Here is a 55,222-nt window from a genome sequence, read left to right on the forward strand (position 1 = left end):
CTTCAAAGCTTCCGCCAAGGCTGAAGCAAGCCTGGCCATTGACCTCGCACGTGGCGAAGTCGAACTGATGAAAATGGATCTTCCGGGCAGAGATCAGGCCAAAGACATCCTGATTCCTTACCTCGACTACGACAAAAATCGCAAAAACCTGAATCTCGGTCGGTTCTCCATCCACCTGGGCGCCAGAGCGTGGGGATACACGGGTGCCACTCTCCTTCTTTCCTCCAGCGTTCAGTTGGGACGTGCAAACGTACAAGGCGGCCTTAACCTTCCGGAAATCACCGACGCAGAACGTCCAGAAGCGACAAATTCAACCGCTGGAACTGCGAGAAGCGAACCGGTGCTGGAAGGCAATGCCGCCAAAATTCGAGTAGAGGACGGCGCCAAAGCTAAATTTAACCTCTTCGCGGGAGTGCAAGCAGGGATCCTGCTGACCGGCGCTTTGAACTGGGCACCACCGAAAGACATAGCAGCCCTGCGCACCGCGCCAACACCCGGAATGGGTAACAGTGTCAACAGCACAAAGGCCAGCCAATGGTCCAGTCTTGCCAAACTTACTGCTGGTTTTACCGCCGCATACGGGCTAGGCACGAATGCAGACATCGGCATTTCTTTGCACGAAGGCCGCTTCATTATGCGGTTCAAGGCATCACTAATTGTCGGTGCGGGAGCGGGAGGCGAATTCCAGTTCGAAGTCGGTTATGACGGGGTTACTGACCTGATTAATCTCGTGCGTCGAGAAATCCACAAAAACCAGGATAAAACGCTAATTTTTGTAACCGATGATGCAGCTGATTACATAGACAAGCTTAACTTCCTTGGCGCTGCAGGCATGGAAGTTGCGATGTTTTATATGCAAGGCGTGGACATGGTGATGTCCTTATACGAGGCGTTAACTGGCGGTGGCAGAGGGGCGACGATTGCACATACGATCATGAACTATCGCAATCAAACTGAGCTTGAACAATGGATATTAGCAGCAACCCCTGGTGCGCTTGGCCCAATGCTCATGACACTAACCTCTGAGGCCAGCTCATTTAAGATTAGAGAGTATGGGATGCAGGAGACTGATATTAAACCTGCGGAAAAGGAATACTCAAAAGCCCAATGCCACTTAATCCAACAGCAAGCTATTGAGCGCATACTTGGACTGATTGTTCGCCAAGCTGAAACACAGGGAACAATCCCCCTTGCACAAGCACAATTTGAAGAGGCGTGCATGAGCATGAATCGCTTTGGGACAAAAGACGCCAGCGACCCTGAGCAAACTTATTGTGAAAATAGACTAGGAATTGATAACTTCATGTCTGAAGCCGTCCTAAGACTAGTTAGCGTAGATAATGACAGAATGCGCAGTCGATACAAAAAGCACGTTGAGGTGCTTGGCGCACGCCTGGATGGATATTGCAAGCGAATAAAATATTATGGCAATACATTCCTGCCGAGCGGTCAAGCTACTTATGTTGGCCCAAAGAATTAAAGAGAAGATTACTTATGTCAATCAAATCCATATTGTGCGCAGGATTATTTACCCTGACATTATGCAGCCAAGTGCATGCCGATCTTTCTTCATCACAAAAAGAGGCAAAAGAGAGAGGATTGGTACTTTATAACCAATACAAACCCGCAGCCGCAGAATTAAAAATTGCTGCAGAAGCAGGAGACGCCGAGGCGCAATATTATTTAGCGGAAGAACTTCGACAGCAAAAACAATACATTACTTCCGAGGCTCAAAAATGGTATGAATCTGCTGCTTTGCAAGGCGATTTGTACGCAATGTTAAGACTTGCGACATCAAACAATGACTTATGCGAGGTCATGAATAATTGTCCTCAAGGCTCGAAAAAACGCGCCGACTGGTTAGAATTATTAAATAAAGAGACCGTACGAAAGTCAGACGATGGTGACGGTGAGGCGATGTATATTAAATATCTGTCTTCTGGGAAATTAGAGTGGCTGGAAAAATCCGCAACAGCTAACTTCGCCAGAGGGCAGTGGCTTTTGGCAAATCGCTACAAAGAAGGTGAAAAATTTTTTCTGCCTTGGAAACGAACGGAAGAAGTCGGACGTTGGTTAAAAGCATCAGCTGAAAATGGTTTTCCCGCAGGAATGCTTGAATACTCCGCATTTCTTTATGAAAACGGCGGCGATATCGGGGTAGCCCGACATTGGATAGAAGAGGCGGCAAAAACGGGGTATGAGTCTGGCGTTAGTAGCTACGGAGCTTATCTTGCTCATGCCCCTTCTTTATATGACTTCCCGCTTGACCTAGTAAAAGGCTACGCACTGACATCGTTACTGAAGGAACTCGATGGCGGTGGAAACATACAGCCTTACGTAGATGAAGTTCTGCCGGAAATTGCTGAAAAAATGAGTGCTGAGCAGCTAATAGAAGCCAAGGTATTCGCTCAGCAGTGGAAAAGCACACATCCACCTCTATCCTTTTATCCCGGAAAATATGGATTTTGACAAAAAAGTCTTTATTGCGCCAAAGGAACGCATTTTAGAAAAATACTGTGTAAGCACGAAAACAGCTACATACCAAAATCGTCAGCAAGATACTCAGCTCCAGCGAGCAAACCAAATTGAAATTTATAAAATTATTCAACACCTCTCTTTGTATTTTCTTCATATTGCTCTGCAACACTGCGAATGCCGCTCTCACCCAGCAGCAAGAAGAAGCCAAAAAAAAAGGTATTGAACTTTACAATCAATACAAGGCTATTTCTGCAATCGAACCACTCAAAATAGCGGCCGAAGGCGGTGATGATGAAGCACTTTATTATCTGGGTGAGGCATTAAGAAAAAACAACCGCTTCATGACTCCGGAAGCTAAAAAAGCATATGAAAGTTCCGCAAGAAAGGGGAATATCTACTCTATGATTCGCCTCGGGAGAATTGGAGACGACTTGTGTTCAACCATGAAAAACTGTCCACCGGGTGAAGAATCTCCTAGCAGTTGGGTAATCAAAGCTAAAAGCCTTGCAACTCAACGATCAACGCAGGGAGATAGCGAATCAATGTACCTGTTATATGAAATGACAGGGAACGATGACTGGTTGGAGAAATCAGCAGAGAACGGATTCGCATTTGCACAGTTCCGTCTGGCGACTAAATACCAGGAAGGAAGTGGTTCATTTTTACTACCCTCTAGGCGCAACCAAGCTATCGAACGATGGATGAAGGCCTCTGCGGAAAATGGTTACTCACCTGCGATGATGGGGTTAGCCGCGATCATGATCGAAAAAAAAGATTTAGCCTCGTTCAGAAGCTGGAACGAAAAAGCAGCTGAGTCGAGCTTCGTAGAAGGTGTATTTGGATATGCATCCTACATAGGCGAAGAGAACTCAAAATACGGCTTCGTATTCGACCCGATAAAATCACATGCTTTACTGTCAAACCTGCTGGAACTTAATGGCGGAGGCAATGTAATACGAGACGTCAATGACACCTTCCCCGATATAGAAAAAAACATGTCAAAAGCACAAATAGAAATAGCGAAAGACCTCGCAAAAACGTGGAAGGCCAACCACCCGCCTCTCTCGTTCTACCCTGACAAGCTAGGATATTAATTTTAGTGAGCGTATATTTTCGGATCTTAGCGATAGTTATTTCTGCGCTCACCGAAACGTGCGCAGTCGCAGCACAAGAAAACGGATTTAGCAAGGGAATAACTTTATACAACCAGCTAAAAATAGACTCTGCTATAGCTGAACTAAAAAAAGAAGCACAGTCGGGAATCTCGGAATCACAATACTATTTAGGAGAGGCTCTTCGAAAGCGCAATCGCTACATGACTTCAGAAGCTAAAGAATGGTATGAGGCCGCTGCTGCGCAAGAAAATTTATATGCCATGATTCAGTTGGGGCGGAGTGGCAACGATCTTTGCAAAGTAATGAGTAATTGCCCTGATTCCGGTAAACCTCCTGTCGACTGGCTGAAAAATGCTCGTGCGCTTGCGGAACCTTTGGCAGAAAAAGGTGACGCGGAGGCCATGTACGTAATGTATGAAATTACATTGAATCGTGATTGGTTAGAAAAGTCTGCAAATGCCGGCAATCCAGATGCACAATTCTGGATGGCAATTGGTGACAAGCAAGGTGAGGGCTTCTTACTTCCCTGGAAACGTAAGGAGGCAGTGGGAAATTGGTTTAAAGCATCCGCAGAAGGAGGAAATCCTCGAGCCATGATGGAGTATGCCGCTTACCTTTATGAGAATGAAGGTGATCTTAAAGTTGCTCGGCATTGGATAAAAGTAGCGACTGAGAAAGGATACAAAAGCGGCGTGAGCAGTTACGGTGCTTATTTAGCGCATGCTCCCGAACGATTTGGCTTCGAACTAGACTTGGTTAAAGGTTACGCTATCACTTCGCTTTTAAAAGATCTTGATGGCGGGGGCAACGTGCAGGTCTACGTCGAGGAAGTTCTTCCGGAAATCGCAGAAAAAATGACCTCTCAGCAAATAAAAGAAGCGGAAAACTTTGCCATTCAATGGAAGAAATCTCATCCGCCACTTTCGTTTTTTCCAGACAAACTAAGTCGCTGATTTTGATGAAAGCGTTAACATTTCTATTAGCTGCTTCACTTTTTACCATCTGTAAAGCCACCCCATTAAAACAGCAAGAACAAGTAATCTCGCCGGGCGTAGTCCTATATAACCAACTAAAAATCGACGCAGCTTTTCCCGCATTAGAAAAAGAAGCAAAATCTGGAAATACAACCTCGCAATATTACTTGGGTGAGGCTATTCGAAAACGTAATGGCTACATGACTCCAGAGGCACTTCACTGGTATGAGTCCGCAGCAGAAAATAACAATGTATATGCAATAATCCAACTGGGACGATTCAAAAGTGAACCCTGCCAAGAAATACGCGACTGCTCACCATCAAAAAAAACACAAGCAGAATGGTTTGAACTAGCTAATGAGCTAGTTTTGCCAAAAGCACAAAAAGGTGATCCTGAATCCCTATATCTGATGTATGAGATCACTCTTAATCGTGAGTGGCTAGAAAAATCCGCAAATGCGGGATATCCGACTGCACAATATTGGATGGCTGTAAGCGAACGCCAAGGTGAAGGTTTTTTCTTGATTCCTGGAAAACGCGAGGCCTCTATCAAAAAATGGCTACTACTTTCTTCTGAGGGCGGACACCCAAAAGCAATGATGGATTATCTACAAATTTTATTTGAAGAAGGAGATGTCGTAGGCATGCGCCACTGGCTTGAAACTGCAGCAGCGACTGGCGATCAAGCCGCCATAAGCAATTACGGCGCCTACATAGCGCATACACCAGACAAAATAGGCTACCCACTAGACTTGGTCAAAGGTTATGCGCTATTCACGCTTCTTAAGGAGCTTGAGGACAGTGGCGGAATCGGGAGATATGTTGAGAGAAAAAGTGAGGAAATACGCGAAAAAATGACATCAGAACAAACTGAAAAGTCACTAGAAGTGGCAAAAGACTGGAAAGCCACTCATCCACCACTTTCTTTTTTTCCAGACAAGCTTGGCAATTAATTCAGATTATTTATAGACTTCTCGAAATATTTATGGATTGTAGGCCGCCTGCATTTCCTGCCAACTTACAATCATTTTTATTACCTCCTTTTAGCAACCCATACAGTTCCGACCCGGGAATCTGAAGGAGCAAAATAAAATATCACGCAGAATACTCATGACAACCAGAATAATTTTCACTTTATTATTACTGCTGCCACTTGGCTGTCACGCAAACACCCAGATAACGCCGAACCAAATCTCCGCAAAACAACAAGGCATAAATCTATACAATCAATACAAAGCCACCTCAGCAATCCCGTTCTTAACAACCGCTGCAGAAGCGGGCGACCACGAAGCTCAATATTATTTAGGTGAGGCTCTTCGTAAGAAAAATCATTACATGAATAAGGAAGCAAAGAAATGGTATGAAGCGTCAGCAGGTCAGAACGATCTTTATGCCATGATCCAATTGGGCCGTATTGAGCATGACATGTGCGAAATCTCTAACGACTGCTCTCCTTCGCAGAAGCCGGTAATAGAGTGGTTAAACCAAGCAAAACAATTAGCCCAACAAAAAGCAAATGCTGGCGACGCAGAAGCGATGTACATAATGTATGAAATCACTCTAGATGATACTTGGCTAGAACGATCTGCAACTTCAGGAAATGCTCTTGCACAATACTGGCTTGCCACTTCACTTAAGCAAGGTGAGGGATTTTTGCTACCATGGAAGCGAAGTGAGGCAGTTGAAAAATGGTACAAACTTTCAGCTGAAGGCGGCAACCCTAGATCAATGATGGAGTTGGCTGCTCTTCTTTTTGAGAAAGGAGATATTGAAGGCTTCCGACATTGGAATGAGCAAGCCGCAGTATCAGGCTACGCAGAGTCCGTATATGGATACGGTTCATACTTGGCTCACGAGCCCGACACCTATGGCTTTCCGTATGATCCTGTAAAGGGATACTCGCTTATTTTTTCTCTAAGTAGCTTGGATGGCGGGGGCGGAATGCAGGAAAATGTTAAATACAAGCTTCCCCTCATTGCTTCCAAGTTGACCCCTTCGCAAATATTAGAAGCTAAAGAGCAATCAAAAAAATGGCTATCCATTCACCCTCCCCTGTCCTTCTTCCCTGACAAGCTAAGCCGTTAGCTTGTTTATACGAATACAAGGGCACGAGAATCATACAAACGGGAGGAGTAGATAGCGTGAGGTTCGTCCAACGCGATCCTACTCCCGTTCTCATTCAAGGCATCAAGCCGGCGCCTTCCAATCCAGCATCTGCTGCTGTGCCACCTGCAGCAAATCATTGCCGTCCTGCGCCAGCAAGTACAGCGCATGGGTAATGTGTGGAATGTCCTGAACATCACCATGGCGGAAGCACATGCAATGCAGGGTTTCGAGCAGGTCGCTGCAGGCCCGGATGCGCTGGACGGCGGACTCGAGTATGTCTTGGGGGTTAGCTTGGGTGTCGATGACCATTGGCGCGCTGTCGGTGACGCCGCTGTTGAGCGGGTGATAGCGGTTTGGGAGCGGATTTAGTGTTGGCATTTTGATTACTCGATATTTTAGAAAGTAACCGCCAGTACCGTGACCAAACAGTGGGAGGCGGCCGCATGCAGGATTGGTCAACTGAGACAACGCCAAAACTCAGCTCGCCCGAAGGCGCCCTGCACACAGCCGCCATAACAGCGCACTGCAAAGACATAGAAGTCCGCAGCGCAAATGATGGCACATCTGCAATGGTGTCGTGCTCAGGTGACCAAACCCGAATCGCTGATTTTGCAGCGACGCCAAACCATACCCGCCCCGCTCCCGCCGCCGAAAGCAGACAAGGCATCACCCCTTGTAGGAATCGGCTCCGCATCCCCGAGAAATCATCCCTCTGCCAGACAGCCGCGTTCAGCCAGGTTAACCATCACTTAACGCCGCAGTCCAAGACTGTACTGAACCGCACACCTCAGCTCCTGGCTGACGCCGAGTGCGGCAGGTTCGGCTGTATGGCGCCGAACGCTTATTCCGTCGCACGGGAGTCCGATTCATGAACATTCGCACGCTATTGCTCACCTCCGCCCTCGCCTGCAGCGCATTCGCCGGGCTGGCTCAGGCCAATGACACCAACGCTGCTACCCAGCCCGTTCCTTACCAGTACGGCATGCCATTGCATGTGAACAAAGTGATCTCGCTGACCGAGCCACAGACTCAGCAGTGCAAGGTCATCACCGCTGACATGAAGTACATCGACAATGCAGGCAAGCCGGCGGAAATCACCTATCGGAAAATGTCTGACGCCTGCAACTTCCAGAACTGACAGAAGGCTCTGATTTGCGGCTTTGCGGTAGGCGGTGAAGGGTTCGCGGGTTATGCTCGGGGTCACTTCTCACTGCCGCAAGGACTCGCCATGCAGTTGTCGTTTCGCACGTTGTCGTTCATCACATCTTTGTTGTGTTTCGTGCTGGCGCTGGCTTGGGGCTTTTTCCCGCAGGTGTTTCTGGCGATCTGGAGCATTGAGTATTCGAGCGCTGCCGGTTTTGTAGCGCGACGCAGTGCGGTGCTGTTTGCAGCGTTGGGGGTGATGTTTTATCTGGTGCGCAGCGCGCCGCCGTCGCTGGGGCGCAATGCCCTGAGTAACGGGTTTATCGTCGGTTGTTTTGGTCTGGCGGTACTGGGTTTTGGCGAATGGCTGAACGGCCACGCCGGCCCCGGGATTCTGCTCGCGGTGCTGGTCGAGTTCGCGCTGGGCCTAGGCTTTGTGCAGGCCCGGCGCGTGACGGTCGAACTGGGTGAAACGGTGAGTTAAAGCGCTCTGGAGCGAGGACTGTAATGCTGTGGTGTGGTTTGTTGCGCCAGATCCGAGCGCAGGCCGGCAATCAGATCGTTGATCTCGCGACAGCCATTGAGATGGCTGGCATCGATACCGCTGACGTGCAAATCAACCTGGTCAGTCTGGTGATCGCCGAATACCTTGACGGTCATCGACAGGTCTGGCGACAGCGTGCACTGGCAGCGTTTAGGCAGAAAACTGCTTTCAATGATATTGCGTAGTTCCAAGGCAGACAGAAACATGATGAACCTCTCCTTATTGATGAAACTGCCAATCAACTCTTCACGTTGACCACTTTTGCTGCCCCTGCACGGGTGTGTCCCCGCTGATTCCCTGGTGCGGCAAACGGTTGTACTGCGAAATGCCCATTGGAGTGTAGGCGCCCGAAGCCGGTGCGCTGCACCAAAGCGACGCATAAAACGTGCCTTTCATCGGGTCATTTCGACCCTCATGAAATCAAGCACTTGGCACGGTGGCCAGCAGTTGGCCAGTTGCAAAATGCAAGATTGACCTTCCCGAGCACTGCAATTTGCAAGTCGACGCCGGTTTGCATTCATCGCTGATGACAGTGAGAATGCCCGACATCCACCCTACACCCGCCAGGAGGCTTTCATGGGTTCTTTACGCGCTCGCGCGACAATCGGTCTGCTCGTTGCCGGCCTGTCTACCCTCGCCCACGCGGCCAAACTCGAAGACGTCGCGCCGTATCCCAAAGCGGAAAACGGCTTCACCCGCCAAGTCATCTACCTGCCCAAACAGGATCAGGAGGAGAACTTCCAGGTTGAAGTGCTCGCCGGCAAAACCCTGGAAGTCGACTGCAATCGCCAGCGCCTGGGCGGCGCTCTGGACGAGAAAAACCTCGAAGGCTGGGGCTATCCGTTCTACCGCCTGGAAAAAGTCATTGGCCCGATGAGCACGCTGATGGCCTGCCCACCCGGCACCGCGAAGAAACGCGCCTTTGTCCCGGTTGTCGGTGACGGCTTCATGCTGCGCTACAACAGCAAGCTGCCACTGGTGATCTACGCCCCGAAAGATGTAGAGGTGCGCTATCGCATCTGGTCGGCTTCGGACAAGGTCGGCACTGCTATTGCGGAATGACCTGAACAGGGAGCGCCAAACGTGATTACCTGCCATGTGCGATACGTGATCGATCCGTACCAACTGACCGAATTCGAGGCCTACGCCAAGGCCTGGCTGGGCATCGTCGAGCGCTTGGGCGGCACGCATCACGGCTATTTCCTGCCCTCCGAGGGCGCGAGCAACATCGCTTATTGCCTGTTCAGCTTTCCTTCGCTGGCCGATTACGAAAGCTACCGGCACATCGCGCTGACCGACCCGGAAAGCACGGCGCTGGTGGAATCACTGGTGCAGAAGAAATTCATCGTCAGCTACGAGCGCAGTTTCCTGCGCCCATTGCTGCCCTGAGCGGTATCACGCCGGGACGCCGCACAACGCGGCGCGCTCGGCGACATGGCGCAGGCTGTCGAAGTTGATATTCGCACCCGAGTCGATCGCGACGAAGGTCTGCTCGCGAACACCGCTGCGCGCCACGTATTGCTTGATGCCGGCCACCGCCAATGCCCCGGAAGGCTCGGTGATCGAGCGGGTATCGTCGTAGATATTCTTGATCGCCGCGCACAACTCGTCATTGCTGACGGTGACCACCTCGTCCACGCAGAACCGGCACACCTCAAAACCATAAGCGCCGATCTGCGCCACCGCCACGCCATCGGCGAACGTTCCGACACTGGGCAACACAACGCGCGCATCCGCCTGCAGCGCCGCCTTCAGGCAGGCCGAATGCTCCGATTCGACACCGATGATCCGTACCTCCGGTCGCAGGTATTTGACGTACGCCGCGATGCCGGCGATCAGCCCGCCCCCACCGACCGGAACGAAGATCGCATCCAGCGGCCCCTGATGCTGACGGAGGATTTCCATGGCCACCGTGCCTTGGCCGGCGATCACGTCCGGGTCGTCGAATGGAGAGACAAAGGTGCGCCCGGTCTGCTCGGCCAGTTGCAGCGCATGAGCCAGGGCAAACGGAAAACTCTCGCCGTGCAGCAGCGCCTCGGCGCCCCGACTTCGCACCCCAAGCACCTTGAGTTCGGGGGTGGTCGAGGGCATGACGATGGTCGCCGCGATCCCCAGCTCCCGCGCCGCCAGCGCTACGCCCTGCGCATGATTGCCCGCCGAAGCGGTGATCACCCCGCGTGCTTTCTGCGCATCGCTCAATTGCACCAGCTTGTTGTAGGCGCCACGGATCTTGAAGGAGAACGTCGGTTGCAGGTCTTCGCGCTTGAGCAGGACCCGGTTGCCCAGCGCCTCGGACAGCGCCGGCGCCGCCTGCAACGGCGTGCGCACGGCAATGTCGTAGACCGGCGCGGCGAGGATCCTTTTCACGTACTGCTCAAGCAGGGCTTGCTGGTCGGGGCTGTGCGGCATGATCGTCTCCTGACGTTTTGATCAGACCCCGGAGACAGAAAATGAAAACCCGCCTCTAGGGCGGGTTGGGTGCTGCAGTCGTGAGCTAGCCCGCCAAATGAGGAATGGCGGTAATAATGCTTGGCTGGCAGCGCGATACGGTGGAAGTCATGGGCCTGAAATTAGCCCGGCGGCGACCGGCGAGTCAATGGCTTATTTGCGGATGCCAAGTTAGGCTGGCGATTATGCTCATCACCCAAGGAAGGAATGCATGATGTCTGTCGCCCTGCCCCTCACTGCGTTGATTGCGTTTACTGGCTACACCGTATCGGTGATGCTCCAGGCCGAACAGTCGTTGATCGACTTCGGCCTCAGCCTGATGTCGCGTCCGGACACAGCGCAGGTGGTGATTGATCTGTATCTGCTGGCGACGCTGGCCGGGTTGTGGATGGTCAAGGATGCGCGAGCGCGGGGGATGTCGGTCTGGTCGGTGGTGCCGTATCTGTTGCTGACGGCGGTGTTTGTGTCGATTGGGCCGTTGTTGTATCTGGTGGTGCGTGGGGTTCGGGAGCGCCGGAAGGTCGCGGCGGCGGACCCGGTGAGCTGATCCGGGTTTTCCGTTGTTGCTGAATACGCCATCGCGAGCAGGCTCACTCCTACAGAGAATCAAATTGTAGGAGTGAGCCTGCTCGCGATGGCGTCGGCAAAGTCACCATTGATTATTTGGCCAGCCGCCGCAACCCAAACAACATCCCCCCCGCCCCCAACAACATCACCAGCAGAAACAGCGGGTATGAAATCCACCACGGCGTGCCCGCCGTCATCATGCTGAATTCCGACATCCCGCCAATGCTCGCAATCAGGTTCAACGGCAGAAACACCACGTTGATCAACGTCAGTTTGCGCAGCAGGTTGTTCATGCTGTTGTTCATCAGATTGCCGCGCGCATCGATCAGCCCCGAGAACACCGTGGAGTAGATCTCCGCCTGCTTGTAGCACTGGTTATTCTCGATGATCAGGTCGTCGATCAGCCCGATCGCCTCGCTGCCGAAATGCTGTTTTTCCGCATGATTGCGCAGCCGCGTCAGCACCGCGCCGTTGCTGTGCAGGGCGTTGATGTAATAGATCAGGCTTTCGCTGAGGTTGAACATCTGCACCAGGTGCTGGTTCTGCATCGAGGCGTTGAATTTCTGTTGCAGCTCGCGGGCCACCAGTTTGATCACCTTGAGGTGGCCAAGGTAATGGTGGATGTTGTTGAACAGCAGATCGAGCAACACATCCAGCGGTGCATTGAGCGGTTGGCGTGTGCCGATGCCGTGCAGCGGCGTGTCGTCGGTGGCGATCACCAGCAGTTGCCCGGGCGCAAACAGCAGGCCACAGGACGACACTTCAAACGCCAGGCTGCCACCGCCGGAATAGTTTTCCGGACGTTTCCAGATCAGGAATAAATGATCGGGGTGAAACTCGATTCGCGAGACCTCGTCCGGGTCCAGCGCCGAGGCCAGCGCGTGTTCGTCGACCTTGTAGTGGCTGTGCAGCAAATCGCGCTCGGCAGCATCGGGATTGCTGAACAGCATCACCTCGGCGTCCAGCCGCTCGACCCGCTGAAGCGCGCCATGACTCAATGCGAAACTGCTGATCATCGGCGCGTCACCAGGCCTGGCCGCGACGTTTGAGCTCCAGCCGTCGCACGAACTCTTCCAGCACCAGTGAATACAGATCGTCCTGCAAGTAGGCGTCTTCGATACCGGCATCGAGGTTGGGGTTGTCGTTGACCTCGATTACTACCACTTTGTCGCCGGCCTGTTTCAGGTCCACGCCGTAGAGGCCATCGCCGATCAGGTTGGCGGTCTTGACCGCCAGTTCCACCACCGCTCGCGGCGCCTCGTGCACGGCCAGGGTGCGACACTCGCCGTTGATGTCCTGGCCCTTGGCTTTGTGGTTGTAGATTTGCCAGTGTCCCTTGGACATGAAGTATTGGCAGGCGAAGATCGGTTTGCGGTTGAGCACGCCGATGCGCCAGTCGTACTCGGTATAGAAAAACTCCTGAGCCAGCAGCAACACCGAGTGTTCGAACAGTTCAGCGGTGGCTTCAAGCAGCGCCTGCTGGCTTTCAACCTTGATCACTCCGCGAGAAAAACAGCCATCGGGGATCTTCAGCACTAGCGGAAAACCGAGGCGTTCGCCGACCCGCTCGAAGTCTTCCGGTCGTTCCTTGTAGAGAATTTCCGTGGCGGGCATGCCCAGTTGGTGGCTGTTGAGCAGGTCGGTCAGGTAGACCTTGTTGGTGCAGCGCAGGATCGACGTCGGATCATCCATGACCACCAGCCCTTCGCTTTCGGCTTTTTTCGCGAAGCGATAGGTGTGGTTGTCGACGCTGGTGGTTTCGCGGATCAGCAAGCCGTCGTACTCGGCGATCCGCGCGTAATCCTTGCGTTCGATCAGCTCGACATCGATGCCCATGCGCTTGCCGACCCGGACGAAATTCTCCAGTGCCTTGGCGTTGGATGGCGGCAAGGCTTCCTGCGGATCGTGCAGGATCGCCAGGTCGTAACGCGCCACTTGCGGCGAGCGTGGCGCTCGCCAGACTTTACGGCTGAAGCCGTCCAGCGCATTGGCGAACTGATCTTCTTGGTCATCACGCAACTTGTGCAGCGCGCCGGACTTTATGCCCTCAATGTGCCAACCGTTAGTTCGTCGAAACTCAACTAACAGAATCGGACACGGGAACACTTCAAACAACTGTCGAGCCAGATCCTGCAGCGGCTCGATATGAGTCTTGCCGAAGTAAAGAGTCAAGGTGAAACCTTCGGTATCGCTGTACAGATGATGACTGAGGGCTTTTTCCAGGGTTTTATCGAGATCGTCCAGCGCCAGACCGTAAAGCGATTTTTTCGTCAGTTCGCTGATGGTGCGCACCGATGGAATCACCTTGTGGCCGCGGGCTTCAGCCAGCAGCGAGCAGTAGTAACCGTGCCCGAGGTATTTGTAGCTGCGGCACAGGTTGATCACCTGCACGCGCTTGCCCGGCTCGCTGTCACGGGTTTGCTCGAGGTATTCCTGAGCTGTGACGATGTCCTCGCTGGGAAAGTACGAGGCCCAGTCTTCCTTGCGTTCGACGATAATCAACACTTGACTGGAAGTTCTGATGGCTGGATTTAAAAAAGTTGCCGCCGGCAAACTTTGCTCGGATACTTCGCGCCAATGACCCTGTACCGCTGACATAGAGATTGATCCGTTGGAGAACAAGACCATTTCTATTAAGCACGAAGTTTTTCGAAAGTCCCGTTTCGTTACGCAACTTTTACGGTGGTCATATGAATGCTGTTTTTCGTTTGGCGGTAGTTGAAGATCTGCCAGCGCTGCTGGCCCTGGAAATGCAATGTTTCACCACCGACCGGCTCACCAGCCGCAGCTTTCAATGGATGATCACTCGCGCCCACGCGCAATTGCTGGTGGCCGAGCTTGACGGTCGATTGCTCGGCTACGCACTGGTGCTGTTTCATCGCGGCACCTCGCTGGCGCGCCTGTACTCGATCGCCATTGCTGGCGAGGCTCGCGGCAGCGGTTTGGGCAAACAGTTGCTACAACGTATCGAGGCCTGCGCCGTCGAGCATGACTGCGCATACCTGCGCCTTGAAGTGCGTATCGACAACCCCACCGCCATCGCGCTTTACGAGCGCAACGGCTACCGACGCTTTGCGTTGATTCACGATTACTACGAAGACCACGCCGATGCGTTGCGTCTGGAAAAGCGCATTGTTCAGCACCGTGACTCGCGCAACATCAAGGTGCCCTATTACCCGCAAACCACTGAATTTACCTGTGGCCCGGCTTGCCTGCTGATGGCCATGGGCGCGCTGCAACCTGAGCGCTTGCTGGAGCGGCGTGAGGAATTGCAGATCTGGCGTGAAGCGACCACGGTGTTCATGACCTCCGGCCATGGTGGCTGCAGCCCCCAGGGCTTGGCACTGGCGGCCTGGCGACGGGGTTTTAAGGTGCGTTTGCAGCTGAGTATGGCCGGGCCATTGTTCCTCGACGGCGTGCGTGATGAGCATAAAAAAGACGTCATGCGCCTGGTGCACGAGGAGTTCAGCGCACAAATGCAAGAGACCGATATCGAGCGCAAGATTGGCACCCATCTGGATTTGCCGCGCCTGCTACAGGATGGCGGGCAGCCTCTGGTGTTGATCAGCAGCTATCGCCTGACCCGCTCCAAGTCACCGCACTGGGTGGTGGTCACCGATTGCGATGAAGATTTTGTGTACCTGCATGATCCCGACGTCGATCACAGTCAGCATCGTCAGCCGATGGACTGCCAGCATGTGCCGGTCAGCCATGGCGAGTTTGAGAAGATGAGCCGGTTTGGGCGTGGCAAATTGCGGGCGGCGGTGGTTTTGTATGCCCGGAATGAAATCTCTGGCTGACCCGTTGTAGTGAGGGATTTAGCGAAACGTCGCACCGCCCCGATTGCGCGCGAAGCGGGCCCTCCTGAATTTTTAAGGGCCTGCTGCACAGGCCATCGGGGATAAATCCCCTCACTACAGTTGAGACTGAGTGTCTGAAGTGAAGTTATTTCAGACCGATTTTGTACAACGAACCATCCTGTTCATCCGTCAGCACGTACAGATAGCCATCCGGCCCCTGCCGCACATCGCGAATCCGCTGTTTCAGCTCACCCAGCAGCCGTTCCTCGTGCACCACCTTGTCCCCGTCAAACTGCAAACGAATGAGCTCCTGACTAACCAGCGCGCCGATAAACAGGTTCTGCTGCCAAGGCTTGAAGCGGTCAGCGTCATAGAACGCCATTCCGCTGACACCGGGTGATTTTTCCCAGACATGGTGTGGGTCAACCGCGCCCTCGACGCTCTTGCCCTTGGCTTCCGGGATCGGTTGCAGCGAGTAGTTGATGCCGTGGGTCGCCAGAGGCCAACCGTAGTTCTTGCCGCGCTCAATGATGTTCACCTCATCGCCGCCACGGGGGCCGTGTTCGTTTTCCCAGATAGTTCCATTCCACGGATTGAGCGCCGCGCCCTGCGGATTGCGCTGGCCGTACGACCAGATTTCCGGACGCACGCCGGACTGGCCCACGAACGGGTTGTCATCCGGCACCTTGCCGTCGGGGAAGATCCGCACGACCTTGCCCTGCAGCTTGTCGAGATCCTGCGCGGTCGGTCGGTCGTTGTTTTCGCCCAGGGTGATGAACAGATAACCGTCGCGGTCGAACACCAGTCGTGAGCCGAAGTGGTTGCCGGTCGAGAGTTTCGGCTCCTGACGGAAGATCACCTTGAAATCGCTGATCGTCTTCAGGTCATCCGACAGCCGCCCACGCCCCACCGCCGTACCGGCCTTGTCCCCGGCACCACCGCCCTCGGCGTAGGACAGATAGACCAGACGATCCTGTTTGAAGTCCGGCGACAGCACCACGTCGAGCAAACCGCCCTGGCCCTTGGCCCAGACCTCCGGCACGCCACTGATGGGCTCGGACCGCTTGCCGTCGGCTGTAATCACCCGCAGGTTGCCCGGACGCTCGGTCACCAGCATCCCCTGACGATCCGGCAGAAACGCCAGCGCCCAAGGGTGCTGAAGGCCTTGAGTAATCGTGGTGACTTCAAGGGTGCCCTGCTCGCTTTGCAACTCTTGTGGAGCAGCGGCGAAAGCTGGAGCGCTGATCAGCGCGCCGGCGCACAGCGTGGCTAGAAGGGTTTTACGCAACATGCACGATTCCTTTTGTTCATTTCAAAGGCTGACAGGAACGCAGTCCCGCCGTTCAACGGTTGCTGTCTCCATCGCGTGGCGGTGGGTTGGGGATGAATTTGGGAGGCGCACTCGGCACCGAGCGTTGCTGCTGACCATTGCCAATCCCGCCGTTACCAACGGTGGGCGTACTGGGCGCCGGCACGGTATTCGGCCCGCGAATCGCCGGCGCGCTGGGCTGCGTGCCCTGCATGCTGTTGGGATTGGCCCGGCGGATCGGGCTGTTGTAGGGATTGTTGTTGGTGCCGGTGGGACTTTGCGCCAGCAATAGCGGCGCGGACGGTGCCGCGACGTCGGCATGTGCCAGACCGGCCCCAAGGAGCAGAACGATAATGCCTGGCAGTATTCGGTTCATGGGGTGGCCTCGCGGTGCACAGGTGATAGAGCCTTCGAGTCCACGCTACGCCCCGGGTTCGGATTTGTTAACCCGTAGCCCTTAAACAAGATGTAACACGGCTTGACCGGCAACGCCGCGCGCCACGCAAATGCCGGAAACTTTCGCACTGCGCCACAGGTCACCTGATCATCACTTGGAGAACTCACCATGGCTCGGGCAATCTGGAAAGGCGCGATCAGTTTCGGACTGGTACACATCCCTGTCGCGCTGGTGTCGGCAACCTCTTCGCACGGCGTGGACTTTGACTGGCTCGACAGCCGCAGCATGGATCCGGTGGGCTACAAACGGGTGAACAAGGTCACCGGCAAGGAAGTCACCAAGGAGCACATCGTCAAAGGTGTGGCCTATGAAAAGGGCCGCTACGTGGTGCTCAGCGAGGAAGAGATCCGCTCGGCGCACCCGGTGTCGACGCAGACCATCGACATTTTCTCCTTCGTCGATGCCGAGCAGATCCCGCTGCAGAACATCGATACGCCTTATTACCTCGCCCCGGACAAACGCGGCGGCAAGGTCTACGCGTTGCTGCGTGAAACATTGAGCAAAACCAACAAGGTCGCCCTCGCCCGCGTCGTCCTGCACACTCGGCAATATCTGGCGGCACTGATGCCACTGGAATCGGCATTGGTGCTGGTCAAACTGCGCTGGCCGCAGGAAGTCCGCGGCCTTGATGAGCTGGACCTGGGCAGCGAAGTGACCAAACCGCAACTGGCCAAGGGCGAGTTGGACATGGCTAAACGTCTGGTGCAGGACATGAGCGGCGACTGGAGCCCGGAGGACTACAAGGATGAGTTTGAAGACAAGATCATGGCCCTGGTCGAGAAAAAGGCCCACGAAGGCAAGATCGAGGATGTCGAGACCGTGGGTGGCGAGGAGGAGCGCAAGTCTGCGGATGTTATCGACTTGACCGAGTTGCTTAAACGCAGCCTGGGCGGTAAAGCGCCGGCCAAAGCGAAGGCAAAAGAAAAGCCTGCCAGTAAGGCAGCCCCGGCGAGAAAGACTAAAAAGGCTTCGGGGGCGTAGTCAGATGCGGTTTCTGTCAGGAAGCTGACAGGTTGGCTTTGAGAGACTCATCGCTCCCACAGTTGAAATGCGATCCTTCCTGAACTCACATTCCACTGTAGGAGCCAGCCTGCTGGCGATGGCATAACCAGGCGCGACACACCGGTCAGATCAAAATGAAGATCGCCAGCAAACCGCCAAAGATCGCCCACTTTTCCATGTAATAGCGCGCGCGATTACGTTTTTTCAGCTCTTTACCACGCAGGCGAACCTTGTAGATTTTGGTAAACAGGCGGTTGATTCCACCGGTGCGGTCACCGGCGTCATTCGGCGCACCGGCCGCGGACATCACGGTACGGCTGAACCAGCTGTTGAACGCCGCCGCCCAGCGATATTTCATCGGGCGCTCGATGTCGCAGAACAGGATGATGCGGTTTTTGTCGGTGGTGTTTTCGGCGTAGTGGATGTATGTCTCATCGAACATTACCGCCTCGCCGTCGCGCCAGTGGTAGCTCTCGCCGTCGACATTGATGTAGCAACCGGCGTCGTTCGGCGTGTCGAGACCCAGGTGGTAGCGGTACGAACCGGCATACGGGTCACGGTGGCGAACCAGTTTCGAACCCGGTGGCAGCTCGGCGAACATCGCCGCCTTGATCGAGCCGATGCTCTGCACCAGCTCAGTGGTGCGTGGGCACAGCTTCATCGCCGACGGATGGCTCTCGCCGTACCATTTCAAGTAGAAACGCTTCCATCCACTTTTGAAGAACGAATTGAAACCGACGTCATCGTACTGATTCGAGCGCTTGATCTCACCGGCACGCAGCAGATCCTGCCCTTCCTGGCGAATTTCTTCCCAATGCGCCTGCAACGGGCTCAGGTCCGGAAACTCGGACGGATCGAGATACGGTTTGTTCGGCTTCTTCGAAAACAGGTAAAGGAAGCAGTTGATCGGGGCCAGAAACGTCGAGTGATCGCTCAGTTGACGGCCCAGTTTGTGACGCACACGTCCACGAAGGTGAACGTATGCAATCGAAATGACATAAATAGCGGCAATGATGAGTTTCACGGAAATCGTCACACGTCAAAAGTGAACAAACTGCGCGCCTGCCGGCCGGAGGCCCAGGGTCTGATGCAGTGGCATAAATACAGATACTATCCCGGTGGCACTTCCTTGAGCCCATGCCGTTAGCGGCTATTGGGTAATCGGATGGCATTTTAGCCATACTTTGTAACCAATAGTGAACCTGATCTGTGAAAAACTGTCCGCAGATTTTGCCAAACGGCAGGCGCGACAATACGCTCGTGCAGGTGCAGGAGTGCTGACGCAGAACAAAACCAAAGGTTGGAATACGCTTCGACCGAGGTCGCTATGCCGCGCCCACGGACGATATTGTGGTCGAGTCCGATAGGTTGACCATGGACGCCATGCTGCCTAAGGGCCCCGCCGTCATGATCCGTTACCTGACCTTCGGCGCGGCCTTTGCTGGAGATGCTGCCTTAGAACCGGCAACCGATTAATCGAAAGCGCCATTCAGCACTTCGTAAATAAGCCCGCTCGCAATCGCCACCAGGATCAAATCGGTGCCCGCCTGCTGCCACTCATATCCGTCGTAATGAGGCAGGCGCCCCGCCAGTCGCCCATCCAGTTTTTTGGCGATACCCGGCGGCAACGGCTTGCCGCGCGCCAGATTCTTCTGAATGCCGGGAGGCAGTGCCGGACCGGGGCTCCAGTAGTCTCTGTAGCCGTTGAGCACGCCCAGCACACCGCTTCGATCGATCACCGGTGCATAGTCCCGGTTGCCCGAGTTGGATCCTTTGTTTTTGCCACCCTGATTGCCGTGACCCTGACTGTTCTGGGAACCGCCCTTGCCGTTCCCTTTGCCATTACCATTTCCCGGATCGGCCAGTGCGGTTACTGAACTCACCGACAAAGCCAGGCAAGTAACAGACGCAACAAGTAATCGTGTTTTAAACATGACCGTCCTCTCATGAGAAATTCCTGTTTGAAATGTAGACGATGTTGCTGGTTTTGGTTGCTCCCTGGATTGCTCCAAGCGCGGGACAAGCCAGCAGTCCGGGCCGACCTCAGCCTTGCGCGGCAAGGAACACCGTTACGCAACAGCCTTCAGGTTCATTAGCGTCTGCCATACAACTGCCGCATGACTTATGCGACAATGCGCGCAATGTCTGGCATGAATCCCGCCTTTATTGCCCAACAGCCTGGACACCGCGTCCAGAGGCTGCTCTCGACCCATGCCTGCTGGCTGTACGCCAACAGTGACCGGGCCCGGGAAGAAAACGCTCCAAAATGCCCCAATAATGGCCCAAGCGCCAAATGTGCGGCTCGCAACCCATTGATAGGTAAAGCAATTGATCTCCACAGCTAACATCACGATGCAGTTCGGCGCCAAGCCGCTCTTCGAAAACGTTTCGGTCAAATTCGGTGCGGGCAACCGCTACGGCCTGATCGGCGCCAACGGTTGCGGCAAGTCGACCTTTATGAAAATCCTCGGCGGCGACCTCGATCCGTCCGGCGGTCAGGTCATGCTCGAGCCGAACGTGCGTCTGGGTAAATTGCGCCAGGACCAGTTCGCCTACGAAGAATTCACCGTGATCGATACCGTGATCATGGGTCACGAAGAGCTGTGGAAGGTCAAGGCCGAGCGCGATCGCATCTACTCGCTGGCGGAGATGAGCGAAGAAGACGGCATGGCCGTGGCCGAGCTGGAAACCGAGTTCGCCGAGATGGACGGCTACACCGCCGAATCCCGCGCCGGTGAACTGCTGCTGGGTCTGGGTATTCCGCTGGAACAGCACTTCGGCCCGATGAGCGAAGTCTCGCCAGGCTGGAAACTGCGCGTATTGCTGGCGCAGGCGCTGTTCTCCGATCCGGAAGTGCTGTTGCTCGACGAACCGACCAACCACCTGGACATCAACACCATTCGCTGGCTGGAAAACGTTCTGACCCAGCGTAACAGCCTGATGATCATCATCTCTCACGACCGTCACTTCCTGAACAGCGTGTGCACGCACATGGCTGACCTGGATTACGGCGAGCTGCGCCTGTTCCCGGGCAACTACGACGAGTACATGACCGTGGCGACCCAGTCCCGCGAGCAACTGCTGTCGGACAATGCCAAGAAGAAAGCGCAGATTTCCGAGCTGCAATCGTTCGTCAGCCGCTTCTCGGCCAACGCCTCGAAAGCCAAACAGGCCACTTCCCGCGCCAAGGCGATCGACAAGATCCAGCTGGCCGAGGTCAAGCCGTCCAGCCGCGTGAGCCCGTTCATCCGCTTCGAGCAGAACAAAAAGCTGCACCGCCAGGCGGTCATGGTCGAAAAGATGGCCAAAGGTTTCGACGGCAAGCCACTGTTCAAGGACTTCAGCTTCCAGGTTGAAGCCGGCGAGCGCGTAGCGATCATCGGCCCGAACGGTATCGGCAAAACCACCCTGCTGCGTACCCTGGTCAACGAACTGACCCCGGATGCCGGTAGCGTCAAGTGGACCGACGCCGCGGAACTGGGCTACTACGCTCAGGACCATGCGCACGACTTCGAAGACGACGTGACGCTGTTCGACTGGATGGGTCAGTGGACTCAGGGCGAGCAGATGATTCGCGGCACTCTGGGCCGCATGCTGTTCTCCAACGACGAGATCCTCAAGTCGGTCAAAGTGATTTCCGGTGGTGAGCAAGGTCGCATGCTGTTCGGCAAGCTGATCCTGCAAAAGCCGAACGTGCTGATCATGGACGAACCGACCAACCACTTGGACATGGAATCGATCGAGGCGCTGAACCTGGCGCTGGAAAACTACCCGGGCACGCTGATCTTTGTCAGCCACGACCGTGAGTTCGTATCGTCCCTGGCGACGCGCATCATCGAGCTGAGCGCCAACGGCGTGACTGACTTCAGCGGCACTTACGATGACTACCTGCGTAGTCAGGGTGTGGTGTTCTAAATCGCTGCAGGTTTGAAGAATAGCCCTGTCCTTGTGACAGGGCTTTTTGCATTTCAGGGGCGAAACTATGTTGGTGCGACTGCCTTCGCGAGCAAGCCCGCTCCCACATTTTGGAATGCAGTCCCCTGTGGGAGCGAGCCTGCTCGCGAAGAGGCCCTCGAAAACACCACCGCCTCCAGGAAAAATAGTTAGCCTGCTTCCTTTTATTCCAGCGCCCAGCCATGATGCCCACTCTCCCACCGCCGCCCGCGAACGAGTCCACATGTCTGCGCAGCAACCGCCTCCGCAAAGCTCCCTGGCGATCACCCTGCAGATCGTCTCCATCGTGTTCTACACCTTTGTCGCCTTCCTATGTATCGGCCTGCCGATCGCGGTGCTGCCCGGTTATGTGCATGAGCAGCTGGGTTTCAGCGCCATTATTGCGGGGCTGGTCATCGGCTCGCAGTATCTGGCCACCCTGCTCAGTCGGCCGATGGCCGGACGCATGTCGGATACGCTGGGTACCAAACGGGCGATTGTTTTTGGCTTGTCGGGGATTGTGCTCAGCGGGCTGCTGACGCTGATCTCAACGCTGTTGCAGGACTTCCCGATGCCGAGCCTGATCATTCTGATCGTCGGGCGCCTGCTGCTCGGCGTGGCACAGGGCTTGATCGGGGTCGGTACCATCAGTTGGTGCATGGGCCAGGTCGGCGTCGAACACACGGCGAGGTCGATCGGCTGGAACGGCATTGCCTCCTATGGCGCAATAGCGATTGGCGCGCCACTGGGCGTGGTGATGGTCGCTGACTACGGTTTCGCCAGCCTGGGCATCGCCTTGTCGGTATTGGCCGCGGGTGCCTTGGTGTTGATCCGCAATAAACCCTCGGTGCCGGTGGTACGCGGCGAACGGCTGCCTTTTTGGGCGGTGTTCGGGCGCATTGCACCGTATGGGGCCAGTTTGACTCTGGCGTCGATCGGTTACGGCACGCTGACCACCTTCATCACCCTTTATTACCTCAACCGTGGCTGGAGCGGCGCGGCGTATTGCCTGACGGTGTTCGGCGTATGTTTCATCCTGTCGCGGCTTCTGTTCATTTCGGCGATCAGCCGTTTTGGCGGTTTCAATTCGGCGATCGCCTGCATGAGCATCGAGACCGTCGGCCTGGTGTTGTTGTGGCTGGCGCCCTCTACCGCGTTCGCTTTGATCGGCGCGGGACTGGCGGGATTTGGCTTGTCGCTGGTGTATCCGGCGCTGGGGGTCGAGGCGATCAAGCAGGTGCCCAGTTCCAGCCGTGGCTCGGGGTTGGGGGCTTACGCGGTGTTCTTTGATCTGGCGCTGGCGATTGCCGGGCCATTGATGGGCGCGGTGGCGTTGAATCTGGGGTATGCGTGGATTTTCTTCAGTGCGGCGCTGTTGTCAGTGATCGGGCTGGGGTTGACCTTGGTACTCAAGCGCCACTCGACATCCTGAAATTTCGTACCAATCACTGTGGGAGCGGGCTTGCTCGCGAAGGCGGTGGGTCAGTCAAAATATAGAGTGACTGATCTATCGCATTCGCGAGCAAGCCCGCTCCCACAGGGGGATTGAGTCGTTTATTGATCCGCGGTCTGCATCCCCGCCCGGCTCGGCTTGCCCAGCGTGCGCGAGAAGAACTGCCCGGCCTCGGAGATCAGGTTGCGGTGAATGTTTTCGCGATCCACGCCGTCGGCGTCGGTGCACAGGGCCGGCATGGCGCGGATCTGCTCTTCGTTGCACGGCGCCATGAATACGAAGTGCCCTGCCCCGGCCAATAACTTGAAGTCCGGCGCGGTCGGCAGTTTGCGCGCCAGAGCCGCGGCGTTTTTGTCGAAGGCCACCAGTTTGTCGCCATCGCCGCTGTACAGCAGCACCGGCACATGCACGTCCGCCAGGGTGCTACGGCCGAATTTCAGGCTCAGCGGCGCCATCAGCAGCAAGGCATGCACGCGCGAATCGGCCACTGGCTGCAAATCGTCGCGGTCGACGATCAGTTCACCCTGGGTGTTGCAGGCATCATGGTCGTCAGGGCGTTCCTGGCAGTAGCGGCGCAGACGATCCAGATCCGGCTGCGCGCCGGAGAGAATCAACGCGGTTTCGCCACCGGCCGAATAACCAATGACCCCGACCTGATCAGCGTTGACGAATGGCGAGAGCATCGGGTCGCCGAGGGTCGCGGTGATCGCTTCGGAAATCTGGATCGGCCGCCCATACAGATTGCTCAGGGTGCCGAGGCGGCTGTGGTCTTTGGAGTTGTCGCCGGGATGAATCACCGCGACCACCACAAAGCCCTTGCGTGCCAGCGAGGTGGCGAGGTCATGCAGCGCCAGCGGCGTTCCGGTGTTGCCGTGAGACAGCATCAGCATCGGAAAACGACCGATGGCCACCTTGGTGTCAGCGCCGGCCTCGACGGTGTAACCCTCAAGCAGGCTGCTATGTTCGCGGTCGCTGGAAGGATAGAAGGCGATGGCGCGCATCGGTTGCAGATCCAGCGGATCGAGGAATGTCATTTCGTGGTAACCGACACTCCAGACAGGGTGTCGCCCGGGCGCGGCATGCACTGAACCGAGGCTGCCGAGCAGGCAAATCAGTAACGTTGCACAAAGACGCATCATGGGATGGCCCACCCTGTGTTACTCAATCGAAAGATCCTTTGTGTTCCGACACGCCCCAAACCCCGAGGTTCGGAGATCCGGCGCAGCGGTGCACTCAGACGTTGATCGTTTGACTGCATAACCCGGGCCAGATTATGCAACAGTCAGAAACAAAAAACTCCGCATCTGGCCCTTGCAGAACCAGAATACAGAGTTTTTTGAGGCGCTACCTGAACGGCAGCTGGTCTTTACGCAATGCTTACGCGGCGGCAAACAATTGCTCGCTGATCTTCGCCTGAGCAGCGCTCATCGCGTTGTTGCGCACTTCATCACCGTAGGCCAGACCTTCGGCACGGACGATTTCGATGTCGGTGATGCCGAGGAAGCCCAGTACCAGCTTCAGATATTCCTCGTGAGCGATGCCGCTCGCCTGACCGGCATGGATGCCGCCGGAGGTAGAGACGATCACCACTTTCTTGCCACCGCAAAGGCCTTCAGGGCCGGCTTCGGTGTAACGGAAAGTCTGGCCGGCAACGGCGACGCGGTCGATCCAGGCCTTGAGCTGGGTCGGCACGGTGAAGTTGTACATCGGCGCGGCAATGACGATGGCGTCGGCAGCGATGAATTCAGCCAGGGTCGAGGCGCTCAGTTCGGCTTCGTGCTGTTGTGCGGCGTCGCGCAGTTCAGCGGTGGTACCGGCAGCCACCAGGGTGGTCGACGAGAAGTGACTGATGGCGTCGGCGGCCAGGTCACGGTAGGTGACCACGGCAGTTGGCTCGGCGGCTTGCCAGGCTTTGACGACTTGGCTGCTCAACTGACGGGAAGCGGAGTTGTCGCCCAGAATGCTCGAATCGATGTGCAGCAGTTTCATGTGGAATCTCCTGTAAAGAATCGCCGGCGGCGACGGAATGGAGACAATCCTACGGAAGAAACCAATAGCTGATTAGCCGCCGACAATGCGATAGTTCGTCCCACTGATAGAACGGTGGACTTTTCATGCAGGATCTCAATGATCTCTACTATTTCGCCAAGGTGGTCGAGGCCGGTGGCTTCGCCGCAGCCGGGCGTTTGCTGGGCATTCCCAAGTCCCGCCTGTCACGACGCATCGCCGAACTCGAAGAGCGCCTCGGCGCCCGTCTGCTGCAACGCACCACGCGCCAGTTGAACCTGACCGCGGTTGGCGAGCGCTACTTGCGTCACTGTCAGGCGATGTTGCTGGAAGCGGAGATGGCCGACGAAGCGGTCGCCAGCATGTCCAGCGAGCCACGTGGCCGCCTGCGCGTATCCTGTCCTACCGGTCTGGCGCGGGAAATGTTGCCGTGGGTGATCAGCGAATTCCTCGGCAAATTCCCTCAGGTGCAACTGGAGGTCGTGCTGCTCAATCGCCGGGTGGATCTGGTCGCCGAGGGCTTCGACGTGGCCCTGCGTGTACGCGAGTTGGGCGATGAAGATCCCTTGCTGGTCACCCGGCGTCTGCGCCAGGCACAAATGGTCGTGGTGGCCAGCCCGGCTTTTGTCGAGGGCAAAACCATCACTCATCCGCAGGACTTGAAGAACCTGCCTGTGCTTGGCGCGCTGGAGGCTGATCGCATGGTGCATGTGCGCTTGCTGGATGAGCAAGGCAACAGCGTCGAACTGAACATGGAGGCGCGGTTGGGCATCGATGACTTCATCGTGCGCAAGGCCTGTGTGCTCGCCGGCCAGGGTTTTACCCTGCTGCCGATGATGTATTGCGAAGCCGACCTTGAGAGCGGCGCGCTGGTGCAACTGTTGCCCGAGTGGTCGTTGCCCGGCGGCTGGTTGCAGGCGGTGTATCCGCATCGACGCGGGGTGATGCCGGCGGTGCGGGCATGGATCGATCATCTGGTCGAATCGTTCAATGCGTGCGGGGAGCGGTTGTTATGAAACAGGGAAAGATGAACGAAGCGGATGTCGCCGCCTTCTGCCTGGCCTTGCCGGGCGCGCGGGAGGATTACAAATGGGGCGGCGTGCGGGTGTTCTCGATTGCCGGCAACAAGATGTTTGCCCTGCAAGGGCTGCGCGGGGATTCATTGGCGTTCAAGGTCGACAAGGATCTGTTTCTCGGCCATTGCGACCGCCCGGGTATTCACCCGGCACCTTATCTGGCGCGGGCGCAGTGGATCATCATGCACCCGCCCTACCCGCTGGGTGCGGAGGAATTACGCGGGTTGCTGACACGGTCGCATCAGTTGGTGGTGAGCAAGTTGCCGAAGAAAACCCAAATCGGATTACTGCTATAGCTTTTTGATTTTGATTTTGGTGGGAGCGGGCTTGCTCGCGAAAGCGGTGTGTCAGACAACATATTCGTCCATTGGCACACCGCTTTCGTCGGAACGCCGCCCGGAGCAAGCCCGCTCCCACATGGGTCATGTGTGAAGCTTAAATATGTGAAAGCAGGTTCGAACCGAGAAACAACTGATCGATCCAGAACACCTGATGCAGCGCCACAATCACCCAGAACAGAATCTGAAACGACACCTTGCGCGTCTTGTGCCGGAATACCTGTTGGGCGATCAGCGCGCCGGGCCAGCCGCCAGCCAGTTCCAGCGCGTGCAGGATGTTCTCCGGTGTGCGCCACGCATCGGCGCGGGCCTTGCGCTTGTCTGCCCAGTACATGAAAAACGCCAGCACGCTGACCACGCCATAAGCGGTCAACGGCACCAGCGAGATGCCGCGCAGCCACATCGACAGCGAGCCGAACAGCGGCAACGCGCACACGATCAGCAGCACCGCCAGTTTCAGTTTCAGATGCTGAATGCCGCCACCGGACGGTCGTCCATCCGGGCGGCGCGCGCGGGAATCACTCATGGTTTCGCCGCCGACCAATCCACCCAGCCGAACTGCCAGGTCGCCAGAATCACCAGACCGAAAACAATCCGGTACCAGGCGAATGCCGCGTAGCTGTGGCTGGCGATGAACTTGAGCAGACCGCGCACGGCGATCATGGCGAAGATGAACGCGGTGATGAAACCGATGGCGAACACCGGGAAGTCCGCCGGCACAAACAGATGGCGATACTTGTAACCGGAGTACACCGCCGCACCGACCATGGTTGGCATCGCCAGGAAGAACGAGAACTCGGTCGCAGTCTTGCGCGACAGGCCAAACAGCAGGCCGCCGATGATCGTCGAGCCCGAACGCGAGGTACCGGGGATCATCGCCAGACACTGCGCGAAACCGACTTTCAGCGCGTCCTTCCAGGTGATCTCGTCCACGGTTTCGGCGTGCACCTCATGCTGGCGGCGTTCGGCCCACAACATGATCACACCGCCCACCACCAGCGCGGTCGCGACGGTGATCGGATTGAACAGGTATTGGTGAATCAGGTCGGCAAAAATCACCCCCAGCACCACCGCCGGCAGAAACGCGATCAGCAGGTTGGCGGTAAAACGCCGCGCACTCGGCTGGGTCGGCAAGCCGATCACCACGTCGAGAATCTTGCGACGAAACTCCCAGACCACCGCGAGGATCGCGCCGAGCTGAATAATGATGTTGAACGCCATGGCCCGTTCGCCGCCGAAGTCGAGCAAGTCGGCAACAATGATCTGGTGTCCGGTACTGGAAATGGGCAAAAACTCCGTCAGCCCCTCTACAACTCCAAGAATCAGTGCCTGCAAGGCGGTCCAAAGATCCATCAGTCCCCCAAAGAGCGATGCACAACGGCATGCCCCGATAGTATTTTTTTACGTTCACTGCGATCAGCGTAGCTGTTTGTAGCTGTACCGATTCCGCGCACACAGCATCCACACGAAACGGTCAAAATTCCGTGAAATATCAATTTGGATTCAGGTTTTCACGCGCGGGGCCGAAATCCTAACAGACAAGCCTTAATAGTGCTGCGGCGTTATTCGACTTGGGTCGCGTATGCCTGACCACCCAAACGTGGTTGGATGCTGGCGTTGATTTATTACAAGAAAAAGAAATCGGAGTGACAGCGTTATGAACAGCTTGCGCAGTGTGTCGATCAGCCGACGCTTGTGGCTCATTTTGATTGTGGCGGTGGTCATGTTGTTGACCTTGGGCGTGTTGATGCTCAAGCAGATCCACGATGACCTGTACCACGCCAAGGCGCAGAAAACCCAGCATGTAGTGCAGACCGCCAGCGGCCTGCTGACCTATTACCACGACCTGGAAACCGCCGGCACCCTGACCCGCGACGCCGCGCAGAAACAGGCGTTGACCGCGATTCGTGGCCTGCGCTACGACCAGAGCGATTACTTTTGGATCAACGACCTCACCCCCGTGATGGTCATGCACCCGACCAACCCCAAACTCGAAGGCCAGAACCTCTCGGCGATCCGCGACCCAGACGGTTTCGCGGTGTTCAACGAGATGGTCGCGATCGCCAAAAGCAAAGGCGCGGGCATGGTCGATTACCGCTGGCCCAAGCCCGGTGCCAGCGAACCGGTGGCGAAAACCTCCTATGTAAAATTGTTCGAGCCGTGGGGCTGGGTGCTCGGTTCGGGCGTTTACGTCGATGATGTGCAGAGCGAGTTCCGGGGGCAGTTGATCAAGGCTTCGGTGATTGGTTTGGTGATCGCCGTGATCATGGCCCTGCTGGTGATTTTGATTGCCCGCAGCATCGTCCGTCCGTTACAGGAAACCGTGAACGCCATGGCCAACATCGCCAGCGGCGAGAGCGACCTGACCCGTAGCCTCGACACCCACGGTCAGGACGAAGTCACGCAACTGGCGCATCACTTCAACGCCTTCACCGCCAAGTTGCGCCGGGTCATCGGTGACCTGCAGGTTTCGGCCAGTGCGCTGGGGCAGTCGTCCAGTGAACTGGGCAACGATGCGACTCAGGCCCAGCAGCGCAGCCAACAGCAATCGCAGCAGATGGAACTGGTCGCAACCGCAATCAACGAAGTGACCTACGGCGTGCAGGATGTGGCGAAGAACGCCGAACATGCTGCCGCTGAAATGCGCGATGCCGAAGCTCAGGCGCAGCAGGGCCAGATCAACATCGACGGCAGTCTGCAACAGATCGACAAGTTGTCCGGAACCATTGATCAAGCGGTCGAAGTGATTCGCACCCTGGCGGCCGAAAGCACGCAGATCGGCAGTGTGCTGGAGGTGATCCGTTCGATTGCCGAGCAGACCAACCTGCTGGCGCTCAACGCGGCCATCGAAGCGGCCCGCGCCGGGGAACAGGGCCGGGGCTTTGCGGTGGTGGCTGATGAAGTACGGTTGCTGGCGCAGCGCACGCAAAAGTCGACGGCGGAAATCCAGAGCATGATCGAACGCCTGCAGAATCATTCCGAAGCGGCGGTGAAAGTCATTGGCGACAGCAGCAAGGCCTCGCAACTGACCATCGAACAGGCCGGCCTCGCCGGTGCCAGCCTTAACGCGATCGGCCAGGCACTGCGCAACCTCAACGGCCTGAACGCGTCGATTGCCAGCGCCACACTGCAACAGGCGCATGTGGTCGAGGACATCAACCAGAACGTCACGCAGGCCGCCGGTCTGTCGCACAGTACGGCGCTGGCGGCGGAGCAGTCGAGTGCGGCGAGCGTCAAGCTTGGGCAGTTGAGTGAACAGCTGAACCAGTTGCTGCGCCAGTTCCGCGTCTGACCCCTCACCCTTGTGGGAGCGAGCCTGCTCGCGAAGGCTTAATGTCAGTCAACACCTGCGTTGCTGACATGCCGCTTTCGCGAGCAGGCTCGCTCCCACAGGGTTATTCGTCATTCAAGGTTTTTGGGTACAATTGCGCCCCTTCTTGCACTCCCCCAAGGAACCCCCATGTCCGGGCTTGAACTGTTTGCCGCCGCCCTCGGTGTGATCGCCGTCTGGCTGACGGTCAAACAGAATCCGTGGTGCTGGCCGATCGGCCTGGTCATGGTGTTGCTGTACAGCTGGATTTTCTATGACGTGAAGCTGTACTCGGACATGTTGCTGCAAGTGATTTACGCCGCGCTGCAAGTCTACGGCTGGTGGCAATGGACCCGCGCCGGGACGATGCAAGACGGCCGTGAAGTCACGCGTCTGGATCGGCGCTCGATCCTGCTCGGTCTGAGCGTAGGCGCCCTCGGCAGTCTGCTGCTGGGTGCGGCCATGGCGCACTGGACCGACGCGGCGCAGCCGTGGCTCGATGCCGCGCTGACGGCGTTCAGTCTGGTTGCGCAATTGTGGATGGCGCAGAAACGCCTGCAATGCTGGGCGCTGTGGTTCGTGCTGGATGTGATTTTCGTCGGTCTGTTCCTGTACAAGGATCTGTACCTCACCGCCGCGCTGTATGCCCTGTTCACCCTGATTGCTGTGCAAGGCTGGCGCGAATGGCGCGCCGATCCGGCGTTGCAGCGATGAAGGTAGTTGTCCTCACCGGCCCGGAATCCACCGGCAAGAGCTGGCTGGCCGCTGGCCTTCAGGCGCGCTTCGGCGGCCTGCGGGTGGACGAATACGTGCGCTGGTTCATCGAGCAGAATCCACGCGATACCTGCCTCAACGACATCCCCAACATCGCCCGTGGGCAGTTGCAATGGGAAGATCAGGCGCGGGCGCAGCAACCGCAATTGCTGATTCTCGATACCCATTTGCTGAGCAACATCCTCTGGAGCCAGACCCTGTTTGGCGACTGCCCGGCGTGGCTGGAACCCGAGCTGCTGGCCCGGCATTACGACCTGCATCTGCTGTTGTCGCCGGAGCAGATCGACTGGACCGACGACGGCCAACGCTGCCAGCCGCAACTCAGCGAACGCATGGCGTTCTTTCAGGCCACCCGCGACTGGCTGCAACAACAACGGCAACCGCTGCAGATCATTCAGGGCGATTGGGATGAGCGGCGGTCTCAGGCTTTCGAAGCAGTGGCGCGTTTAATGGCTGATTGACTTGGCAAACAGCTCCTTTTCGGAGCCCAAGTGTCCATTCTTGAAACACCCGACCCCGCGCAAAGCAGCCGTTTAAATGGCCTTCATCATTCTGAAAGGGCAACTGTTACGCCAGTGAAACAGTCCCCGGCAAACCCTTGTTCCAGAGCTTTGCACCGCCCCTGCCCCCGCCGCTGTCGACATGACTGTTTCAGCGCTGAAACAGGTTATGTATCAACGTTGCGTGCCTCAGCGCCAACCCGTTGAAAACAATAGACAACTCAAAAGCGGCACAGCTTTCGCTCTCTCCTTCCCAACGCTGACAAGAGCCAGCCCACTGAAGAAGGAATTGCCGCCGTGGGGAATATCAATAAAGGCCTGACCTGCCTTCTGCTGATTGGATCAGCCGCCAGCACATTCATCAGTTTCAACGTTCAGGCCGAAGGCAATGGCGTGATCGTTCTCAACCGCGACGTTCAGCCCATTCCTATCGGGCGCAGCGGTGGCAAAGACCCCTACCCAACCACGGTCAATGCCAACCCTTCGGCTCGCATCAATCAGGCGATGACCAGCACCGAGCTCAATGACGGTGAATTTGCCAGTGTAGCCAGTGGCGCTTCGATTCGCGGCAATATCACCACGCCCACCGCCAACATGCCTGGCATGAACACCCTGACCAATCCCAACGGCCTGCCCGGCATGGGCGGCGGTCACGGCGGTGGCGCGGGCGGCTCGATTTCCAACACCGTCAACCGTGCGATGAGTTCCGGTCTTGCTCCGCTGACCCGCATGGCCGGAGGGCAATGAGATGAATCGTTCTCTTCTTTTACTTGCCCTTTTCGGCTGCGTCCAGGCGCTGGCCGCCCCCGACTCGGTCAATAACGCGAACATTCAGGACACCGGCGTCCAGTACCGCGGCAACTACAACGTCAACCAGGCTGCTGGCGACCAGATGCAACAAACCAATACCAAAGCCATCGCCATTGGTACTTCGGCCAGTGCTACCACCAACGTCCGGCAGCACATCGATACACCGGCCAACCCTTCAACGAACGCCAGCGCCACCATTGGCGGCAACTCTTTCAGTAATGGCAACGGAATCCTGGGCGTGAACCAGGGCGCCGGGGCCAACAACCAGATGGCCAACGTGACGCGCGTCAGCATCAGTGCTGCCCCGCAAAGCGTTGACGACAGCGCCCTGTCGCAACAGAACGTGGCGCTTTTACCGAGCTCAGGAGCAACTGGCACCTCACCCGGCAGTCGCCAGGTCACGACAAGTGATCAGGCCTTCACCGGCAGCCGAGGGGTGATTCAGGTGAACCAGAGTGCCGGGGTGGGGAACCGTATGGCTAACACCCTGAGCATCCGGGTCGCTGACTGACCCAAACAACAAAAGCAGTGCAATTAGAAAGTACCAACACTTAACCAACTAATAAGCACGATGGAGAAACACCATGAAACCTACAATGGCTCTCAAACCACTGGTTTTCGCACTTGCAGCAGTAATGGCAATGGCGGCTCAGGCAGGCGGCAATGATCATGGTAACGGGCACGGCAATGGCCATGGCAACCATGAACCCAAAGGCCCTACCCTGGAACAACTTCTGCAAATCGGAGCCGGCGCCGGGGCTGCCGTACTCGACACGCAGAACAGCGATGGCAACCTGGTGGGCAACCAAGGCACCAAAAACGATGCCAACGTCAATAACTCGGCTAATGGCACCAACGGCAACGTCGGCATGAACAACACCGCCGGCGATGGCAACCAGCAAGACAACGCTGCTGCACTGGCGACTGCCGACGAAAGCTTTATCTTCGGCAGCGCGGTATCTGTCTCCAGCGCCACTCAGGTCAACAACAACAACGCGGTTGCCAACTACTCGACAACCAACAACGCCAACCTCAACAACGTGGGTAACGGCGGTTCCGGCAACATTGGCGTGAACAACAGTGCCGGCAACTTCAACCAACAGAAAAACAACCTGGCTATTGCTGTATCGGGTGGTCGTGTAGCTAACGCTGCTGCTGCTGCGAACCAAAGCTCCACTGGCCTGACTGTGTCCAATAACGGTACTCAAACCTACAAAAAAGATACCCTCACCGGCACCGTGGCCGCCGTCGGCGCGTTCGCTGCCGTTGGCAAGGCTACCATCGAAGGTGATAAAGGCCACGGCGGTGGCGGCTATGGCGATAACGATCGCGGCCATGGCGGTAACGGCGGCAGCAAAGATCAGAAAGCCACCTTCGAAGCTGTCGGTGTCTTCGGCCTGGCTGGCGTCACCACTCAACAAGTGCTGACCCCTGATGGCTGGAAAAACCCTGTGACCAACAACGCGAACATCTCGAACGTTGGTAACAACTTCTCCGGTAACGCTGGTTACAACAACGCCGCCGGTGTTGGCAACCAACAAAGCAACTCGCTGTCCATCGCTGCAGGTTGCAAAGCCTGCATGTAATCGCGATCGAAACGAAAGCCCCGGAAACGGGGCTTTTCCTCAGTCCGCAAAGGCGTATCGATCATGCGTAAGACTGCCTTTATCGCCCTGCTTTGCCTGTCCGGCCTGACCCAGGCTGCCCAGATGCCCGTCGCTGCCCTGCCCGGCGGCGTACTCGTCTACAAGAACGTGCAAAGCATTCGTGAACGCAAGTTTGCCGACATCGTCGAACAAAAAACCGATTTCAGCTGCGGCGCCGCCGCGCTGGCCACGGTACTGCGCCAGGCTTATTGGCTCGACGTCGATGAAGAGCACATCATCAAAGGCATGCTGGTCAACGCTGACCAGGACCTTGTGCGTACTCAAGGTTTTTCCATGCTGGACATGAAACGCTACATAGAAAGCATCGGCATGCGCGCCAGGGGCTACAAGATTCCACCGGATAAACTCGACGACGTAACCATCCCGGTGGTGGTACTGATGGAAATTCGCGGCTACAAGCATTTCGTGGTGCTGCAGCGTTCGGACAAGGATTGGGTTTATATCGGAGATCCCGTCTTAGGCCATAAACGCTACGCCCATGATGACTTTGTCAAAGGTTGGAACGGCATCGTCTTCGCCATCGTCGGCCCCGGTTATGACAAAACCAATGCATTGCGCATGCCGCCGACCCCGCTGACCGCGAAGAACAAGCTGGATAACTTCAACCCTGTCAGAGATGCCGAATTGATGGACTTCGGGTTCATACAGAGCGACTTCTTTTAATCGCCGATTATAAAGAATGGGGCTGGATGTCCCGGGAGCAGCAGATGAAAACCTCATACTGGCTGGCCGCCGCCTGCCTGGCAGCGAGCGCGTCAGGCTATGCCAATGCAGGATTCAAACCCATCGAAGTTCAGGATCAGGAGCTGTCCCAGCTTCGTGGTCGTTACGTCATGCCGGGGCGGATCATCAGCTTCGGCATTGTCATGAGCAGTACCTGGCGCAACGCCAGCGGTGATCTGATCGGCGCTGCGACGTCGATGCAAATCCAGGCCGCCACGATCAAACCGGAATTCTATGTCTCGACCATCAAGGAACAGGGCAACGGCAGCACCCCGACGCCGGGCACTGGCAATGTCATTGGTGGCGCGGCACTCAACAGCAGCCAGGGCGTGACCCAAAGCGTACGCGCCGCCGGCGACGGCAACACCGCCAGCAACAATGTGGCCATCAATGTAAAAGAAGCCAACACCCCTCCTCCGCTGGCCCCCGCACAAGGCCAGGCGCTGATGGCCGGGCAGACCATCGGCGCCAGCAATGCCGCCGGCAGTGTCGCCGTTTCGGCCACCAACAGTGGCGTGCAAATGGCCATTCAGGCCTCGGGCAATCAAGGCACCGCCCTGCAACAAGTGGCCCAGGGTGGCCTGCTGCAGAACACCCGCTTGCTCGGCAGCGCCAACGTGGTCAACAACATGACCCAACTCAATGTTGTGCTTAACAATAACGGCATCAGCCCCGGCGCACTGGATTGCAACCTGACTCAACTCAGGGCACTACGCAATATCGGATATTGAACTACGCTGAGTCTCGATCATTGGGCTTAAAGGGACGGCTTATTCATGTATCGATCAGTATCACTGCGTGCCGCTGTATGTCTGAGTACTCTTCTACCCGCGGCGATGCTGCAAGCAGCACCCGACGCAGATGTGGAGACCCTGAAACAGGAACTTCTGGAGCTGAAGCAACGATACGAAGTACAACAAAAGGCCCTGGCGGTGCTCGAACAACGGGTCCGTCAGGTCGAGGACCAACCGGCAGCCCCGCAACCCAAACGCCTGGCCAAGTCGCCGTCTGACATGAAAGGCAATCCAAAAGTCGCTACCAGTACCGGAGCGCCTGGTACCGGTGCCGCAGCAGCGTCGGGGGGCGCCGCCGGGGGCAGCGGCGCTTCTTACGGCCAATCGCTGGCCGACGACTCGCAACCGGCCCAGAGTGTGTCCAACCTCTACGACGAGGCCAGCGGCTTCTTCGGCGGCGGCAAATTCAGCTTTGAAACCGGTGTGACCTACTCGCGTTACGACACCCGGCAACTGATCCTCAACGGCTTCCTCGCGCTGGACTCCATCTTTCTGGGCAACATCAACCTCGACCGGATCAAGGCCGACACCTGGACGCTGGACCTGACCGGGCGCTACAACTTCGACAACCGTTGGCAGTTCGACGTGAACGTGCCGGTGGTTTACCGCGAATCGACCTACCAGTCCGGTGGCGGCAACGGTGGTGCGTCCAACGTCACGACGGAACAGGATGTTTCGCGCGACCCGACCCTCGGCGACGTCAACTTCGGTATTGCCTACAAGTTCCTCGACGAGTCGGTCAACACGCCGGACGCCGTGGTCACCCTGCGGGTCAAGGCGCCAACCGGCAAGGATCCGTTCGGCATCAAACTGCGCCAGACCGACGCCAACTCCAACCTGTTCGTGCCTGACACGCTGCCAACCGGTAACGGTGTCTGGTCGATCACACCTGGGGTTTCGCTGGTCAAGACGTTCGACCCGGCAGTGCTGTTCGGCAGCTTGTCCTACACCCACAACCTGGAGGAGTCGTTCGACGACATCAGTTCGACCGTCAACCAGAAAAACCCGGGCAAGGTAAAGATTGGCGACAGCTTCCAGATCGGCGCCGGTATTGCGTTCGCTCTGAACGAAAAGATGAGTATGTCGTTCTCGGTGTCTGACCTGGTGCAACGCAAGAGCAAGCTGAAACAGGATGGCGGTGATTGGCAATCGGTGGTCTCCAGTGACGCCAACGCCGGTTATTTCAACGTCGGCATGACCATTGCCGCCACGGATAACCTGACCATCGTTCCCAACCTGTCGATCGGCATGACCGACGATGCCCCGGACTTCTCCTTCAGCCTGAAATTCCCGTACTACTTCTAAAGCACAAGATCGCAGCCTGCGGCAGCTCCTACAGAGGTAATCCCTGTAGAAGCTGCCGCAGGCTGCGATCTTTTCAGCTTTGGTCTCTAGCGAATCTGATGCTTGTGCAGCAGGCGATAAAACGTCGGCCGCGACACGCCCAGCACCTTCGCCGCCACACTGAGGTTGTCGCTGTGGCGGTTCAATACATCGCACAGCGCCTGGCGTTCGGCGCGCGTCTTGTAGTCTTCCAGCGTACCCATCGGCGTCGAAATCGTGTGCTGGCTGAGCAATCCCAGATCCCGGGCTTCGATCTGTCGGCCTTCCGCCAGAACCAGACCCCGTCGCACGCGGTTGGCCAGTTCCCGAACATTGCCCGGCCAGTCGTGCTTGCCCATGGCAATCAACGCATCCTCACTGAAGCTGCGCGGGCGGCGCCCGGTTTCGTGGCTGTAGAAGTGCGAGAAATGGTTGGCCAGCATCGACAGATCACCGTGGCGCTCGCGCAATGGCGCGGTCACCACTTGCAGCACATTGAGGCGGTAATACAGGTCTTCGCGAAAACGCTTTTTCTCGATCGCCGCTTCGAGGTCGACGTGGGTGGCCGCCAGCACGCGAACATCCACCGGGATCGGCTGACTGCCACCGACGCGCTCGATGTGTTTCTCTTGCAGAAAACGCAGCAGATTGGCCTGCAGTTCCAGCGGCAGATCGCCGATTTCATCGAGAAACAGCGTGCCGCCATTCGCGGCCTCAATGCGCCCGACCTTGCGCTGATGCGCACCGGTGAAAGCGCCTTTTTCGTGACCGAACAGTTCGGACTGAATCAAATGTTCGGGAATCGCCCCGCAATTGATCGCCACAAACGGCTTGCTGTGGCGCTGGGACTGGCGGTGCAGCGTGCGCGCCACCAGTTCTTTACCGGTGCCGCTTTCACCGCGGATCAGTACCGGGGATTCGGTCGGTGCCAGTTTGCTCAATAATTTGCGCAGTTCGCGGATCGGCTTGCTGTCGCCGAGTAACTCGTGTTCAGGCTGGTCGACGTGAATCGTGCCTTGCCCGCGCAAACGCGCCATGCCGAATGCGCGGCCCAGGGTCACCTGAACCCGTGAGACATCGAACGGCAAGGTGTGGAAATCGAAAAACCATTCGCAAACGAAGTCACCCACGTTCTGCAACCGCAGGACTTCCTGGTTCAACACCGCGATCCACTCGGTGCCGCTGCGGCTGATCAGTTCCTTGACCGCTTCGGGACGTTCAAGGTGAAAAGGTTGCAGCCGCAGCAGCCCGACATCGCATGTCCGATCGGCGGCATTTTCCAGGCTACAACTGTCGACATCCCAGCCCACCGAGCGCAAACCAGGTAATAACCGGTGACAGTCGTCGCACGGGTCGACCACCAATAAACGTCGTAACGCAGGCGCTTCGATCATGACTGTTCCTTGGCGCCAAATTTAAGGAAATTATTGTAAAAACAGTCATTTGGCAGACCCGACTGTAACATTAGCAAGAAATTGACAGGGCCTTGTATCGATTGCTTATAGGTGTACAAGCTAACGAGTTATAAGAAGCAAGTTTATTAGTCAGCTATCGAGTTGCTATCTTTCACCAGGCTTTCAAAATCGTTCGGAATGTTGAGCCTGAGCAATTAAGTTGAAATTTCTCTGTTTCGTGTGTGACCTGCCACGGGGTTGCGTGCATCAGTACAAGTAACCAGCCGAACGGTAAGCCCAACCGACGGCACATCACTTGATTGGGCACGACAGAGAGACGACCCCATGACCGCCCCGCTCCGTATCAACGAAGCTCTTCTGATTGCCAACCACGCGTTCAAACCCTTTCAGTGCGTGGCCTGGGCCCCACAAGACGGCAATGGCGAACTGAACCTGACCGTCATCGACCGTACCAACTCGCACATCGGTCGCCAGCAGATTCCAAGCAGCGCCTACTCCGATCCGGCGCAACTGGAACTGCTGTTGCAACAGGCCCGCGCCGAATTGAGCAAAGAAGGTTACCTGCTGCAATCGTGGTCGATGCCACATTGATCAGAGGCTGATGCGGATGACTTTCAGGTCATCCGCTCTGTTCTTTGTTAGTTATCCGCTGCTGTTTATCTTCAATGCTTCTGTACAACTTTCTTCAAGCTGCCAGGCGCCACTGCTTGGCAGGCTTTCGTTTGGTTCAAAAAGACACTGTTATGGCACAGTGCGACCCTCCACCTGTTAGTTCTGTCAGTTGAACTTGCGTGTATTCAGGGATTGAATGTTCCGCTCATGCAGTTACCGCCCATTCGGGCCTGGTCAACTTGCAAGGAGAGGCATGCATGTCACCCGAGAACGCCTTTGCGCGCCCGGCACTACTCAACAGTTCCGGGCAACTCGACAAACAATTTGCCAACACTGGCGTCGCCCAAGTGTATTTCGCCGGCAGTGTTTCCAGCATGACTCAGGGTATTGCGCTGGATCGACAGGGGCGCGTGCTGGTCGCCGCCAAAGTCGGCACTGCGCAAGGCAGTCGGTTTGGTCTGGCACGCCTCTTCGCAGACGGTTCGGCCGACCTCGCTTTCGGCCAGCAAGGCAGCGTGATTGGCGAGTTCGAATGCGGTTTTGAGGCCACCGGTGGCAAGGTTCAGGTGTTGCCCGACGGACGAATCCTGCTGGCCGGGCTGCATTATCAAAACACCCATCGCACCCTGCCTGCGCTGGCCCTGTTCAGCGCTGACGGAACCCCCGACCCGGACTTTGGTAAAAATGGCTGCAAAGTGGTGCGCCTGCCCGGCGACCTGTCCGTCGGCTCCCGCGATTGCTGGCTGCCTCCCGGCGTACCGGGTGCTGAAGCCTGTGACATCGCCGTGCAGGACGACGGGCATATTCTGCTGATCGCCAATCACCACTTCGAACTCGCCGACCATGCCGGAATGCTGATCCGCCTGACGCCAGACGGGACGCTCGATGCAAGCTTCAATGGGCGCGGTTTCGTGATGATTCGACATTTGCTGCTCAACACGTGGCTCAGCAGCCTCGTATTGCAGGAGGACGGGCGGATCCTTGTCGCCGGCTCAATTGATTTCCCCCAGGAGGGCCTGGTGGCGCGCTACCTGCCTGACGGGCGTCTTGATGAGCGCTTCGCGGTGGATGGCTTCCTGGCTTTCAAAGCCAACGGCAAAAGCGCGATGGTCTGTCAGGTCATCGAGTCAAAGGAACATCTGCACTGTTTTGGCAGCAGTCGCGATCCGATCCGCTGCCTGGCGCTGAGCCTGCATCCTAATGGCCGCCCGGACTGGCGCAACGACACTGGGCACCCGCATCTGCTGGAAATCGGCCCCAGTGGTTGCCAGTGGAGCGCCGCGCAACGCATGGCGGATGGTCGGATCATGGCGGTGGGTGCAACGATCGGCGGCGTCGAGGCCGACTTCATCGTTGCTCGCTATAAAGCTGATGGCCATCTCGACCGGAGCTTCGGCAACGGCCACGGCTGGTTGCGCACGCGCCTGGGCCGCAGCCTGGATACCGCCAATTCTCTCGCGATCCAGCCAGACCGGAAAATTCTTGTCGGCGGCTACTCGCTCGACGGCAACTACCGCGCCATGGTCGCGCGCTATCTGAATCAATAACTTCCCGGACTTGAACTTGCCGGACACATGCGGCAACTTGCGCGCTTCTTAATACAAGGAGCAACCGATGTCCGGTTCACTGGCCCAGGCGTTCGCGCATAATTTTCTCGGGCACTCGCCCCGCTGGTACAAGGCGTGCATCGTAGGGTTCCTGATCCTCAACGCCGTGGTGCTGTTCACTGTCGGCCCGGTCGCCGCCGGCTGGCTGCTGGTGATCGAATTCATTTTCACCCTGGCCATGGCGCTCAAGTGCTATCCATTGATGCCCGGTGGCTTGTTGCTGATCGAAGCCCTGCTGCTGAAGATGACCTCACCACAGGCCCTGTACGATGAACTGGTGCACAATTTCCCGGTGATCCTGCTGCTGATGTTCATGGTCGCGGGCATCTACTTCATGAAGGATCTGCTGCTGTTTCTGTTCTCACGGTTGCTGCTGGGCGTGCGCTCCAAGGCGCTGCTGGCGCTGATGTTCTGCTTTCTCTCAGCTTTTTTGTCGGCGTTTCTCGATGCCTTGACCGTAACCGCGGTGATCATCAGCGCGGCGGTCGGCTTCTATTCGGTCTACCACCGCGTGGCCTCGGGCAATGATCCGCGTCAGGACAGCGAATTCAGCGACGACCGCCATCTGCCGGCCCTGCACCATGAAGACCTGGAGCAATTCCGCGCATTCCTGCGCAGCCTGCTGATGCACGGCGCGGTCGGCACCGCACTCGGCGGGGTCTGCACCCTGGTGGGTGAGCCGCAGAATCTGCTGATCGGTCATGAAATGGGCTGGCACTTCGCAGAGTTCTTCCAGAAAGTCGCGCCGGTTTCGTTGCCGGTGCTGGCGGCGGGTCTGGTGACCTGCGTGCTGCTGGAAAAACTGCGCTGGTTTGGCTACGGCACCCTGCTGCCGGACAACGTCCGCGCCGTGCTGGCCAATTACGCCGCCGAAGACAACGCCGAACGCACCCCGCGTCAGCGTGCCGCCCTGCTGGTGCAAGGCGCTGCCGCATTGATCCTGATTGGCTGCCTGGCGTTTCACGTCGCGGAGGTCGGGCTGATCGGCCTGATGGTGATCGTGCTGATCACCGCGTTCACCGGCATCACCGACGAGCATCGTCTGGGCAGCGCGTTCAAGGACGCCATGCCGTTCACCGCACTGCTGGTGGTGTTCTTTGCCGTGGTCGCGGTGATTCACGATCAGCAACTGTTCGCCCCGTTGATCCAGTGGGTGCTGGCGCTGCCGGCGGAACAACAGCCGGGCATGCTGTTCATCGCCAACGGCCTGCTCTCGGCGATCAGCGACAACGTGTTCGTCGCCACGATCTACATCACCGAAGTGAAACAGGCTTTCCTGTCCGGGCACATGAGCCGCGAGCATTTCGAGACCCTGGCGATCGCGATCAACACTGGCACCAATCTGCCAAGCGTGGCGACGCCTAATGGCCAAGCGGCGTTCCTGTTCCTGCTGACTTCGGCGATTGCGCCGCTGGTGCGCCTGTCGTACGGGCGGATGGTGTGGATGGCGTTGCCGTACACCGCAGTGATGGGCCTGCTGGGCTGGTACGCCGTCAGCTACTGGCTGTAATTACGCCGAATAAACTGTAGGAGTGAGCCTGCTCGCGATAGCGGTGTGTCAGCCCAAGAAATGGTGACTGATACATTGCAATCGCGAGCAGGCTCACTCCTACATTTGTTTTTGGGGTGAGTTCAGCGACCGAGGATGTACTTCTCGATTGCCTGGGCCACGCCGTCTTCGGTGTTTGGCGCGGTGACCACGTCAGCCTGGCGCTTCACCGCCTCTTCCGCCTGCCCCATGGCAATCGACAATCCCGCGCAATGGAACATCGCCGGGTCGTTGCCGCCATCGCCAATCGCGGCGGTCTGCGCCAGCGGGATATCGAGGTGCGCGGCAATGGTTGCCAGTGCGGTGCCCTTGTTGGCCTCCAGCGCCGTCACGTCCAGGTACACCGGTTGCGAACGCGAAACCTGAGCCATGCCGCTGACTTTGGCTAACAGGCGCGCCTCAAGCTCGATCAGCAGATCGGTGTTGTTACTGGTGGCGACGATTTTGTCGATGCGCTCCAGGTACGGCTCGAAACTCTCGACCACCACCGGCGGATAACCGAGGCCGTGCTGTTCGCGCGGCACCACCGGCCCGTGCGGATCCTTGAGCAACCAGTCACCACCGCTGAACACCCAGATCTCCACATCCGGTTGGTCAGCGAACAACGCCAGAGCAATCAGCGCGGTCGGCACCGGCAGGTAATGCGCCACCAACAGACTGCCATCCGGATTGACGATGGTGCCGCCATTGAAGGCGGCGGTCGGCAGATCGACACCCAAGGCTTCGATCTGCTGCAGCATGGCTTTCGGCGGGCGCCCGGTGGCCAGGCTGAACAACACGCCGGCCTCGCGTAGCGAACGAACGGCATTAATGGTGCGCTGGCTCAGGCTGTGATCGGGCAGCAACAGCGTGCCGTCCATGTCACTCAGTAAAAAGCGGATCGACTCACTCATCCCAGACCATGCCAGACGCGACCGTCGCGAGTCAGCAGATCATTGGCGGCTTGTGGGCCGTCTTCCCCGGCAGCGTAAGTCTGCACACTCGCATCCTGTTGCCAGGCATCGAGGAAGGGCTGCACCGCGCGCCAGCCGTTCTCGATGTTGTCGGCGCGCTGAAACAGTGTCTGGTCGCCGGTCAGACAGTCGTAGATCAGCGTTTCGTAGCCGGTGGACGGCTGCATTTCGAAGAAGTCCTTGTAGGCAAAACCCAGCTCGATGTTGGCCATGTTCAACGCCGGCCCCGGCCGTTTGGCCAGCAGGTCGAACCACATGCCTTCGTTAGGCTGGATCTGAATACGCAGATAGGTCGGCTGCAACTCGTCGACCTCGGTGTCACGGAACTGCGCGTACGGCGCCGGTTTGAAGCAGATGACGATCTCGGTGTCGCGCACGCTCATGCGCTTGCCGGTGCGCAGGTAGAACGGCACGCCGACCCAGCGCCAGTTGTCGATCATGACTTTCAGCGCGACGTAGGTTTCGGTGTTGCTGTCAGGCGCCACGTTGGCTTCCTGCCGATAGCCATTCAACGCTTTGCCATCGACTTCACCGGCGCGGTACTGACCGCGTACCGAATTGGCTCGCGCTTCTTCAACGCTCCACGGGCGGATCGCGCCGACCACTTTGGCCTTCTCGCCGCGCACGGCGTCAGCGCCGAACGCGGCCGGCGGTTCCATGGCGACCATTGCCAGCAGCTGGAACAGGTGATTGGGCACCATGTCACGCAGCGCACCGGTGTGCTCGTAAAAACTGCCACGGGTTTCAACGCCGACGGTTTCTGCCGCAGTGATTTGCACGTGGTCGATGTAATGGTTGTTCCAGAAGGCCTCGAACAGGCTGTTGGAGAACCGGCTGACCAGAATGTTCTGCACGGTTTCCTTGCCCAGGTAATGGTCGATCCGATAGATCTGTTTCTCGGACATGACCTTGAGCAGGCAGGCGTTCAACGCTTCGGCAGTTTGCAGATCGGAGCCGAACGGCTTCTCGATGACCACCCTTCTGAATGCTTCCTGGGTTTCCTCCAACAACTTGGCGGCGCCGAGACGGCGTACCACTTCACTGAAAAAACGTGGCGCGGTGGCCAGGTAGAACACCGCATTGCCAGTGCCGCTGTCGGCAATTTTTGCCGCCAGCGCGGAATAAGTGCTGTCGTCCAGGAAGTCGCCCTGGACGTAGCTGATGCCTTTGGCGAGCTTGGCCCACAAGGCCGGATCAAGCATCTGATCGCCCTTGCCGACTTTCGCCGCCACTTCGGTACGGATGAAGTCTTCGAGTTTTTGCGCGAAGGCCTCATCGGTAATGGCGTTGTGATCAACGCCGACGATCCGCAGATTTTCGTCAAGCAAGCCGTCGCGACTGAGGTTGTACAGCGCCGGCATCAGCAAGCGCTTGACCAGGTCGCCGTGGGCACCGAACAGAAACAGCGTGGTCGGTGGTGCGGGTTCTGCCTTGGATTTTCTGCGGATCGTATGGGTCATTTCTTCGGTGTCTCCACGTGGCCGCCGAAGCCGAAGCGTTGGGCCGAAAGAATCTTGTCGCCAAAAGTGCCCTGACCGCGCGAGCGGTAGCGCGAGAACAGCGAGTTGGACAGCACCGGAACCGGCACCGCCTGCTCCATGGCCGCTTCGATGGTCCATTGACCTTCGCCGCTGTCAGCCACCGAACCGGAGAAGCCGTCGAGTTTCGGATCGCTGGCCAGTGCGTCGGCGGTCAGGTCGAGCAGCCAGGACGAGACCACGCTGCCACGGCGCCAGACTTCGGCGATGTCGGCCACGTTCAGGTCGAAACGCTGATCTTCCGGCAGACGCTCGCTGGACTTGGTCTTGAGGATGTCGAAGCCTTCGGCGAACGCGGCCATCATGCCGTACTCGATGCCGTTGTGAATCATCTTCACGAAGTGCCCGGCACCGGCAGGACCGGCGTGAATGTAGCCGTGCTCGGCGCGGTGATCCTCGGACTTGCGATCCCTGGTGCGCGGAATGTTGCCCATGCCCGGCGCCAGCGCAGCGAACAGCGGGTCAAGGCGCTGCACGGTCTCGGCGTCGCCGCCGATCATCATGCAGTAACCGCGCTCCAGGCCCCAGACGCCGCCGGAGGTACCGACGTCGATGTAGTGCAGGCCCTTCTCGGCCAGGGTTTTCGCCCGGCGAATGTCATCCTTATAGTTGGTGTTGCCGCCGTCGATGATGGTGTCACCGGCTTCCAGCAAGTCGCTCAGAGTGTTGATGGTGTCTTCGGTCGGCGCGCCGGCCGGCAGCATGACCCATACGGCACGTGGCTTGGCCAGGCCTGCCACCAGAGCGGGCAGGTCGGCAACGCCGGTGGAGCCCTCGGCGACCAGGTTATCGATGAAAGCGGTATTGCGGTCGTAAACAACGGTGGTGTGACCGTTGAGCATCAGACGTCGCGCAATATTGCCGCCCATGCGGCCCAGTCCAATAATCCCGAGTTGCATGTGCTGATGCTCCTTACTACAAATAAATGTGTGTCATTGGTTATAGCCCAACGCGACTGATGGAGGTTAGTCCAGAGCGTTGCGATGAAGTTTCCGGGCATTGTGCCCGATCCAGACTGATAACGCCCCGAATCCTGCCGAAGACACACCGACCATGAAAAATAAAAAAGTTCCATTCACGGGCAAAAGAAATCAAAATTGGCGCCGATAGCAAGTCAGTAGCCCCGACGCGGGGACGATTTGCAGTTGAGACACGCCATTTGCGAGGTGAGCAATGGGCACAGTACACACAGCAATGCCGCCACAAACCCTGTACGTCACGATCCGTCGCGATGAATTGCGCCAGTTGAAAGACGAGCGCGACCAGTTGAAGCAGGAGCTGGCGCAGCTGCGCTCGCTGACCCAGGGCGCTCAGCCCAAACCTCTGCCGGTGGTCCAGCGCCATCCGCACGCCTGACCTGCCCCGCCGGCTTCGGGAACGGCGCCTGTCGTTCCCGACATGATGCTCCCCTGCCCCTGATCAGCAACTAACGAAGTTTTCACACTGCCTTGGTGATACTCCGGCCCATTCTGGCCGTGCGTTTGCGCGCGGCTTCCGTTCGTCGGTTTGATGTAGCGCTCCGACGGTGGTTAGTGACGATGAGCTGGAGTGCTGAATGGCATTGTTCAAACGCAGCAAAACGACTGCGACAGGTTTCGACTGGGCCGGGGTTCTCTGGCTGTTCGCTTTCTTCTGGTATTTCTCGGGCATCACCCAACTGTTGATTCAGCTGACCGGCACCTCCGGCTTCAGCGGTTTCCGTCAGGCCTTCGTGATGAGCGCGCTGTGGCTCGCCCCGATGCTGGCGTTTCCCAAACGCACCAAACTGCTGGCCGCGCTGATCGGTATCGTCCTGTGGGCCTGCTCGATGGCCAGCCTGGGTTATTTCTTCATCTATCAGCAGGAATTCTCGCAAAGCGTCATCTTCATCATGTTCGAGTCGAACATCTCTGAAGCCGGCGAATACATGACCCAGTACTTCGCCTGGTGGATGATCCCGGCATTCCTCGCCCATACCGCTTTCGCCTACTTCCTGTGGACCCGCCTGCGCCCGGTGTACATGCCCCGAGGCCGCGCGTTCGTGGCCGCGATCGCGATCGTCTTCGCCGTAGTCGGCTACCCGCTGATCAAACAGACCCAACGTACCGGCAGTTTCGCCGGCGGTTTCGAGAAGTTCGAAGACCGTATCGAGCCAGCCGTGCCTTGGCAGATGGCGGTGGCTTACCACCGTTACCTCGACACCCTGGCCGGCATGCAGGACATGCTGCACAGCACCAGCAAAGTGCCGCCGCTGCATAACCTCAAGGTGACCGATGCCGATAAACCGTCGACCCTGGTGCTGGTGATCGGCGAGTCGACCAACCGTCAGCGCATGAGCCTGTACGGTTATGGACGCAAGACCACCCCGGAACTGGACAAGCTCAAGGATCAGCTCGCGGTATTCGACAACGTCATCACCCCGCGCCCTTACACCATTGAAGCGCTGCAGCAGGTCCTGACCTTCGCCGACGAAGAGAACCCTGATCTGTACCTGTCCACGCCGTCGCTGGTCAGCATGATGAAACAGGCCGGTTACAAGACCTTCTGGATCACCAACCAGCAGACCATGACCAAGCGCAACACTATGCTCACGACCTTCTCCGAGCAGGCCGACGAGCAGGTGTACCTGAACAACAACCGCAACCAGAACGCCGCGCAGTACGACGGTGACGTGATCGAGCCGTTCAACAAAGCGCTGACCGACCCGGCGCAGCGTAAGCTGATCGTCGTGCACTTGCTCGGCACTCACATGAGCTACCAGTACCGTTATCCGCCGACCTTCGACAAGTTCCAGGACCGTACCGGCGTGCCGGCCGGTGTGCGCGACGATCAGGTGCCGACCTACAACAGCTACGACAACGCCGTGCTGTACAACGATTTCGTGGTGTCGAGCCTGATCAAGGACTACGCCAAGTCCGATCCGAACGGCTTCCTGCTGTACCTCTCCGACCACGGTGAAGACGTGTTCGACTCCGCCGGCCACAACACCCTCGGCCGTAACGAAAACAAACCGACCGCGCCGATGTACACCATTCCATTCATGGCCTGGGCGTCGCCGAAATGGCGCGAGAACCACGACTGGAACTTCGCCGCCGACCTCGGCCGGCCGTACAGCAGCTCGCACCTGATCCACACTTGGGCGGACATGGCCGGTTTGAGTTTCGATGAACTGGACCGCAGCAAGAGTCTGGTCAGCGACAGCTTCAAACCGCGTCCGCTGATGATCGGCAACCCGTACGAACGCGAGCAGCGCGCCTTGATCGACTTCAGCCTGATGAAGCCGAAAAAGGTCGACCCTGCCGCAGCGAATGTCGTGCAGCAGTAACCGCTCGGAAGGCATCGGTTTCGAGAGATCGCAACCGGTGTAACGCATAAAGAAAAAGCTCCGTATCGCAAGATACGGAGCTTTTTTCGTTTTGGGCGGTCAGGAAGCCCGCTTTATGGGGCTCTACTGTACCGCCTGAGGGAAATCGGAGCAGCCAGCATGCTCGGCCCTGAAAGAGCAGCCAGCGCGCTCAGAGGGCGCCAGTAAATTGCACCACCAGGATCAAGGATTGTTCCAGCACAAAAACAAACGCCCCGAACAAGTCGGGGCGTTTGTGGATGCGTTCACTTGGGTGCTTTCACATCCTTCGCGATGCAGGTCCGGCGCTATCAGTAAGCCTTGCCGGTCTTGTAGAAGTTCTCGAAGCAGAAGTTGGTCGCTTCGATGTAGCCTTCGGCGCCACCGCAGTCAAAACGCTTGCCCTTGAACTTGTAGGCCATGACGCAGCCGTTCTGGGCCTGCTTCATCAGGGCGTCGGTGATCTGGATTTCACCACCCTTGCCTGGCTCGGTCTGTTCGATCAGGTCGAAGATGTCCGGGGTCAGAATGTAACGACCAATGATTGCGAGGTTCGACGGCGCGTCTTCCGGCTTTGGCTTCTCGACCATGCTGTGTACGCGGTAGATGTCGTCGCGGATCATCTCGCCGGCGATCACGCCGTACTTGCTGGTTTCCTGCGGATCGACTTCCTGAATGGCGATGATCGAGCAGCGGAACTGCTTGTACAGCTTGACCATCTGGGTCAGTACGCCGTCGCCTTCGAGGTTGACGCACAAGTCGTCCGCCAACACCACGGCGAACGGCTCGTCACCGATCAGCGGGCGACCGGTGAGGATCGCGTGACCCAGACCTTTCATTTCGGTCTGACGGGTGTAGGAGAACGAGCACTCGTCCAGCAGCTTGCGGATGCCGACCAGGTATTTCTCCTTGTCGGTGCCTTTGATCTGGTTTTCCAGCTCATAGCTGATGTCGAAGTGGTCTTCCAGAGCGCGCTTGCCACGACCGGTCACGATCGAGATTTCAGTCAGGCCAGCGTCCAGAGCTTCTTCAACGCCGTACTGGATCAGTGGCTTGTTTACCACCGGCAGCATTTCTTTGGGCATGGCTTTAGTCGCTGGCAGGAAGCGAGTACCGTAACCGGCTGCTGGGAACAAGCATTTCTTGATCATATAAGTCCTTGAAAGGGCTGTGTGTACGAGTTTCGGCGCAGTCTAATCAGGCGGCGTGCACCTTACAATGCCCCGCACTGGCTAACCGATGCCAACATAGAGAAATATTCTCGCCGATAGTTCCGTTGGCGACTTCGACCCGCGAAAACAGAGTAGCTCAAACACGCAAATGCGCTGCATCACCATACGCTCATCATCCCCCAATGTGAGGATTTGTCGGTATCATGGCGCCTTTGAACCAGCGAACGAGACAGATAGATGGCCGCGGTAAAAATCATCAACGGGTATGTGATCGACAAGAAAGACGGCAAGTGGAACCTGACCACGACCAATGGCGAACACATCGCCGGTCCTTTCGACAGCGAGCAGCTGGCGACTGATGTAGCGTCGGTATTCACCGACACCCCTGCGTCGTCCAAACGCCGTGGCAAAGATCAGGACTGATCTGTTGCGACACGCGCCGAGCCCTGCCCTTGTGCAGGGCTTTTTTGTGGCCGCTCACAGCATGATGAAAACAAGTGGCCAATCGCTATAACCTTTTCATGCTGGCGCTGTCAGAGCGTTTAGCCCCTCCCTCGCTGAAGACGACACACTTATGAACATGAACAGAATGCTGCCGCTGATCGCGGTATTGGCCCTCGGTGGCTGTGCCACCTCGGAAACCACCTACCTGAACAACGGCGAACAGGGTTTGAGCATCGACTGCTCCGGGGAAGCCAACTCCTGGGCCACCTGCTACGAGAAGGCTGACGCCTCCTGCGCCGGCACCGGCTATCGCATCGTCGGAACCGACGGCACGCCGGCGCCCAAGGAGAGTGACAAAACCCTGGGGGTCGACGTCGGCAACTACAAGAACCGCAGTGTGGTGGTGGTCTGCAAATAGACCCTACATGTGGATCTCGGCGAACTTGATCCCGAGCCCGCGCACGATCTCGATCAGGTCGTCGAGCCGGGCGAAGGATTCGACTTCGTCGTTATCGTCCACCAGAAAATAGCTGCGACCGGCGCTCTTCTTGAAAAACACGATCCACTCGCCCGAGTTCGCCGGATTTTGAATCACATGCGTGGCAGAGATAAGGCCCTCTGCATGCCGTTCCCGTACTTGCTCTCGCTTCATGCGCGACTCCAGAAATGAAAATGCCGCCACAGCAAGACTGTGACGGCATCGGTGCTGATGGACGCTATTCTATCAGCCGGAAATACAGGCATTGGCGGCGTTTTGCACGTCACGGGGACGAACCGGCACATTGGACATCCGCTCATGCAGCTTGATGCTGCTGCCGCCGGAACGGTCTTCGATATCAAACACCGCAGCCGCGCCGGTGGAAAATTTCCCGGGAACAATCACTCGCACGCCATCCTTGTGCGGCTGCATCTGCAGCGCGCCTCGGCTGTTGGCAAGCTTGTCGGCCAGGCACTGAGCATACTCATGGGGTTTCTTGCCGGAAATCACGCTCATGGTGGGCAAGGTTTCGTTGATTTCGGAAACACTCGCGCAACCACCCACGACCAACATCAACGGCAGACACACCACACCCCACTTCATACAAATACCTCCCATAAAGACCCTCGGACAGCAGTAATGCCATTTTTCTCCGAGGCTTACTCCATTAAACCCGCATGGAATCGCGAATAACTGTTTTTAATTGTCAAAGCAGCGCTCGACGGCGGGATAATAACCCGTTCGGGCTGATAAACTGCGCCAATCGCACATGCTATCGTTTTGATTTAGTAGAAAAAGCCCTTCTGGAGGCGCCCATGAAATTCATTCACCAGCGCGAGCACCTCAACGAAGACGACATCGTCGTCATCCAATGCTCGCAAACCTGCAACATCCGCTTGATGAACGACGCCAACTTCCGCGCGTTCAAGAACGGCGGCCGCCACACCTACCACGGCGGCGCTTTCGACACGTTTCCTGCACGCATCACCGCGCCGAGCACCGGTTTCTGGAACATCACCATCGACACCGTCAACCGTCGCGCCATCAGCGTCACGCGCAAGCCGACCCTGACCCACTCGATCAAGATCATCCGCCGCTCCAGCTCCAAACTGAGCTGAGTCGCCCCTGACACAAAGGTAAGCACGACCGTGGCCCAAACGACCAAATACGTCATCAAATACAAGCTCAACGGTGAACGCCGTTTCGAGTTCGCGCAACTGGAAAACGGCACCGTCGAAGAGGCCAAGGCCGCACTGGACGCCATCCATGGCACCACCGAAGACGTGATCAGCGACATCGCCGTGAGCAAAGCCCTGTAACGCAACACTCGGGATTCGACCGCAAGCGGCGGAGTGTTCTGCCGCCGGGATTTGCCCAGACTGACAGCCTCGACCAAAGGGTTCAGGAGTCAGCATGTCAATGTCCCCGTCTCGGCTGGATGCGCTCGATTGGGCAAGCCTCGAACAGCATCTGGATCAATATGGCTATGCCATCGTCCGCTCGTTGCTGTCGGCGCAAACCTGTGAACGCTTGAGCGCCCTGTATTCGCAGACCGAACCGTTTCGTTCGCAGGTCATCATGGCCCGCCACGGTTTCGGTCGCGGGGAATACAAGTACTTCAGCTATCCCCTGCCGACAGCCATCGAACGTCTGCGCACTGCGTTTTACCCGCGCCTGGTGCCACTGGCCAACCGCTGGTACGAACGCATGAATGTGCCTGTACGCTTTCCCGCAACCCATTCCGAGTTTGTGCAGCGCTGTCAGGCTGCCGGCCAACTGCGGCCGACACCCTTGCTGTTGCAATACGGCCCGCAGGACTACAACTGCCTGCATCAGGATCTGTACGGAGAACTGGTTTTCCCACTGCAAGTGGCGATTCTTCTGTCGCAGCCCGGAGAGGATTTTACCGGTGGTGAGTTCGTTCTGACCGAGCAGCGTCCACGCATGCAGTCGCGCCCGCACGTTGTGGCTCTGCACAAGGGTGACGCGGTTATATTCGCGGTCAACCAGCGCCCGGTCAGCGGCACACGCGGCGATTATCGAGTGACCATGCGTCACGGCGTCAGTCGCCTGCACAGCGGAAATCGGCATACTCTGGGCATCATCTTCCACGACGCATCATGAACGCCATGCACCCGACCACCTTCGACCTGTTCGCCGACCACGAACCCGAGCAACAACCCCGCGCCGAGCAGATCGGCGAACAATCGTGGGTGTTGCGCGGCTTCGCCCTGCCGGTGATCGATCAACTGTTGCCAGCGCTGGAAGCCATTCTCGCCGTAGCACCGTTGCGCCACATGATGACCCCGGGCGGTTTCAGCATGTCGGTGGGCACCAGCAGTTGCGGAACCCTGGGCTGGATCACCGACCGTAGCGGTTATCGCTACAGCACCGTCGACCCGCTGAGTGGCCAGCCCTGGCCGGCGATGCCAGAAGTGTTGTCAGAACTGGCGCGCAAAGCAGCACAGCGCGCTGGATTTGCCGACTTTAATCCAGACTCCTGCCTGATCAACCAATATGTCCCCGGCGCGAAAATGTCTTTGCATCAGGACAAAGACGAAAATGCCTACGCGGCGCCGATCGTTTCTCTGTCCATGGGTTTGCCGGCGATGTTCCTGTTCGGTGGTTTTGCCCGCAGCGACAAGAGCCAGCGCATTCCTCTGCTGCACGGCGACATGGTGGTCTGGGGCGGGGTTGATCGCTTGCGCTTTCACGGCGTGCTGCCGATCAAACCCGGGCGGCATCCGCAGTTGGGCGAACGCCGGATCAACCTGACCTTGCGTGTCGCCGGGTGATCTGAAAAGTTTGACCGCAAGGCCCGGAGTGTTACCAACATTGCCGCTGGTTAACCTGAATCAAACAGGTCAACGGACTACTCGCCATGAAAAAGCTTTCGCCCCTCATCAACGTTGAAACCGATCCACGCTGGGCCGCCGTCGTTGCACGGGACCCGCGGGCCGACGGGCAGTTTGTCTATGCGGTGAAAACCACCGGCATCTATTGCCGCCCCAGCAGCCTTTCACGTTTGCCCAAGCCGCAGAACGTCGAGTTCTTCGAAAGTGCTCAAGCTGCCGAGGCGGCGGGTTACCGCCCAAGCAAGCGCACCAGCAAGGATCAGACTGAAGTCGCCAGCCAGCACGCCGCGACCGTGGCGATGGCCTGTCGGCAGATCGAGTCGAGTGAAACAGTGCCCGCACTCAATGAACTCGCCGAAACCGCCGGCCTCAGCCCTTTCCATTTTCATCGGGTGTTCAAGGCCGCAACCGGCCTGACACCAAAGGGTTACGCGGCGGCGCATCGTTCGCGCCGGGTGCGTGAACGGCTCGCGGATGGCGGCACGGTGACCGATGCGCTGTACGACGCGGGATTCAATTCCAACAGCCGCTTTTATGAGGCAGCCGACAAGGTATTGGGCATGAAACCCGGTGACTATCGCGCTGCCGGTCGCAACAACGACATTCATTTTGCCGTTGGCCAATGTTCCCTCGGGGCGATTCTGGTGGCACAGAGTGAGCGCGGCGTGTGCGCGATTCTGTTGGGCGACGATCCGCATCAACTGGTGTGCGATCTGCAGGATCAGTTCCGCAACGCAAACCTGATTGGCGCCGATGCCAGCTTCGAGCAGTTGATTGCCAAGGTGGTGGGTTTCATCGAAGCGCCAGCGCTAGGCCTCGACTTGCCACTGGATGTGCGTGGCACAGCGTTTCAGGAACGGGTGTGGCAGGCGTTGCGGGAGATTCCAGTGGGTTGCACCGCCAGTTACGCGGAGATCGCTCAGCGAATTGGCGCGCCGACCTCCATGCGCGCCGTGGCGCAAGCCTGCGGCGCCAACCGTCTGGCCGTGGCAATCCCCTGCCATCGCGTGGTGCGTAGCGATGGCAATCTGTCGGGGTATCGCTGGGGCGTAGAGCGTAAGCGCCAGTTGCTGGAACGCGAAACCCAGTCTTAGCGCACGCCGATGTAGACCGACACGGACTCGGGGCCGGTATAGGCCTCGAAGTCGGTAGCGTAACGGCGCTGAATCTGCGGATTGGCTGCAAAGAAGTCCCAGATCTTTCCCCAGGTCGAGATGACCGCATCAGGCAACGGCCCCTGCGCTTCGAACACCAGATACTCGCCCGCTTCGATCCGCACGGACTCGAAGTCTTTGACTGAAGCATTCACGGCAACGCCGGCAGTGACATCGAACTCCCCCGAGGCATCCGACTCGTAAGCCGAATACACGCCATAAATCGGCGAATGGGCTGACTTGCCGGGAATGGTTTCGGCCAATTCCTCGCCGAAAAACCGGCCCCACATCGGGCCAATTTTCGCGGTTTCGGCTTGGTGCTCTGCGGTGTTGGTGGTGCGAACGCGCAGGCCGGCAACGGTAAAGGCGTCGATTTGCTGTCGTTTCAAATCCATCGAAATTGCGGCTCCCTGTATAGAAGCGCGGCCACACAGGGCCGCAATGACGCCTACTCTGTCAGCGATTGACGTCGACCACAACCCTGCCGCGAAGCTGTCCGGCAAGCAGTTCAGGTGCCGCATCGATGGCCTCGCTCAGGGCGATTTCGTGACTGATCACTGGCAACAGGGCGAAGTCCAGATCCTTGGCCAGACGCGCCCAGGCCTCGATCCGCCGCGCTTTGGGCTGAGTTACGCTGTTGATCCCCGCCAGCGTCACGCCGCGCAAAATGAACGGCGCCACCGACGCCGGAAAATCCATGCCTTGAGCCAAGCCGCAGGCCGCCACCGTGCCTTCGGCGCGGGTGCTGGCACAGGCGTTGGCCAAGGTGTGACTGCCGACCGAATCGATCACTGCGGCCCAGCGTTCCTTAGCCAAGGGCTTGCCCGGCTCAGACAAAGTTGCGCGATCGATGATCTCGCTGGCACCCAGTTGCTTCAGGTACTCATGCTCGGACACCCGGCCGGTGGACGCCACCACGCGATAACCGAGTTTGCTGAGCAAGGCGATGGCGAAACTGCCCACTCCGCCATTGGCGCCGGTCACCAGCACTTCGCCCTGATCCGGGGACACGCCGTTACGCTCCAGCGCCAGAATGCACAGCATCGCCGTGTAGCCGGCGGTACCAATGGCCATGGCTTGCGCCGCGGTAAAGCCTTTGGGCAACGGAATCAGCCAGTCGCCATTGAGCCGCGCCTTTTGCGCCAGCCCGCCCCAGTGACTCTCGCCCACGCCCCAGCCGTTGAGCAGCACCTGATCACCGACCTGGTAATCGGGATGCGAACTGACCTCGACCGTGCCCGCCAAGTCGATCCCCGGCACCATCGGAAACTTGCGCACCACAGGGCTGCTGCCAGTAATCGCCAGACCGTCCTTGAAGTTCAGCGTGCTGTACGCGACCTTCACCGTCACGTCGCCTTCAGGCAACTGCGCTTCGCTGATCTGCTGCAGGCTGGCGCGATATCCGCTGTCGTCTTTGTCGATCAAAATGCCGTTGAACATGGCTGCCTCTCAATCAATGGATTCAAATACTC

Annotated in this window: 59 protein-coding genes and 1 pseudogene (1 of these 60 running past the window's edge); 38 read left to right on the forward strand and 22 right to left on the reverse strand. The window is 57.6% G+C overall.

Features of this window, described 5'->3' with window-relative positions:
* From VLA07_RS18450 to VLA07_RS18475, 6 genes are all read left to right on the forward strand, one after another.
* Window positions 1-1,480 carry the 3' portion of a hypothetical protein gene (locus tag VLA07_RS18450; protein WP_333990313.1) on the forward strand. Its footprint begins 1,817 nt before the window's first position, so only the last 1,480 of its 3,297 coding nucleotides appear in the window; the start codon falls outside the window, past its left edge; it ends in the stop codon at window positions 1,478-1,480.
* A 14-nt stretch (window positions 1,481-1,494) separates the two neighbouring features.
* Window positions 1,495-2,469, forward strand: coding sequence for a tetratricopeptide repeat protein (locus tag VLA07_RS18455; RefSeq protein ID WP_183779994.1), 975 nt, complete (start codon window positions 1,495-1,497; stop codon window positions 2,467-2,469).
* Window positions 2,470-2,585: 116 nt separating this feature from the next.
* Window positions 2,586-3,572, forward strand: a complete 987-nt coding sequence (locus tag VLA07_RS18460) for a tetratricopeptide repeat protein (RefSeq protein WP_333990316.1) — start codon at window positions 2,586-2,588, stop codon at window positions 3,570-3,572.
* 5 nt (window positions 3,573-3,577) lie between these two features.
* Complete coding sequence (locus VLA07_RS18465) at window positions 3,578-4,546, forward strand: tetratricopeptide repeat protein (protein ID WP_333990317.1); 969 nt, start codon at window positions 3,578-3,580, stop codon at window positions 4,544-4,546.
* Window positions 4,492-5,520 (forward strand): tetratricopeptide repeat protein, encoded by a 1,029-nt coding sequence (locus VLA07_RS18470; RefSeq protein ID WP_333990320.1) that lies wholly within the window; start codon window positions 4,492-4,494, stop codon window positions 5,518-5,520. Before VLA07_RS18465 ends, VLA07_RS18470 begins: the two co-directional genes overlap by 55 nt.
* Window positions 5,521-5,677: 157 nt before the next feature.
* Window positions 5,678-6,652, forward strand: coding sequence for a tetratricopeptide repeat protein (locus VLA07_RS18475; RefSeq protein ID WP_333990322.1), 975 nt, complete (start codon window positions 5,678-5,680; stop codon window positions 6,650-6,652).
* Window positions 6,653-6,754: 102 nt separating this feature from the next.
* Here the strand turns inward: VLA07_RS18475 and VLA07_RS18480 are convergent, their stop codons facing one another.
* On the reverse strand, window positions 6,755-7,051 hold the full coding sequence (locus VLA07_RS18480) for a hypothetical protein (RefSeq protein WP_333990323.1): 297 nt from the start codon (window positions 7,049-7,051) through the stop codon (window positions 6,755-6,757).
* A 490-nt stretch (window positions 7,052-7,541) separates the two neighbouring features.
* On the opposite strand from VLA07_RS18480, the gene VLA07_RS18485 reads away from it, so the two are divergent.
* Window positions 7,542-7,811 (forward strand): DUF2790 domain-containing protein, encoded by a 270-nt coding sequence (locus VLA07_RS18485; RefSeq protein WP_047294637.1) that lies wholly within the window; start codon window positions 7,542-7,544, stop codon window positions 7,809-7,811.
* A gap of 90 nt (window positions 7,812-7,901) precedes the next feature.
* A complete protein-coding gene (locus VLA07_RS18490) occupies window positions 7,902-8,300 on the forward strand; it encodes a hypothetical protein (RefSeq protein ID WP_333990328.1) in 399 nt (132 codons plus the stop codon).
* On the opposite strand, the gene VLA07_RS18495 is transcribed toward VLA07_RS18490, so the two are convergent.
* Complete coding sequence (locus VLA07_RS18495) at window positions 8,297-8,566, reverse strand: DUF1652 domain-containing protein (RefSeq protein WP_047597127.1); 270 nt, start codon at window positions 8,564-8,566, stop codon at window positions 8,297-8,299. The two genes, VLA07_RS18490 and VLA07_RS18495, sit on opposite strands and share 4 nt — an antisense overlap.
* A gap of 370 nt (window positions 8,567-8,936) precedes the next feature.
* Between VLA07_RS18495 and eco the strand changes: the two genes are divergently transcribed.
* Both eco and VLA07_RS18505 read left to right on the forward strand, forming a co-directional pair.
* Window positions 8,937-9,422 (forward strand): serine protease inhibitor ecotin, encoded by a 486-nt coding sequence (gene eco, locus VLA07_RS18500; RefSeq protein ID WP_096796565.1) that lies wholly within the window; start codon window positions 8,937-8,939, stop codon window positions 9,420-9,422.
* Window positions 9,423-9,443: 21 nt separating this feature from the next.
* Window positions 9,444-9,749 (forward strand): NIPSNAP family protein, encoded by a 306-nt coding sequence (locus VLA07_RS18505; protein ID WP_003225174.1) that lies wholly within the window; start codon window positions 9,444-9,446, stop codon window positions 9,747-9,749.
* A gap of 24 nt (window positions 9,750-9,773) precedes the next feature.
* Here VLA07_RS18505 and ilvA read toward each other — a convergent pair.
* Window positions 9,774-10,807 (reverse strand): annotated as a pseudogene (gene ilvA / locus VLA07_RS18510) (threonine ammonia-lyase, biosynthetic); the annotation flags it as partial.
* 212 nt (window positions 10,808-11,019) lie between these two features.
* On the opposite strand from ilvA, the gene VLA07_RS18515 reads away from it, so the two are divergent.
* A complete protein-coding gene (locus VLA07_RS18515; RefSeq protein WP_247267398.1) occupies window positions 11,020-11,355 on the forward strand; it encodes a DUF2834 domain-containing protein in 336 nt (111 codons plus the stop codon).
* A 112-nt stretch (window positions 11,356-11,467) separates the two neighbouring features.
* On the opposite strand, the gene VLA07_RS18520 is transcribed toward VLA07_RS18515, so the two are convergent.
* Together VLA07_RS18520 and VLA07_RS18525 are read right to left on the reverse strand one after the other, a co-directional pair.
* Window positions 11,468-12,391, reverse strand: a complete 924-nt coding sequence (locus VLA07_RS18520; RefSeq protein ID WP_103367005.1) for a magnesium transporter CorA family protein — start codon at window positions 12,389-12,391, stop codon at window positions 11,468-11,470.
* Window positions 12,392-12,398: 7 nt separating this feature from the next.
* Window positions 12,399-13,973, reverse strand: coding sequence for a RimK family protein (locus tag VLA07_RS18525; protein WP_047597122.1), 1,575 nt, complete (start codon window positions 13,971-13,973; stop codon window positions 12,399-12,401).
* Window positions 13,974-14,065: 92 nt separating this feature from the next.
* On the opposite strand from VLA07_RS18525, the gene rimI reads away from it, so the two are divergent.
* Window positions 14,066-15,175 (forward strand): ribosomal protein S18-alanine N-acetyltransferase, encoded by a 1,110-nt coding sequence (gene rimI, locus VLA07_RS18530; RefSeq protein ID WP_333990335.1) that lies wholly within the window; start codon window positions 14,066-14,068, stop codon window positions 15,173-15,175.
* 145 nt (window positions 15,176-15,320) lie between these two features.
* On the opposite strand, the gene VLA07_RS18535 is transcribed toward rimI, so the two are convergent.
* The gene (locus VLA07_RS18535) at window positions 15,321-16,466 is read right to left on the reverse strand and encodes a PQQ-dependent sugar dehydrogenase (RefSeq protein ID WP_333990337.1); all 1,146 of its coding nucleotides are present in this window, start codon (window positions 16,464-16,466) and stop codon (window positions 15,321-15,323) included.
* A 52-nt stretch (window positions 16,467-16,518) separates the two neighbouring features.
* A complete protein-coding gene (locus tag VLA07_RS18540) occupies window positions 16,519-16,860 on the reverse strand; it encodes a hypothetical protein (protein ID WP_333990340.1) in 342 nt (113 codons plus the stop codon).
* Between the two features lie 189 nt (window positions 16,861-17,049).
* Here VLA07_RS18540 and ku point away from each other — a divergent pair, with 189 nt between their 5' ends.
* On the forward strand, window positions 17,050-17,922 hold the full coding sequence (gene ku / locus VLA07_RS18545; RefSeq protein ID WP_333990342.1) for a non-homologous end joining protein Ku: 873 nt from the start codon (window positions 17,050-17,052) through the stop codon (window positions 17,920-17,922).
* 145 nt (window positions 17,923-18,067) lie between these two features.
* On the opposite strand, the gene lpxO is transcribed toward ku, so the two are convergent.
* Window positions 18,068-18,967 (reverse strand): lipid A hydroxylase LpxO, encoded by a 900-nt coding sequence (gene lpxO / locus VLA07_RS18550; protein ID WP_027612715.1) that lies wholly within the window; start codon window positions 18,965-18,967, stop codon window positions 18,068-18,070.
* Between the two features lie 448 nt (window positions 18,968-19,415).
* Complete coding sequence (locus VLA07_RS18555) at window positions 19,416-19,877, reverse strand: anti-virulence regulator CigR family protein (protein WP_333990346.1); 462 nt, start codon at window positions 19,875-19,877, stop codon at window positions 19,416-19,418.
* 394 nt (window positions 19,878-20,271) lie between these two features.
* Between VLA07_RS18555 and VLA07_RS18560 the strand changes: the two genes are divergently transcribed.
* Together VLA07_RS18560 and VLA07_RS18565 are read left to right on the forward strand one after the other, a co-directional pair.
* A complete protein-coding gene (locus VLA07_RS18560) occupies window positions 20,272-21,858 on the forward strand; it encodes an ABC-F family ATPase (RefSeq protein WP_027612713.1) in 1,587 nt (528 codons plus the stop codon).
* A 262-nt stretch (window positions 21,859-22,120) separates the two neighbouring features.
* Complete coding sequence (locus tag VLA07_RS18565; protein WP_333990348.1) at window positions 22,121-23,308, forward strand: MFS transporter; 1,188 nt, start codon at window positions 22,121-22,123, stop codon at window positions 23,306-23,308.
* Window positions 23,309-23,430: 122 nt separating this feature from the next.
* Here VLA07_RS18565 and VLA07_RS18570 read toward each other — a convergent pair whose 3' ends face one another.
* Both VLA07_RS18570 and VLA07_RS18575 read right to left on the reverse strand, forming a co-directional pair.
* A complete protein-coding gene (locus VLA07_RS18570; protein WP_115989701.1) occupies window positions 23,431-24,468 on the reverse strand; it encodes an alpha/beta hydrolase family protein in 1,038 nt (345 codons plus the stop codon).
* Window positions 24,469-24,706: 238 nt separating this feature from the next.
* Complete coding sequence (locus VLA07_RS18575; RefSeq protein WP_027612710.1) at window positions 24,707-25,318, reverse strand: FMN-dependent NADH-azoreductase; 612 nt, start codon at window positions 25,316-25,318, stop codon at window positions 24,707-24,709.
* 125 nt (window positions 25,319-25,443) lie between these two features.
* Between VLA07_RS18575 and VLA07_RS18580 the strand changes: the two genes are divergently transcribed.
* Window positions 25,444-26,352 (forward strand): LysR substrate-binding domain-containing protein, encoded by a 909-nt coding sequence (locus VLA07_RS18580; protein ID WP_007964611.1) that lies wholly within the window; start codon window positions 25,444-25,446, stop codon window positions 26,350-26,352.
* The gene (locus VLA07_RS18585; protein WP_096796554.1) at window positions 26,349-26,708 is read left to right on the forward strand and encodes an MmcQ/YjbR family DNA-binding protein; all 360 of its coding nucleotides are present in this window, start codon (window positions 26,349-26,351) and stop codon (window positions 26,706-26,708) included. Before VLA07_RS18580 ends, VLA07_RS18585 begins: the two co-directional genes overlap by 4 nt.
* A 139-nt stretch (window positions 26,709-26,847) precedes the next feature.
* Here the strand turns inward: VLA07_RS18585 and VLA07_RS18590 are convergent, their stop codons facing one another.
* A complete protein-coding gene (locus VLA07_RS18590; protein ID WP_027612708.1) occupies window positions 26,848-27,276 on the reverse strand; it encodes a DUF1294 domain-containing protein in 429 nt (142 codons plus the stop codon).
* On the reverse strand, window positions 27,273-28,103 hold the full coding sequence (locus VLA07_RS18595) for an undecaprenyl-diphosphate phosphatase (protein ID WP_027612707.1): 831 nt from the start codon (window positions 28,101-28,103) through the stop codon (window positions 27,273-27,275). Before VLA07_RS18595 ends, VLA07_RS18590 begins: the two co-directional genes overlap by 4 nt.
* Before the next feature lie 304 nt (window positions 28,104-28,407).
* Here VLA07_RS18595 and VLA07_RS18600 point away from each other — a divergent pair, with 304 nt between their 5' ends.
* The 9 genes from VLA07_RS18600 to VLA07_RS18640 all read left to right on the forward strand — a co-directional run bounded on the left by VLA07_RS18600 (window position 28,408) and on the right by VLA07_RS18640 (window position 36,633).
* Entirely contained in the window at window positions 28,408-30,042 is a 1,635-nt protein-coding gene (locus VLA07_RS18600) for a methyl-accepting chemotaxis protein (protein WP_247267394.1), read from the forward strand.
* A 168-nt stretch (window positions 30,043-30,210) separates the two neighbouring features.
* The gene (gene pnuC, locus VLA07_RS18605) at window positions 30,211-30,774 is read left to right on the forward strand and encodes a nicotinamide riboside transporter PnuC (RefSeq protein ID WP_333990355.1); all 564 of its coding nucleotides are present in this window, start codon (window positions 30,211-30,213) and stop codon (window positions 30,772-30,774) included.
* Window positions 30,771-31,295, forward strand: coding sequence for an AAA family ATPase (locus VLA07_RS18610; protein ID WP_333990358.1), 525 nt, complete (start codon window positions 30,771-30,773; stop codon window positions 31,293-31,295). The genes pnuC and VLA07_RS18610 overlap by 4 nt, the downstream gene beginning before the upstream one ends.
* Before the next feature lie 336 nt (window positions 31,296-31,631).
* Complete coding sequence (locus VLA07_RS18615) at window positions 31,632-32,081, forward strand: hypothetical protein (protein WP_027612703.1); 450 nt, start codon at window positions 31,632-31,634, stop codon at window positions 32,079-32,081.
* Window position 32,082: 1 nt separating this feature from the next.
* Complete coding sequence (locus VLA07_RS18620) at window positions 32,083-32,655, forward strand: hypothetical protein (protein WP_027612702.1); 573 nt, start codon at window positions 32,083-32,085, stop codon at window positions 32,653-32,655.
* A gap of 73 nt (window positions 32,656-32,728) precedes the next feature.
* Entirely contained in the window at window positions 32,729-33,730 is a 1,002-nt protein-coding gene (locus tag VLA07_RS18625) for a hypothetical protein (protein ID WP_007964628.1), read from the forward strand.
* A 63-nt stretch (window positions 33,731-33,793) separates the two neighbouring features.
* Window positions 33,794-34,474, forward strand: a complete 681-nt coding sequence (locus VLA07_RS18630) for a C39 family peptidase (RefSeq protein ID WP_027612701.1) — start codon at window positions 33,794-33,796, stop codon at window positions 34,472-34,474.
* 44 nt (window positions 34,475-34,518) lie between these two features.
* Entirely contained in the window at window positions 34,519-35,265 is a 747-nt protein-coding gene (locus VLA07_RS18635) for a hypothetical protein (protein ID WP_027612700.1), read from the forward strand.
* A gap of 45 nt (window positions 35,266-35,310) precedes the next feature.
* Complete coding sequence (locus VLA07_RS18640; RefSeq protein WP_096796550.1) at window positions 35,311-36,633, forward strand: transporter; 1,323 nt, start codon at window positions 35,311-35,313, stop codon at window positions 36,631-36,633.
* An 86-nt stretch (window positions 36,634-36,719) separates the two neighbouring features.
* On the opposite strand, the gene VLA07_RS18645 is transcribed toward VLA07_RS18640, so the two are convergent.
* Window positions 36,720-38,045 (reverse strand): sigma-54 dependent transcriptional regulator, encoded by a 1,326-nt coding sequence (locus VLA07_RS18645; protein ID WP_027612698.1) that lies wholly within the window; start codon window positions 38,043-38,045, stop codon window positions 36,720-36,722.
* A gap of 345 nt (window positions 38,046-38,390) precedes the next feature.
* Between VLA07_RS18645 and VLA07_RS18650 the strand changes: the two genes are divergently transcribed.
* From VLA07_RS18650 to nhaB, 3 genes are all read left to right on the forward strand, one after another.
* Window positions 38,391-38,657, forward strand: a complete 267-nt coding sequence (locus tag VLA07_RS18650) for a hypothetical protein (protein ID WP_003225374.1) — start codon at window positions 38,391-38,393, stop codon at window positions 38,655-38,657.
* Between the two features lie 278 nt (window positions 38,658-38,935).
* Window positions 38,936-40,225 (forward strand): hypothetical protein, encoded by a 1,290-nt coding sequence (locus VLA07_RS18655; protein WP_333990369.1) that lies wholly within the window; start codon window positions 38,936-38,938, stop codon window positions 40,223-40,225.
* Between the two features lie 67 nt (window positions 40,226-40,292).
* Window positions 40,293-41,795, forward strand: coding sequence for a sodium/proton antiporter NhaB (nhaB, locus tag VLA07_RS18660; protein WP_333990372.1), 1,503 nt, complete (start codon window positions 40,293-40,295; stop codon window positions 41,793-41,795).
* 122 nt (window positions 41,796-41,917) lie between these two features.
* Here nhaB and VLA07_RS18665 read toward each other — a convergent pair whose 3' ends face one another.
* Genes VLA07_RS18665 through gnd form a run of 3 tightly spaced genes read right to left on the reverse strand, consistent with a single transcriptional unit; the run spans window position 41,918 to window position 45,224 of the window.
* The gene (locus tag VLA07_RS18665; protein ID WP_333990375.1) at window positions 41,918-42,727 is read right to left on the reverse strand and encodes an HAD family hydrolase; all 810 of its coding nucleotides are present in this window, start codon (window positions 42,725-42,727) and stop codon (window positions 41,918-41,920) included.
* Window positions 42,724-44,247 (reverse strand): glucose-6-phosphate dehydrogenase, encoded by a 1,524-nt coding sequence (gene zwf, locus VLA07_RS18670; RefSeq protein ID WP_333990377.1) that lies wholly within the window; start codon window positions 44,245-44,247, stop codon window positions 42,724-42,726. Before zwf ends, VLA07_RS18665 begins: the two co-directional genes overlap by 4 nt.
* Window positions 44,244-45,224 carry a phosphogluconate dehydrogenase (NAD(+)-dependent, decarboxylating) gene (gnd, locus tag VLA07_RS18675; protein ID WP_333990379.1) on the reverse strand — a complete coding sequence of 327 codons (981 nt, stop codon included), beginning with the start codon at window positions 45,222-45,224 and terminating at the stop codon, window positions 44,244-44,246. Before gnd ends, zwf begins: the two co-directional genes overlap by 4 nt.
* A gap of 274 nt (window positions 45,225-45,498) precedes the next feature.
* On the opposite strand from gnd, the gene VLA07_RS18680 reads away from it, so the two are divergent.
* Together VLA07_RS18680 and VLA07_RS18685 are read left to right on the forward strand one after the other, a co-directional pair.
* Window positions 45,499-45,681, forward strand: a complete 183-nt coding sequence (locus VLA07_RS18680) for a DUF6026 family protein (protein ID WP_007964649.1) — start codon at window positions 45,499-45,501, stop codon at window positions 45,679-45,681.
* Window positions 45,682-45,880: 199 nt separating this feature from the next.
* The gene (locus VLA07_RS18685; protein WP_135295891.1) at window positions 45,881-47,629 is read left to right on the forward strand and encodes a phosphoethanolamine transferase CptA; all 1,749 of its coding nucleotides are present in this window, start codon (window positions 45,881-45,883) and stop codon (window positions 47,627-47,629) included.
* A 329-nt stretch (window positions 47,630-47,958) separates the two neighbouring features.
* Here the strand turns inward: VLA07_RS18685 and galU are convergent, their stop codons facing one another.
* Window positions 47,959-48,798 (reverse strand): UTP--glucose-1-phosphate uridylyltransferase GalU, encoded by an 840-nt coding sequence (gene galU, locus VLA07_RS18690; protein WP_007912230.1) that lies wholly within the window; start codon window positions 48,796-48,798, stop codon window positions 47,959-47,961.
* Window positions 48,799-49,056: 258 nt separating this feature from the next.
* Here galU and VLA07_RS18695 point away from each other — a divergent pair, with 258 nt between their 5' ends.
* Both VLA07_RS18695 and VLA07_RS18700 read left to right on the forward strand, forming a co-directional pair.
* Window positions 49,057-49,242: a hypothetical protein gene (locus VLA07_RS18695; protein WP_007964653.1), complete on the forward strand. Its 186-nt coding sequence runs from the start codon at window positions 49,057-49,059 to the stop codon at window positions 49,240-49,242.
* A 151-nt stretch (window positions 49,243-49,393) separates the two neighbouring features.
* Window positions 49,394-49,681 carry a hypothetical protein gene (locus VLA07_RS18700; RefSeq protein ID WP_007964655.1) on the forward strand — a complete coding sequence of 96 codons (288 nt, stop codon included), beginning with the start codon at window positions 49,394-49,396 and terminating at the stop codon, window positions 49,679-49,681.
* A 3-nt stretch (window positions 49,682-49,684) separates the two neighbouring features.
* On the opposite strand, the gene VLA07_RS18705 is transcribed toward VLA07_RS18700, so the two are convergent.
* Both VLA07_RS18705 and VLA07_RS18710 read right to left on the reverse strand, forming a co-directional pair.
* The gene (locus VLA07_RS18705) at window positions 49,685-49,915 is read right to left on the reverse strand and encodes a hypothetical protein (protein ID WP_027612691.1); all 231 of its coding nucleotides are present in this window, start codon (window positions 49,913-49,915) and stop codon (window positions 49,685-49,687) included.
* 72 nt (window positions 49,916-49,987) lie between these two features.
* Complete coding sequence (locus VLA07_RS18710; protein ID WP_027612690.1) at window positions 49,988-50,344, reverse strand: hypothetical protein; 357 nt, start codon at window positions 50,342-50,344, stop codon at window positions 49,988-49,990.
* Between the two features lie 212 nt (window positions 50,345-50,556).
* Between VLA07_RS18710 and VLA07_RS18715 the strand changes: the two genes are divergently transcribed.
* The 5 genes from VLA07_RS18715 to ada all read left to right on the forward strand — a co-directional run bounded on the left by VLA07_RS18715 (window position 50,557) and on the right by ada (window position 53,690).
* Window positions 50,557-50,859: a DUF1883 domain-containing protein gene (locus VLA07_RS18715; RefSeq protein WP_024164475.1), complete on the forward strand. Its 303-nt coding sequence runs from the start codon at window positions 50,557-50,559 to the stop codon at window positions 50,857-50,859.
* Window positions 50,860-50,889: 30 nt separating this feature from the next.
* Window positions 50,890-51,060, forward strand: coding sequence for a hypothetical protein (locus VLA07_RS18720; protein WP_096796544.1), 171 nt, complete (start codon window positions 50,890-50,892; stop codon window positions 51,058-51,060).
* A 94-nt stretch (window positions 51,061-51,154) separates the two neighbouring features.
* Window positions 51,155-51,865 carry a 2OG-Fe(II) oxygenase gene (locus VLA07_RS18725; protein WP_027612689.1) on the forward strand — a complete coding sequence of 237 codons (711 nt, stop codon included), beginning with the start codon at window positions 51,155-51,157 and terminating at the stop codon, window positions 51,863-51,865.
* 5 nt (window positions 51,866-51,870) lie between these two features.
* Window positions 51,871-52,536 carry a DNA oxidative demethylase AlkB gene (alkB, locus tag VLA07_RS18730; protein ID WP_333990780.1) on the forward strand — a complete coding sequence of 222 codons (666 nt, stop codon included), beginning with the start codon at window positions 51,871-51,873 and terminating at the stop codon, window positions 52,534-52,536.
* An 86-nt stretch (window positions 52,537-52,622) separates the two neighbouring features.
* The gene (gene ada, locus VLA07_RS18735; protein ID WP_333990395.1) at window positions 52,623-53,690 is read left to right on the forward strand and encodes a bifunctional DNA-binding transcriptional regulator/O6-methylguanine-DNA methyltransferase Ada; all 1,068 of its coding nucleotides are present in this window, start codon (window positions 52,623-52,625) and stop codon (window positions 53,688-53,690) included.
* On the opposite strand, the gene VLA07_RS18740 is transcribed toward ada, so the two are convergent.
* Both VLA07_RS18740 and acuI read right to left on the reverse strand, forming a co-directional pair.
* Window positions 53,687-54,145 carry a GyrI-like domain-containing protein gene (locus VLA07_RS18740; RefSeq protein ID WP_333990398.1) on the reverse strand — a complete coding sequence of 153 codons (459 nt, stop codon included), beginning with the start codon at window positions 54,143-54,145 and terminating at the stop codon, window positions 53,687-53,689. The genes ada and VLA07_RS18740 overlap by 4 nt on opposite strands.
* Window positions 54,146-54,206: 61 nt before the next feature.
* A complete protein-coding gene (gene acuI / locus VLA07_RS18745; RefSeq protein ID WP_333990401.1) occupies window positions 54,207-55,190 on the reverse strand; it encodes an acrylyl-CoA reductase (NADPH) in 984 nt (327 codons plus the stop codon).
* Between the last annotated feature and the right edge of the window lie 32 nt (window positions 55,191-55,222).

Origin of the sequence: Pseudomonas sp. S3(2024) (genome assembly GCF_036861315.1) — a bacterium.
Taxonomy (GTDB): domain Bacteria; phylum Pseudomonadota; class Gammaproteobacteria; order Pseudomonadales; family Pseudomonadaceae; genus Aquipseudomonas; species Aquipseudomonas putida_A.

Excerpts from the sequence above, each read along its gene's own strand:
- VLA07_RS18485 (WP_047294637.1), top strand. The coding sequence starts at position 7,542 with ATGAACATTCGCACGCTATTGCTCACCTCCGCCCTCGCCTGCAGCGCA.
- VLA07_RS18665 (WP_333990375.1), bottom strand. The coding sequence starts at position 42,727 with ATGAGTGAGTCGATCCGCTTTTTACTGAGTGACATGGACGGCACGCTG.
- gnd (WP_333990379.1), bottom strand. The coding sequence starts at position 45,224 with ATGCAACTCGGGATTATTGGACTGGGCCGCATGGGCGGCAATATTGCG.
- eco (WP_096796565.1), top strand. The coding sequence starts at position 8,937 with ATGGGTTCTTTACGCGCTCGCGCGACAATCGGTCTGCTCGTTGCCGGC.
- VLA07_RS18490 (WP_333990328.1), top strand. The coding sequence starts at position 7,902 with ATGCAGTTGTCGTTTCGCACGTTGTCGTTCATCACATCTTTGTTGTGT.
- VLA07_RS18610 (WP_333990358.1), top strand. The coding sequence starts at position 30,771 with ATGAAGGTAGTTGTCCTCACCGGCCCGGAATCCACCGGCAAGAGCTGG.
- VLA07_RS18480 (WP_333990323.1), bottom strand. The coding sequence starts at position 7,051 with ATGCCAACACTAAATCCGCTCCCAAACCGCTATCACCCGCTCAACAGC.
- VLA07_RS18520 (WP_103367005.1), bottom strand. The coding sequence starts at position 12,391 with ATGATCAGCAGTTTCGCATTGAGTCATGGCGCGCTTCAGCGGGTCGAG.
- alkB (WP_333990780.1), top strand. The coding sequence starts at position 51,871 with ATGCACCCGACCACCTTCGACCTGTTCGCCGACCACGAACCCGAGCAA.
- ku (WP_333990342.1), top strand. The coding sequence starts at position 17,050 with ATGGCTCGGGCAATCTGGAAAGGCGCGATCAGTTTCGGACTGGTACAC.
- VLA07_RS18705 (WP_027612691.1), bottom strand. The coding sequence starts at position 49,915 with ATGAAGCGAGAGCAAGTACGGGAACGGCATGCAGAGGGCCTTATCTCT.
- VLA07_RS18725 (WP_027612689.1), top strand. The coding sequence starts at position 51,155 with ATGTCAATGTCCCCGTCTCGGCTGGATGCGCTCGATTGGGCAAGCCTC.
- VLA07_RS18680 (WP_007964649.1), top strand. The coding sequence starts at position 45,499 with ATGGGCACAGTACACACAGCAATGCCGCCACAAACCCTGTACGTCACG.
- VLA07_RS18540 (WP_333990340.1), bottom strand. The coding sequence starts at position 16,860 with ATGAACCGAATACTGCCAGGCATTATCGTTCTGCTCCTTGGGGCCGGT.
- VLA07_RS18685 (WP_135295891.1), top strand. The coding sequence starts at position 45,881 with ATGGCATTGTTCAAACGCAGCAAAACGACTGCGACAGGTTTCGACTGG.
- VLA07_RS18525 (WP_047597122.1), bottom strand. The coding sequence starts at position 13,973 with ATGTCAGCGGTACAGGGTCATTGGCGCGAAGTATCCGAGCAAAGTTTG.
- VLA07_RS18495 (WP_047597127.1), bottom strand. The coding sequence starts at position 8,566 with ATGTTTCTGTCTGCCTTGGAACTACGCAATATCATTGAAAGCAGTTTT.
- VLA07_RS18595 (WP_027612707.1), bottom strand. The coding sequence starts at position 28,103 with ATGGATCTTTGGACCGCCTTGCAGGCACTGATTCTTGGAGTTGTAGAG.
- VLA07_RS18635 (WP_027612700.1), top strand. The coding sequence starts at position 34,519 with ATGAAAACCTCATACTGGCTGGCCGCCGCCTGCCTGGCAGCGAGCGCG.
- VLA07_RS18575 (WP_027612710.1), bottom strand. The coding sequence starts at position 25,318 with ATGAAACTGCTGCACATCGATTCGAGCATTCTGGGCGACAACTCCGCT.
- ada (WP_333990395.1), top strand. The coding sequence starts at position 52,623 with ATGAAAAAGCTTTCGCCCCTCATCAACGTTGAAACCGATCCACGCTGG.
- VLA07_RS18565 (WP_333990348.1), top strand. The coding sequence starts at position 22,121 with ATGTCTGCGCAGCAACCGCCTCCGCAAAGCTCCCTGGCGATCACCCTG.
- zwf (WP_333990377.1), bottom strand. The coding sequence starts at position 44,247 with ATGACCCATACGATCCGCAGAAAATCCAAGGCAGAACCCGCACCACCG.
- VLA07_RS18455 (WP_183779994.1), top strand. The coding sequence starts at position 1,495 with ATGTCAATCAAATCCATATTGTGCGCAGGATTATTTACCCTGACATTA.
- VLA07_RS18620 (WP_027612702.1), top strand. The coding sequence starts at position 32,083 with ATGAATCGTTCTCTTCTTTTACTTGCCCTTTTCGGCTGCGTCCAGGCG.
- VLA07_RS18715 (WP_024164475.1), top strand. The coding sequence starts at position 50,557 with ATGAAATTCATTCACCAGCGCGAGCACCTCAACGAAGACGACATCGTC.
- VLA07_RS18645 (WP_027612698.1), bottom strand. The coding sequence starts at position 38,045 with ATGATCGAAGCGCCTGCGTTACGACGTTTATTGGTGGTCGACCCGTGC.
- VLA07_RS18535 (WP_333990337.1), bottom strand. The coding sequence starts at position 16,466 with ATGTTGCGTAAAACCCTTCTAGCCACGCTGTGCGCCGGCGCGCTGATC.
- VLA07_RS18580 (WP_007964611.1), top strand. The coding sequence starts at position 25,444 with ATGCAGGATCTCAATGATCTCTACTATTTCGCCAAGGTGGTCGAGGCC.
- VLA07_RS18475 (WP_333990322.1), top strand. The coding sequence starts at position 5,678 with ATGACAACCAGAATAATTTTCACTTTATTATTACTGCTGCCACTTGGC.
- VLA07_RS18555 (WP_333990346.1), bottom strand. The coding sequence starts at position 19,877 with ATGTTTAAAACACGATTACTTGTTGCGTCTGTTACTTGCCTGGCTTTG.
- VLA07_RS18700 (WP_007964655.1), top strand. The coding sequence starts at position 49,394 with ATGAACATGAACAGAATGCTGCCGCTGATCGCGGTATTGGCCCTCGGT.
- VLA07_RS18655 (WP_333990369.1), top strand. The coding sequence starts at position 38,936 with ATGTCACCCGAGAACGCCTTTGCGCGCCCGGCACTACTCAACAGTTCC.
- VLA07_RS18570 (WP_115989701.1), bottom strand. The coding sequence starts at position 24,468 with ATGATGCGTCTTTGTGCAACGTTACTGATTTGCCTGCTCGGCAGCCTC.
- VLA07_RS18625 (WP_007964628.1), top strand. The coding sequence starts at position 32,729 with ATGAAACCTACAATGGCTCTCAAACCACTGGTTTTCGCACTTGCAGCA.
- VLA07_RS18600 (WP_247267394.1), top strand. The coding sequence starts at position 28,408 with ATGAACAGCTTGCGCAGTGTGTCGATCAGCCGACGCTTGTGGCTCATT.
- rimI (WP_333990335.1), top strand. The coding sequence starts at position 14,066 with ATGAATGCTGTTTTTCGTTTGGCGGTAGTTGAAGATCTGCCAGCGCTG.
- VLA07_RS18640 (WP_096796550.1), top strand. The coding sequence starts at position 35,311 with ATGTATCGATCAGTATCACTGCGTGCCGCTGTATGTCTGAGTACTCTT.
- VLA07_RS18630 (WP_027612701.1), top strand. The coding sequence starts at position 33,794 with ATGCGTAAGACTGCCTTTATCGCCCTGCTTTGCCTGTCCGGCCTGACC.
- nhaB (WP_333990372.1), top strand. The coding sequence starts at position 40,293 with ATGTCCGGTTCACTGGCCCAGGCGTTCGCGCATAATTTTCTCGGGCAC.
- VLA07_RS18590 (WP_027612708.1), bottom strand. The coding sequence starts at position 27,276 with ATGAGTGATTCCCGCGCGCGCCGCCCGGATGGACGACCGTCCGGTGGC.
- VLA07_RS18470 (WP_333990320.1), top strand. The coding sequence starts at position 4,492 with ATGGAAGAAATCTCATCCGCCACTTTCGTTTTTTCCAGACAAACTAAG.
- VLA07_RS18710 (WP_027612690.1), bottom strand. The coding sequence starts at position 50,344 with ATGAAGTGGGGTGTGGTGTGTCTGCCGTTGATGTTGGTCGTGGGTGGT.
- VLA07_RS18515 (WP_247267398.1), top strand. The coding sequence starts at position 11,020 with ATGATGTCTGTCGCCCTGCCCCTCACTGCGTTGATTGCGTTTACTGGC.
- galU (WP_007912230.1), bottom strand. The coding sequence starts at position 48,798 with ATGATCAAGAAATGCTTGTTCCCAGCAGCCGGTTACGGTACTCGCTTC.
- VLA07_RS18740 (WP_333990398.1), bottom strand. The coding sequence starts at position 54,145 with ATGGATTTGAAACGACAGCAAATCGACGCCTTTACCGTTGCCGGCCTG.
- VLA07_RS18585 (WP_096796554.1), top strand. The coding sequence starts at position 26,349 with ATGAAACAGGGAAAGATGAACGAAGCGGATGTCGCCGCCTTCTGCCTG.
- acuI (WP_333990401.1), bottom strand. The coding sequence starts at position 55,190 with ATGTTCAACGGCATTTTGATCGACAAAGACGACAGCGGATATCGCGCC.
- VLA07_RS18695 (WP_007964653.1), top strand. The coding sequence starts at position 49,057 with ATGGCCGCGGTAAAAATCATCAACGGGTATGTGATCGACAAGAAAGAC.
- VLA07_RS18650 (WP_003225374.1), top strand. The coding sequence starts at position 38,391 with ATGACCGCCCCGCTCCGTATCAACGAAGCTCTTCTGATTGCCAACCAC.
- pnuC (WP_333990355.1), top strand. The coding sequence starts at position 30,211 with ATGTCCGGGCTTGAACTGTTTGCCGCCGCCCTCGGTGTGATCGCCGTC.